A 49,699-nucleotide genomic window follows, 5' to 3' on the forward strand; every position below is an offset into this window, starting at 1 on the left:
CACATGATGAACGAGGCGGGGGGGGGGGGGGGGCGGGGCGGCGGGGGGCCCCGGGGGCCCCCGGCCCCGCCCGCCCCCCCGGGCGCCCCCCCCCCCCCCCCCCCCCCCCCCCCCCCGGCCCCCCCCCCCCCCCCCCCCCCCCCCCCCCCCCCCCCCCGCCCACGTTGCGACTGCTAGACGCGCTGCCAGAGGGCTGGAACCACGTCCGGCGTCCAGGTGCTCTGCGAGGTGTGGGCCTGCAGGCAGCGGTAGCTGACGCCGTTGTAGGTGACCACGTCACCCGCGTTGTAGTTGACGCCCGCCGCCCAGGTGGTGCCGCCGCTGCCGCCGCCGTTCACCACCAGGGTGAAGGTGGTGGCGTGGGTGGCCGAGGCGCCGGTGCCGGTCAGCGTGATGGTGTACGTGCCGGCCGGGGTGGACGCCGAGGTGGCGACCGTCAGCGACGAGCTGCCACCGCTGGAGACGGTGGACGGGCTGAACGAGACGGTGGCGCCGGACGGCGCGCCGCTCGCGGTCAGCGACACGCTCTGCGCCGAACCGGAGGTGGTCGCCGTGGAGAGCGTCGCGGTGGCGGACGAACCGGCCTGGACGGTACCGGTGGCCGGGTTCACCGACACGCTGAAGTCGTTGACCGGCGTGGTGGTGCCGCCCACCGAGGTCTTCCAGATCGCGTACGCCACACCGTCGGCGTTGCGGTTCAGCACCGTCGCGTCGACGTTCGAGGTGGTGTCGCAGGACTGGTGGTAGCAGGAGTCGTACGAACGGCCCGCCGTACCACCCCACTTGGCGGCCTGCCCGGACGTCTTCACGGCGTCCGCACCCGCCGCGTAGCCCGAGGTCGGGATGCCGGCCTGCTGGAACGAGTAGTCGTCGGAACGGCCCTGGCCCTCGACGTTCTCCTCCGGCTGGAGGTTCAACGAGTCCCAGTACGCCTTCAGCGGCGCCGCGGTGGCCGAGTTGACGTTGTTGACGAAGTAGCCGGCGTTCGGCGAGCCGACCATGTCGAAGTTGTAGTAGCCCTTGATCGCCGAGCGCTGGGCCGAGGACAGCTGCCCGACGTAGTACGCCGAGCCCTGCAGGCCCTGCTCCTCACCGGCCCACCAGGCGAACCGGACGTGCTTGCTCATGGTCGGGTTCTGCTGCGCCAGCACGAGCGCGTTCTCCAGCAGCACCGCCGAACCCGAGCCGTTGTCGTTGATTCCCGGGCCGGCCGAGACCGAGTCCAGGTGCGCGCCGAACATGGTGACCTGGTCCGACGGGCCGCCCGGCCAGTCCGCGATCAGGTTGTTCGAGGTGTAGCTGCACGAGGTGCAGGTCTGCTCGGTGACGGTGTAGCCCGCCGCCTGAAGCTTGCCCTTCACGTACGCCAGCGACTGCGTGTAACCCGCGCTGCCCGCCCGGCGGTTGCCGCCGTTCTGCTGCGCCACGGTGTACAGCTGGCTCAGGTGCGCCTGCACCTTGGCCACGTCGATGTCCGGGGCCGAGCCGCCGGGGTTGCCGCCACCGCCGCTGACCGTCAGCTGGTACTGCGCGGTGTGGGTGGCCGGGCCGGAGCCGGTCACGGTCAGCGGGTAGGTGCCTGCCGGGGTGTTCGCCCCGACGCTGATGTTCAGCGTCGCCGAACCGCCGGTCTGCACGCTCGACGGGGAGACCGTCGCGGTGGTGCCGGTCGGCGCGCCGCTCACGGACAGCGAGACGTTCGCCGCCGAACCCGAGGTCACGGCCGTGGAGACCGTCGCGGTGGTCGAGGCGCCCTGCTGCACGGTGCCCGCGGACGGGCTCAGCGCCAGCGAGTAGTCACTGGTCGGGGTGCCGGTGCAGCTCGGGTCGCCGGGCTGGGCCGGCACGCTGACGGCGTCCCAGGCGGCCTTGGTGCGGGCGTGCAGGTTGCAGGTGGGGTCCAGGTTCTTCGCGGCCGTCAGGGTCGCGGTGCGGTACTTCTTGTACGTCATGCCGCTGGTCTTCAGCAGCATGCCACCGTAGAAGATCTTGCCCGCGTTCTGGATGCCGACGCCGGTCAGGTTGGAGGAGGAGTTGCAGGTCGGGCTGGACGGCTTGCCGCCGCCCGGGTTCGAACCCTCCGCCAGCAGGTAGAACCAGTGGTTCAGCGGGCCGGCCGCCGCGTGCTCCTCGGTGTTCGGGATGGACGCCGAGTAGCAGTTCGGGTTCCCGGATATCTGCGAGGGGTTGTACATCACCCGGATCGGGCCCTGCCCGACCAGGTTGATCATCTCGCCGACCGTGTAGTCCGGGGAGTCGTACGGCGCCGGCTCGTTGGCGTACGCCTCGGTCAGCGCACCCATGATGTCGCCGGTCGCCTCGCCCAGGCCCGCCTCGTTGCTGGACGCGCCACCCGGCGTGTACTGGTCGAGGCCGTGGCCGAACTCGTGGCCCACCACGTCCATCGCGGCGATCCACTCGTTGGCCTGGCTGTGGCCGATCGAAATGGTCGAGCCGTCCCAGTACGCGTTGATGTCGTTCAGACCGACCTTCACCGGCCAGCTGCCGCCGTTGCCGTTGTGGCCGTTGCGGCCCAGCCAGTCGCGGAGCATGTCCCATTCCTTCTGCGCCGCGAACATCGCGTCGGCGCAGCCGGTCTCCTTCGAGGTCGGATTGCCCGTGCCCCAGGAGTCGGAGGACTTGCTGAACACCGAACCCGTCGAGTAGTCCGAACACTGCAGGCCCGGACGGTTCGGGTCGCGCAGCGAGAACGAACTGCCGGAGCCGGTGGTGGAGATGGTCAGCGGCGACGGGCCGTTCCACTTGCTGTTGATGGTGCCGGCCTTCACGTCGTCGTAGCTGTCGGCGACCTCGCCGGTGATCGCGTCGACGAACACGTGCAGGTGGCTCGGCCGGTTCCCGTCCGAACCCGACAGCACCGACTCCCAGGCCAGGCGCGAGGTGCCGTCCTTGACCCGGACCACCAGCCGCGGGGCCTCGGCGGAGTCGACCTTCGCCAGCTTCGCCCGGGCCGCCTTCTCCGCGGCCGCGGCGTCGATCTTCGCCTTCGTCGGGACCCCGACCGGGCCGGACTTCGCGTTCTGCACCGACCGGACCTTGCCCTGGCCGTCGGCGAGCACCACCGCGTCGCCGCCGACCACCGGCAGGCCCTTGTAGGTGCGCTCGTAGGACACCGAGTACAGGCCGCCCAGGAACGGGGTGACGGACTGCCGCTCGTACGACTCGTCAGGACCCTTGGCCAGCGCGTCCAGGCCGGCCGACGCGGCCAGGTCCGCCGCCGAGACCGCCGCGGCCAGTGGGGTGGGCGCGAGCGGAGCGGGCGCGGGCGAGGCAGCTGCCTGCCCGGCGAAACCGCCGAGCATGCCGCCCAGCACGGCCAGGGTGGTGCCGGCGGTCAGCAATCTGCGTTTCATTCAGAGCTCCTATGATGTGGGGGTGCCACAGGTGTGGGGGTGCCCGGAACCCTCACACCGTCGCCATGCCACGGTCAACGGAGCTGACAGGGCCTGCCAAGAGCTGGCAAGTTCCGTCAAATGCCCCGACCCCGGCGGAAGTTGGAAAACAACAGGTACAGACCACGCCATGTACGCGGCCGGGGTCGGTTCGGTACCGTCTCGATACCGCCCCCCGCACGGGCGGGGGCGGCGAAGCCTTCGGGGAGGTGGCGGCGAATGCTGGGCGCAACCGACCCGGACACCATGCCGGACAGCGGCGGTGCCATCGGCAGTGGCAGCGACCTGGGCAGTGGCAGTGGCAGCGACAGCGACAGCGGCGGCGGCAGTGGCAGCGACAGCGACAGCGGCGGCGGCAGTGGCAGTGGCAGCGACAGCGACAGCGGCGGCGGCAGTGGCAGCGGCATCGACCTGGGCGGCGGCAGTGGCAGTGGCAGTGGCAGCGACAGCGACCTGGGCAGCGGCAGCGGCGGCTGGCAGGAATTCGGCGCGCTACTGCGCCACTGGCGCCGCAACGCCGGCTGGACCCAGGCCCAACTCGGCGCCGCCGTCGGCTACGACCACACCGCCGTCAGCCGCCTCGAACACGGCGCCCGCCGCGCCACCCCCCGACTCGTCCGCCGCCTCGACGAACTCCTCTCCACCAGCGGCGAACTGACCCGCTGCTACGGACGCGCCGAAACCGCCGAGGCCGACCGCCCCGCGCTGCCCGCCCACCTGCTGCGGCCACCGCTGCCCCCCGGCTCCAGTGCGACCGCTTGTTCCGCAGCACACGAGCACCTCCCCGAGCGGCTACCCCACCACGACCTGCAGTGCCCGCTGCACGGCGCAACCGGCTGCCAACTCCCGCCCCCCGACGCCGTGTTGGCGCTGCACTCGGCGTTCTGCGGCAACCCCGCCGCGCCGCTCGACACCGACACCGTGCACGCCCTCGCCGCCGTCCTCGGCGCCCAACTCCGCAGCGCCGAGCGAGCGATGGGCGAACGCGGACCCGGCGCCGTGATCGAGGCCACGCTGCGCGCCGTGGTCGCCCGGCTCGCCGACGCGCCCGCCCGGCACCGCCGCGTCCTCGCCCGACTCGCCGCCGAACACGCCCACGCCGCGGGCAGCCTGCGCCTGCACGGCGGACGCCCCGCCACCGCGATGGCCTGCTTCGACCGCGCCGTCGGCTGGGCCCAACTCGCCGGCGACCCCGCCACCCAGGTCGCCGCCCTCAGCGACATGGCCGTGCTCGGGCTGCTCGACGACGACCCGTTCTCCTCCCGCGACTACGCCCGCGAGATCCGCCGCGCCGCACCCGGCCACCACTGGTCCGGCGCGCTCTCCCAGATCGGCGAGGCCCGCGCCACCGCGCTGGCCGGCGACGTCCCCGCCACCGTCCACCACCTCGGCCGGGCCCGGCTCCACCTCGACCAGCCCGAGCCCATCGAGACCCACATCGCCTGGCTCGCCCCGCCGGCCCTGCGGATGCGGATCGAATCCGGCTCCGCCGCCGCCCTGCGCGACCTCGCCGCCGCGAGCGGCGACCCCCGCCTCGCCCGCCGCGCCCTCGACGCCGCCCACACCGCGCTCGGCCTGCTCGGCACCGGCGAACTCCCCGCCGCCCGCGCCATGCTGACCGCCCGCATCGCCGACTGCCACCTCTGCCAGGACGACCCGCACACCGCCGTCGCCACCCTCACCCCCCTCCTCGACACCCCGCCCGCCACCCTCCCCGCCCTGGTCCGCCACGAACTGCGCGGCCTGCGCACCCGCCTCACCGCCGGAGCACCCCGGTGGGGCCGCACCGCAACGGAGACTGCCGCCAGGCTGGCCGCCGCGATCTAGCCCGCTTCTCTCGGATCGCCGGAGGACAAACGGAAAGGTGTCAGGAGGCGTGCGACATGACGGCCGTTCACGTCGAATCGACCGGCGAGGCCGAGCGTGCCCACCTGGCGACCATCTCCTGACCGCCACCGTCTTCCAGGCCGGACTCCACATCGCAGGCGTTTTCATCCGGTCCGCCCGCTGATCCCAGAGAAAGACCCTGGCCGCGGGCGGGGAGCGTGTTCAGAGCAGGCCGTGCCACATCTGCTCGACCAGCACCGACCACCAGGGGACTCGGCGCGGAACACCGCCGGGTCGAGCGCCACCAGTTCCTCCTGGAGCCCGGCCGGCGCCGCCCCCGCCGCGAGCGGACAGCGGTCCGGCGCTCGACCCGTTCGGCACCCGGCTCGGCACCGACCACCAGCCCCCGGCCCACGACGCCGGCCCGTCGCGGACGGGCGCGGACGGTTCGGGCAACGCGGGGGCCCACGGCGGCCGTCCGGCCGGGGACGGTGTGGATGCTCCGGTGCGGAGGTCCGGCCCGACCAGGTGACGGTCACATGATCGGCCGGACCGTTCCTAGGCGTGGGTCAGGTCGGCAGCGTTGCTCTCTCCCCGCTGCTGGGCGCCCCGTTCGGGCCGGGGGATGAGGAACGTTGCCAGCATGCCGAGGACGAGCAGCGCGGCGCAGGTCCAGCCGTTGACCCGGACCGCGTGGGACATGGCGTCGCGTGCGGCGTCGGCGGCGGACGCCGTCCGAGGGTTGTCGGCGAGCCGGGCGATCATCGCGCCGGCGCTGTCGGAGACCGCCGAGGACAGCCGGGCTGCGTCGGCCCCGGGTGTTCCCTGCCGGAGGAGGCGGTGCGACAGGTCGGAGGCCAGTGCGGTGAAGAACGTCGAGGTCAGGACAGCGATGCCGAGTGCGGAGCCGAGTTGGCGCGTGGCGCTCTGGATTCCGGAGCCCTGGCCGGCGTGTTGCGGTGGCACGTCCGCGAGGACCACGTTGGTGACCTGGGCGGTGGCGAAGCCGACCCCGGTGCCGTACAGGAACAGGGCGGTGGCGATGACCCACCACGGGGAGTCGCTGCCGGCCAGCAGGCCGAACGTCAGCAGGCCGGCGGCCTCCAGGAGCAGGCCGATCCGGACCAGGCCGACCGGGCCGGTCCGCTCGGCCAGGCCGAAGCTCGCGCCGCTCGCGAAGAAGCTGCCGACCGCGACGACGAAGACCAGCAGCCCGGTCCGGACCGGCGAGTAGCCCAGGGCGTACTGGAGCCAGAGCGGCAGCACGGCGAGCATTCCGAACTCGGCCAGGGCGATGACGAATGTCGCGATGTTGCCCGTGCTGAAGGACTTGATGCCGAACAGCGAGGTGTCCATCAGCGGCGCCGTTCCGCTGCCCCGGGTACACCGAGCCTGGCGGAGCAGGAAGAGGACGAGACACGCCACCGCGGCGACCAGGGCGACCGGGACGACCGAGAGGCCCGTGCCCTGCCCGAACGGGCCGAAGTCCTTGCGCGGTTCCCACCACCCGTAGCTGCGTCCCTCGATCAGCGCGAACGCGAGAAGTCCGAGGCCCAGCACCGACAGCGCCGCGCCGACGGTGTCGAGCCGTCCCGGCCGGCGGGGGGAGAACGGGAGAAACCTCATGACGCCGGAGAGGATCAGGGCGACGACCGCGAGGTTGATGCCGAACGCCCATCGCCAGGAGTAGTCGGCGAGCCAACCGCCCAGCAGGGGTCCGACCGCGGCCGCCGCCCCGATCGTCGATCCCCAGACGGCGAACGCCTTGCCGCGGTCCGGCCCCCGGAAGGTCAGGTTGAGCAGCGCCAGCGACGTCGGCATGATGATCGCGCCACCGACACCCTGCGCGAACCGGCCGGCGATCAGCAGCCCGCCGGTGGGCGACACCGCCGCTGCGATGCTGGCCAGCCCGAAGAGCACCGTCCCGGCGACGAACAGCCTGCGCGCTCCCAGGACGTCCGAGAGGCGGCCCGCCACCAGCAGCAGGGCGGCCAGCACGATCGCGTAGGACTCCTGGATCCACTGGGCGCCGAAGGCCGAGATCCCCAGGTCGTCGATGATCGGTGGCATCACCACATTGACGATGGTGAAGTCCACGACCACCAGCGCGACACCGAGGGAGACGGCGATCAGGCCCCACCAGGCGCGCCGGTCGGTGGGTGAGGGCCGAGCCGGATTCTCGGACATGACGTTCTTCCGTTCTGTTGGAGGTTCGATGGGGGTGCGGGGGAGGCGTCCGGCCTCCGAGCCAGTGGCACCCTGCCAGCAGAAGAGGACGTAACCTGACCGCTACTCACACCAATCCGGGGGCAATCCGTGATCGCCAACCGAACGCTGGAGCTGCTCAGCCTGCTGCAGGCCCAGAAGGAGTGGACCGGTGACGGCCTGGCCGAGCGGCTGGGGGTGTCCCCGCGGACGGTCCGGCGCGACATCAACCGACTGCGCGAACTGGGCTATCCCGTCACGGCGCGCAAAGGCCCCTCCGGCTTCTACCGGCTGTCCCGCGGGGCTCGGCTGCCCCCGCTGGTCGTCGACGACGAGCAGGCCATCGCCATCGCGCTGGCCCTGCAGACCGCCCCGGCCTCGGTCACCGGCATGGGGGACGCCACGAAGCGCGCGCTGAACTCCATCAAGGAGCTGCTGCCTCCCCACCTGGCCCGCAGGCTGGCCACCTTCTCGGTCGAACAGCTCGAGAACGCCTGGGAGTTGGCCCCGCCCCAGGTCGATCCCGCGCTGCTGGCGCAGCTGAGCGCCGCCGCGCAGCAGGGCGAGCTGGTGCGGTTTGCCTACCGGTCCGTCGACCGCGAGCCGGTGGAGGGCGAGGAGGTGCTGGCCGAGCCCCACCGGCTCGTCGTCTGGTCCGGGCGCTGGTACCTGGTGGCGTACGACCAGCGGCGGAACTCGTGGCACACCTACCGGCTCGACCGGATCGGTCAACTGGCCTCCACCGCCTGGCGGTTCGGCCCCCGGGAGGTGCCGGAGACGGACCTCGCCGGTTTCGTCCAGAGCCAGCCCGACCGGGGGGACACCGCGGACACCTGGCCGTGCTGGGGCACTGTCCTGATGGAGTGCCCCGCGACGCTGGTGGCGAAGTGGGCTCCGGGCGCGGCGAGTTTCGAAGCGGTCGACGAGTGGACCACCCGGATCCGGATGGGGGCGTGGTCCTGGTCGGGGATCCTCGGCTTCCTCGTCACCTTCGACTGCCCGTTCACCGTCGAAGGCCCGCCCGAACTCGCCGAAGCGGCCCGCCGGTTGATCGGCCGACTCGCCGCCGGCGCGCCCCTGCCCGATGAACACGCCTCCGTGCCGCCGAGGGCCAGGACGGGCAGTTCCTAGCCGGTCCGGCCCGGAGGCGACGGTTCGGGAGCGGTGGGTGGCGTCAGCATCGCGGCGAGCCGGTCGACGCCGAATCCGCCGATCAGGAGGCGTTCCTTGCGGCTTCCGACGAGGCGCTGGGTCCAGTCGACGAACCCGCCGTCCGCGACCTCCAGTTGCCGGCCGTGGACGGTGGCGTGGATCTTGTAGCAGAGGCCGGTGTAGTAGCCGCGTCCGGTCGCCCGGTCGGGATCGTCGACGATGTCGACGCCCGGTGTCCCGGCCAGCTCCGTCCGGGTGCGGGCCAGGACCGGCGCGGCGCGCTCGTCGAGGCAGGTGAGGCGGATCTCGGTGCGGCGCGCGCCCGCGCGTGTCATCGCCCGGACGGCGAACTGCAGGTGCTCGACCAGGTGCTGGTGCTCGAACGCCCGGCTGCCGGTGTCCCGGCCGGCGGTCACCAGGGCGAACAGCTGGAAGTGGGCGAGCATGCCGGGCGCGTCGAAGTGCTGGGCACGCACGACTCGTTGGCCGGCGGCCAGCCGGACGGGCACGGTGGAGCGGGGGTCGGCGGCCAGGGCCCGGGATCTCCGCTCTGCCGCCTCCAGGGCCAGGGCATTGGTCGGGTCGGCGGCGACCTCGCTGCCACGGATGGTGGCGACGACCTTGCGCGGATCCACGGTCGCCACCGCCGTGTGCGCGGCCAGCGGCACCAGCGGGGCCAGGGTGACCAGCTGGAAGTCGTCCGGCAGAGCGGACAGCAGGAGGTCCTCGGCCTGCCGCAGGTGCGCGAACCCGGTCGGCGCCGGGGTCACGAACCGGTCGGTGCGATAACGCCGCATCACCTCGGCCGGAGTGAGCCGGCCGGCGCGGCGCCGGAAGACCTCCAGGAGCAGCGTGGTCAGCTCCGAACCCGTCAACTCCTCGGAGAGCACGTCCAACAGTTCCGGCCCGCCCGCCTTGGCCAGCACGCGGCGCAGCGCCGGATCGGCCGAGTGTTCATCGCTCGTCATGGCGGGTCAGTATCGCCGGACCGGAAGCGGGGAGACCATCGAATTACCCCGCTCCGTCCGGACGGGCTCTGCAAGACTCGCGGCATGCAGTCGTTCCCCGCGAACCCCGACAGTCTGGCCGACCCCGTCACGCTCGTTGACGGGCAAGGCACTTGCTGGGTTCTCCACCGCAAGCGCCTGGACCTCCGCGTCGTCCGTCGGCTGGTGAAGGACGCGGCGACGCCCGTGGTGTGGGGTGACATGGGCGGCGTCAGCCCGCGACCCGTGGCCGAGGCGGAGCGTTCCACGTTCTGGGCCCTGATCAAGGACGAGTACAAGGGCCCTGGCGGGACGTGGTCCGGGCGGTACCTGGCCCACGAGTTCCGGGCCGGGCCGGGGCGGCGGATGCTCTACGTCGAGGACCACTGCTGAGCGAACCCGCCTCGAGCCCGAGGCGCATGACGCCTCCTCCGGGCGGGGGACTATGATCTCTTGATTCACCGATCCCGAGGAGGCAGCCATGGGCGCAGCAGACGATCGCGAGCCGGAGATCTCGGACGCGGACCTGCTCGACGTCGCCGACAACCCGTCGCAGGCCGCGGAGTTGCACCGGGCGCTGCGGACGATCGCGAAGGCGGACGGCGTCGGGCCGGAGCTCCAGCAGATGGCCCGGGAGGTGCTGAGCGGGCGGATCGGCATGAAGGACGTGGTCGAGTCCGACCGGTACCTGTCGGCGATCGGGGCGCGGCTCGGCGAGATGCGGGAGGCGGCGGCGAACATGTCGCCGGAGGAGCGCGCCGCGTCCGAGAAGCGGGCGGTGAAGCTGCGCGAGCAGTCCGAGGCCGAGTACGGGCCGGACGAGCCCGACGAGTGGGACCGCCCTCGCGACGACCGCTGACGTCCGGTCAGGTGCTCCGCAGAGCGGAGCCGACGGTCGCCTCCAGGGCGGCCAGCGCCTCGGCGGAGCCGAAGCGGCCGGACTCGACCTGGTCGCCCGCGGCGAGGATCAGCGTGTAGACGCTGGTGACCAGCCAGTGGGCGGGCAGGTCGGTGCGGAAGACGCCCTCGTCCTGCCCGCGGGTGATCAACTGCTCGACGGTGGCGAGGACATCGGCGTGCCGGTCCTCGACGGTCTCCGCGGGCAGGGCGCGACGGGCGGCGTGCAGCATCCGCAGGTTGCGGTCGAGCAGGTGCCAGGACGAACGCAGCAGGGTGCGCAGAGCCTGGTCGGCCGGTGCGCGCTCCAGGTGCTGGGCCGCGACGGTGGCCGTGACCTCGCGCAGCGCACGGTCCATCAACTCGCCGAGCAGCGCCTCGCGGGACGGAAAGTGCGCGTACAGGGTGACCCGGCCGACGCCCGCCGCGGCGGCGATCTCGGTCATGCTGGCCTGCGGGTCGCGGGCGAAGCAGTCGGCGGCGGCGGCCAGGATCGCGGCGATGTTGCGTTCGGCATCGGCCCGCCGGGGCTGCCCGGAGCCGCCGCGCCGGGTGGACGCGGCGGCGCCGCGCTGGTCGGATTCCATGGTCGGAGTCTAGGCCCGTCTCTTTCGGGTCCTGCGGGGTGCCGGCAGGCCGCCCGCCCGCCCGCGCATGCGCGCGTCGCTGCCCGCGCATGCGCGTCGCCTCAGTGCGCGTGCATGCCCGCAGGCCGTTCGGCGCGGCCCGGCGGGATCAGCACCGGGGCGAGGGCGGCCATCAGCAGGGCGGCCGCGGCGAGGACCAGGTGGGCGGTGGGGAAGCCGGCCGAGGTGTGGGCGACGATGCCGGGGGCGGCGGCGGTGGAGACGACCGCGATGCCGATCGCGCCGCCGACCTCGTGGAAGGTGTTGACCACGCCGGACGCCACGCCCGCCTCCTCGTGCGGGACGAAACCGAGCGCGGTGGTGGTCGCGCAGACCAGCACCGGCACCACCCCGAACCCGGCGATCGTCAGCCCGGCGACCGTCCACCAAGGCCCGTCCGTGACGGCGAGCAGCACGCTCCCGGCCGCGGCCAGCAGCAGGCCCCCGGCGGCGACGGCGCGGACGCCCGCGTGGGCGAGCAGGTGGCCCGTCAGGTGGGCGGCGACGGCGGTGCCCGCCGCCATCGGCAGGACCAGTGCTCCGGTGGCGAGCGCGGACAGGTGGCGGACGTCCTGCAGGTAGAGCGAGGCGAGGAAGACCAGGCCGAGCAGCAGCGCGGTGGCGACCAGCATCAGCAGTGAGCCGGCGGCGACCGGGCGGCGGGCCAGGATGCGGACGTCCATCAGCGGGGCGGCCGTCCGGCGCTCCAGCAGGACGAACAGGCCGTAGAGCACCACCGAGCCGAGGAGGGGCAGCAGGACGGAGCCCGAACTCCAGTCGCGGTCACCGGCGTTGACCAGCCCGAGGATCAGCGCGCCGGTCGCGGCGGTGACCAGCAGCGCGCCCGGCAGGTCGATCCGCCGGTCCCCGACAGCCGGGGCGGACGGGAGCAGCGCGGGCAGCGCGACGAGGACGCCGAGGCCGACGGGCAGGTTGACGAAGAACACCCAGTGCCAGCCCGGTCCGGCGGTGAGCAGCCCGCCGAGCATCGCGCCGGCGGCGAAGCCGATGCCGCCGAGCATCGCCCACACGCCGAGCGCCTTGGTGCGCTCCGGCCCGTCGAACGCCCGGGTCAGCGCGGCCAGCGCGGCGGGGGAGACCAGGGCCGCGCCCACGCCCTGGGCGGCGCGTCCGGCGAGCAGGACGGCGGGTCCGTCGGCCAGGCCGCCGGCCAGCGAGGCGGCGGTGAACAGCAGCAGACCGGCCGTCAGGACCCGGCGCGCCCCGAACGCGTCGGCCAGCCGTCCGCCGAGCAGCATCAGCCCGCCGAAGCAGAGCGTGTACGCGGTGACGGCCCAGGTCAGCGCGGAGCGGCCGAGGTGCAGGTCGGCGCCGATCGCGGGCAGCGCGACGTTGATGACCGTGACGTCCACGATCAGCATGAACTGGGCCAGGCAGAGCACCCCGAGCAGCAGCCGGCGGCGCGGATGCGCGGCGGCCGGGGCGTGGGTGGACGGTGGGTGGTGCGCGGTGCCGTGCATGGGTGGACCCCCCTTAACTCGAACAGTGGTGTACGGGTTAATGGATACCGGAAAACCTCCAACTTGAACAGTGCTGTTCGAGTTAGAGGTTTCAGGGTGGGGGTTCGGCGAAAGCCGAGGCCGGTCAGGCGAGTTGGGTCAGCGCCCGCGCGGCATCCGCGAAGAACTGCTCGTCGGCCGTGTCGTGCAGACCCAGCAGCACGCCCTGGGTGAGCCCGACGAACAGCGCCCGCAGCGCGGTGACCAGGCGCTGCGCCCGATCCGCCGTCACCGTGCCACCGGCGAGCGCGCGTCCGGCGAACAGCTCCACCAGCTGCGCCTCCTGGGCCCGCACCGACTCGGCCAGCCGGGCGCGCAGGTCGGTGTCGTGCACCGCCATGTCGAGCAGCGTCACCTGCAGGGACAGCGCGGCCATCGCGTCGGGGCGGTCGCAGCTGCGGCGGTAGTGGCGGGCGAAGGCGTCGACCGCCGCCGACAGGTCGAGTTCGCGCGGCAGGGCCTGTTCGAGTTCGGCGTAGTGCGGGCCCAGGTGGTCCGCGACCACGGCCACCACCAGGCCGTTCTTGCTGCCGAACAGCGAGTACACCGCCCCGGTGGTCACCCCGGCCAGCGCGGCGATCTCGTCCAGCTTCGCGCGGTAGCCGTCCCGGGATACCAGCTGGAGGGCGGCGTCCAGCAGTGCCCGGCGGTTGCGTTCCTTGGCCTCGGCCCTCGTCATTCGCATAGTCTGATTATTACCGTAATCTCGTTACGGGAAACGGGAAACGCTCAGGGGAGGGGAACTCGCATGGCGAGGAACAGGACGGTGGGGATCGTGGCCGACGGCGCCTTCAAGGTGCTGCTCGCGGCGGTGTTCGGACTTGGGGCCGTGCAGGTCGGCGGCCAACTCGGCGTCGCGCCATGGCTGATGATCGTCTGCGCGGTGGCCCTGCTGATCTGCGGCGCGGCCGAGATCCGCTTCGTGCGGCGGCGGCCGGCCCGCACCTACACCCGGCTGATGATCGGCTACGACGCCGGCTGGGTGCTGACCGCCGCCGCCGGGCTGCTGCTGGCGCACGGCGGCAGCAGCGCGGGTGGCGAGGTGTGGATCGGCTATCAGGCCCTCGCGCCACTGGTGTTCGCGGCGGTGCTGGCCCGCGCCGAGGAGAGCCGCGCCGAGGAGAGCCGAGCCGAAGAGAGCCGAGTCGAGGAGAGCTGAGGCATCCTCAAAGCGGCCGTCAGGACTGGTCGAGAACGCCCGTGACCACCGTGTGCAGGTGGTGCCGGAAACGGTCGAGGACCGGCAGGTCGAGCGGGCCGAGGCGGCGGCCGGCCGGGTCGATGACGCCGGCCTGGCCGAAGGAGTGGGACGTCCAGACGATGGTGAAGACCAGCATCTCGACGTCCACCCCGGCGCCGAGGCCGGCCCGGGCGAGCACCTCGCGGACGGCGGCGGCGACCTCGGCGACCAGCGGACCGGCGAACTCGGTCTCGATGTCGGCCAGGTCGGAGCCCTCGGCCAGCCAGCGGCGCATCCACAGCGCCGGCACCTCGGGGTGGCTCAGGCAGAACGACAGGTAGGCGTCGACGAAGGCGAGCAGCGCCGCCCTGGTCTCCTCGGCGGACGGGCCGCAGGTGTGCAGCTGGCGGACGGCGGCGGTCACCACCTCGCGCTGGGCGAGATGGGCCCGGCGCATCACCTCGCGGTACAACTCCGGCTTCGCGCCCACGTGGTAGGCGACGGTGGCGATGTTCAGCCCGACGGCGTCGCCGATCGCCCGGGTACTGGTGGCGTCGTAGCCGCGCTCGGCGAACAGTCGGGTGGCGGTCGCCAGGATGCGTTCGCGGGGACCGTCGTCGGACCGGGTGCTCATGGGCCGAGGCTACCCGAGACGGAGTGCCGGTTTCAATCGCATGACGGAGCGAAAAGTCGCAGGTCATGGAGCATTGCCCATTCCTCCATCATTCGATTGAATGAGCGCCTTCCACGGAGAGGAGGGCCCAGTCATGGGCTCCACGAAGGTGGCGGTGATCGGTGCCGGCGCGGCCGGGCTCGCCACGGCCAAGGCGCTGCTCGACCACGACCTGGACGTCACCGTGCTGGAACGCGGCGACCGGGTCGGCGGCCTGTGGGCGGGCGACGACAGCGCCGGGACGTCACCGTCGTACGACAGCCTGCACCTGAACACCAGCAAGGGCCGCACCCAGTTCGTCGACCACCCGATGCCCGAGCACTGGCCCGACTACCCGTCGGCCGCCCGGGTGGCCGGCTACCTCGCCGAGTACGCCCACCGGTTCGGCGTCACCGAGCGGGTCCGGTTCCACACCGACGTCACCGCCGTCCGCCGCGCCGACACCCACTGGGAGGTCGAGACGGCGGCCGGCACCGAACAGGCAGCCGGGATTGAGAAGTTCGGCGCCGTGGTGGTCGCCAACGGCCACAACCGCGAACCGAAATGGCCCAGCCCCGGCTACCCCGGCCACTTCGACGGCACCCAGATGCACGCCCACGACCACCACAGCGCCGACACGTACAAGGGCCGCCGGGTGCTGGTCGTCGGCATGGGCAACTCCGCGATGGACATCGCCGTCGACGCCTCGCACGTCTCGCACGGGCCGGTGCTGCTCTCCGCCCGCCACGGCAGCCACATCGTGCCCAAGTACCTGTTCGGCCGCCCGTCCGACGCCACCGGCGGCGCGCTGTCCGTGCTGCCCTGGCGGATCCGGCAGGCCGTCGCGCAGACCGTGCTGCGGCTCGCCGTCGGCACGCCCGAGCGGTACGGCCTGCCCAAGCCGGCCGGCGGGCTGTTCCAGAACCACCCCACGATCAGCGACACCATCCTGCACCGGCTCACCCACGGCGAGGTCGAGGCCCGTCCCGGCATCGAACGACTCGACGGCAACCGGGTGCTGTTCACCGACGGCACCGCCGACCGGGTCGACGTGATCGTCTGGGCCACCGGTTACCACGTCACCATCCCGTTCCTGGACGAGCGCTGGACCGGCGACGACCCCGAGGAACTGCCGCTCTACCAGCGGGTCTTCCACCTCGACGACCCCACGCTGAGCTTCGTCGGCCTGATGCAGTCCACCGGTGCCGCGCTCCCCGTCGTCGAGGCCCAGGGCAAGCTGGTCGCCGCCCACCTGGCCGGCCGCTACGCGCTGCCCACGCCCGAGCAGCAGCGCGCGCACGTCCAGCGCATGCACGCCGCCGCCGTCCGCCGCTGGGGCGCCAAGCGGCCGATGATGCGGATCGACTTCGACCAGTACACCGCCGCCGTGCCCCGCGAACTGCGGGCCGGTGCCCGCCGAGCCGTCGCCCGCCGAGGCGTTGCCCGCCCCAACCCCACTACGAAGGCAGCGATATGACGATCCGACTGTTCGATCGCCGTCGGGACCCGCGTGGCCGCCGCGTACTGATCACCGGCGCCTCCGGCACCATCGGCCGCTCCCTCGGCGAACGCCTCACCCGGGCCGGCGCCCACGTCATCGGCCTCGACCTGCGCCCCACCGGCGACGAACCGTTCACCGTGCTGCGCTGCGACATCACCGACGGCGCCAGCGTCACCACCGCCGTCGCCGAAGCCCTCGACACCCTCGGCGGCCTCGACATCCTGGTCAACAACGCCGGCATCGGCGGCCCCGCCCCCGCCGAACTCGCCCCCGGCGACGAAGTCCGCCGCCAGCTGGAGATCAACCTGTTCGGCACCTGGCGCACCGCCGCCGCCTGCGTGGACGCCCTCGTCGCCGCCCGCGGCCGGGTCGTCATGGTCACCTCCCGGATGGCCGTCATGCAGCTCCCGCTCGCCGCCGCCTACGGCGCCTCCAAGCGCGCCATGGTCGCCTACGCCGACGCGCTGCGCCTCGAACTCGGCACCCACGTCACCGTCACCTGCGTCTACCCGTCCGCCGTGCGCAGCCCCATCCACGACTCCACCAAGGCCGCCGGACTCTCCCTCGACGGCATGAGCGTCTACGAGCCGCTGGACGGCGTCCTCGACACCATCGAACGCGCGGCGCTCGCCGTCCGGGCCCGCCGCGACCTGCCCACCACCCGCAAGGGCGCCGTCGAGTTCTTCCTCGCCCGCCACCTGCCCGCGCTCACCGACCGGATCGTCACCGGCACCCTCGCCAAGCGCGCCGCCGCCGGCGCCTTCGACGACGCCCCGCTCGCCGCCGGCGTCGCCGCCCGCCACCGGAGCACCCCGTGACGGACCCCCATGCCCGACCGGAGCAGGCCCCGCCGTTGCCGGCCCGACCGGAGCAGGCCCCGCCGTCGCCCAGAGCCGGCCGCCGCACCCTCACCCTGTACGCCACCGGCTCCGTCGGCATGGGCGTCTGGGTCACCGTGCCCGGCCTGCTGCTGCTCTACTTCCTCACCGACGTGCTCGGCGTCCCTGCCGCCGTGGCCGGCCTCGCCCTGCTGCTGCCCAAGGTCGTCGACATCGTCGTCCACCCGCTGCTCGGCTCCCGCTCCGACCGGCAGGCCCGCGTCCACGGCCACCGCCGCCGGATGATGCGCACCGGACTGCTGCTCGGCCTCGCGATGGCCGCCATGTTCACCGTCCCGGGCCAACTCACCGGCGCACCAGCCGCGTTGTGGGTCGGTGGCTGGCTGATCATCGGCAACCTGCTGTTCGCCGCCTTCCAGGTGCCCTACCTCACCACCCCCTCCGACCTGCTCGTCGGCTACCACGAGCGCACCCGGGTCTTCATGTTCCGGATGGCCCTGCTGACGATCGGCCTGCTCGGCGCCGGCGTCGCCGCCCCCGCCCTCGCGGCCGGCGGCGGCCGCGGCGACTACACCCGGATGGCCCTGCTGCTGGCCGGCGCGATGACCGCCTCCGCCGCCGTCGCACTGCGCGGCGTCCGCGGCCTCACCGACGCCTGCGGCTTCCGCCCGCCCGACCCGCGGGCCGGCCACTCCACCCTCGCCGACCTGCGGATCGCTCGCCAGGACCGCAACTTCCGCGCCCTGGTGGCCTCCTACCTGTTCACCGGCACAACAACCCATCTGTTCCTGGCCGCGCTGCCCTACGTCACCCAGTACCTGTTCCACAACGCCAAGTTGACGGCGCTGTTCATGGGCCTGTTCCTCGGCCCCGCGATGTTCGCCGGACCCGCCTGGACCGCCTGGTCGCGACGGATCGGCAAACAGCGCGGACTGCTGCTCTCCCAGGCCGCGTTCGCCACCGGCTCGCTCGCCCTGCTGCCCGGCGCCCTGCTGGCCGGCGGGGTCGGCACCGCGCTCACCGCCGTCGTCGTGATGGCCATGGGCATCGCCTTCTCCGGCCTGCAACTCTTCGCGTTCTCCATGCTGTCCGACGCCGTCAATGCCGCCAATGCCGGCGGCTCGTTCGACGCCGTCAATGCCGCAGGCTCGTCCGACGCCGTTAATGCCGCCGGCTCGTCCAAGGCCGGCGCCTACACCGGCGTGTGGACCGCCACCGAGGCCACCGGCACCGCCGTCGGCCCCTACCTGTACTCTGCCGCGCTCGCCCTCGGCGGCTTTGTCTCCAGCACCGGCGGCCACACCACCGCACAGAGCGGCACCGCCCTGAACGCGCTGCTGCTCGGCTTCACCGTCCTGCCCGCCGCGCTGATGGCCGTCGCCCTGTGGTTCCAGCGCCGCTGCACCCTGGATCGCACCCCATGACCGGACCCGACACCCTCGCCGTGGCGGCCGTCGCGCTCGGCGCGTTCGCCCAGGCCGCCACCGGCATGGGGTTCTCGCTGATCTCCGCGCCCGCCCTGATCGCCGCGCTCGGCCCGCACCGCGGCGTCGCCACCGTGCTGGCGCTCGCCCTGCTCGCCTCGCTGCTGCCGCTGTCCCGGGACTGGCGGCACATCCGCCCCCGGGACACCGGCCGCCTGCTGGTGCCCACCCTGCTCGGCACCCCCGTCGCCGCCTGGCTGCTCGGCGCCGTCGACACCCGGCTGCTCGCCATCGCCGCCGGCGCCGGCGTGCTGGCCGGCGTCACACTGCTCGCCTGCGGGCTGCGTTCGGCGTTCCTGCAACGCCCGGCCGGCGCCTGGATCAGCGGCCTCGCCAGCGCCGGACTGAACGTCATCGGCGGCGTCGGTGGCCCCCCGATCGGCCTGTACGCCGCCAACGCGGGCTGGCCCCCGAGGCAGGCCAGAGCAACCCTGCACGCCTTCTTCCTGGTGCAGAACGTGGCCACCGTCGCCGTCGTCGGCGTCGTCCTGCCGTCCTGGCCCGCCGTGGCCGCCCTCGCCGTCGGCGCGGCCACCGGCATGGCACTCTCCCCGCGCCTGTCCCTCACCGCCACCCGCAACGGGGTGCTCGCCGTGTCCTGCGTCGGCGCGATCGCCCTGATCGCCACCGCGCTGTGAGGGCCGCCCCGTGACGCGGTGGCGGCCCGATCTCAGCCCTGCTGCGGCAGGTGCTCCGCGACCAGGGCGGCGAACTCGTCCGGGGAGACGATCCGGATGCCCAGCTCCTCCGCCTTCGCCCGCTTCGATCCCGCCTTCTCGCCCGCCACCAGCAGCGTGGTGCGCTTGGAGACCGAGGACGAGGACTTGCCGCCGGCCCGCTCGATCAGCTCGTTCATCTCGTTGCGCGACAGCTCCGCCAGCGGGCCCGTCATGCTGCCGGTGACCACCACCGCCTGGCCCGCCAGCGCACCCCCATCGGCGGATTCGGTGGCCGCCGGGGCCTGCGGCTCGGTGACGGCCGTGCCCACGCCCTCGGCGGCCAGCCGGTCCAACAGGCCGGACAGCTCGGCGAGTTCGGTCACCAGCAGGCGGGCCTTCTCCGGGCCGATGCCGTCCACCGCCGCCAGCGTGTCCGCGTCCGCCGCGCGGATCGCCGCCATCGAACCGAAGTGCGCGGCGATCCGGCGCGACATGCTGCGGCCGGTGCCGCGAATGCCGAGCGCGCAGAACACCCGGTGCAGCGGCTGGCTGCGGGCGGTCCCGATCGCCGCCAGCAGATTGTCCGTGGACGTCTCGCCCATCCGCTCCAGCGCCAGCAGCTGCTCCCGCGTCAGCGTGAACACGTCCGCCAGATCCGCCACCAGGCCCGCCTCCACCAGCTGCACCGCGCGGGTCGAACCCAGACCCTCGATGTCCAACTGATCGCGGCCCGCCGCGTAGATGATCGACGCCACCGCCTGACAGTTGCGGCCCCGGACGCACCGCCAGCGCTGCTCGCTGGTGTCGATCGCCTCGCCGCAGCGCGGGCACGCCTCCGGGAAGACGATCGGCCGCTCCGCGCCGGTGCGCTGGTCCACCAGCGGCGCCTCCACCCGCGGAATGACATCCCCCGCGCGGTGCACGAAGACCCGGTCGCCCAGCATCAGCCCGCGCCGCTCGATGTCGGCCGGGTTGTGCAGCGTCGCGTACGTCACCGTCACGCCGTCGATCACCACCGGCTCCAGCACCGCCCGCGGCGCGATGATGCCGGTCCGGCCCACGTTCCACTCCACGCCGAGCAGCGTGGTCACCTTGTGCTCGGCCGCCAGCTTGCGGGCCACGGCCCAGCGCGGCGCCCGCGAACCGCTGCCCGCCTCGCGCTGGTCCGCCGCCTCGTCCGCCTTGATCACCACGCCGTCGATGCCGAACGGCAGCGCCGCCCGCAGCGCCGCGATCTGCGCCACCCGCTCCTGCACCTGATCGACCGTCACGCAGCGCACCGGCGCCGCGTCCGTGCTCGCCGCCGTGTTCGCCCCCAGCTCGGCCAGCCGGGCCAGCAGCGCGCTGTGCGCCAGGCCGTCGTCGAAGCCGACCGCACCGTACGCGAAGAACGTCAACTCCACCCGGTACGGGCGGTCCTTGGCCCGCAGGGTGCCGGCCGCGCCGTTGCGCGGGTTGGCGAACGGGGGCGCGCCGTGCGCGGTGCGGACCTCGTTGGCGCGGTCGAACTGCTCGCGGGTGAACAGCACTTCACCGCGCAGCTCGACGTCCACCGGCTCGGTCAGGACGGCCGGCAGGCCCAGCACGTCGCCCGCCGCGTGGCTGATCTCCTCGCCCGCCAGGCCGTCGCCGCGCGTGATCAGCCGGTGCAGCCGGCCCGCCCGGTAGCGGGCCGCGACGGCCAGCCCGTCCAGCTTCGGCTCCACGCACCAGGCCGCCACCGGGCGGCCCAGCCGACGCTCCAACCCGGCCGCCCAGTCGGCGAGTTCCTCCTCCGAGAAGACGTTGTCCAGCGACAGCATCGGCACGCTGTGCGGCACATCGCCCTGCGCCGCGCCACCGGCCACCTTGCCGGTCGGCGACTGCGGCAGCACCTCGTCCGGGTGCGCCTCCTCGTACCCGGCGATCGCCCGCAGCAGGGCGTCGTACTCGTCGTCGCCCAGCGAGGTGGACCCGTCGCCGTAGTAGGCGGCCGCGGCCTCGACGGCGGAGGCGACGGCATCGGCGTAGTCGCCGGCGGAGAGCAGAGCGGTGTCGTTCATGCCCGCATCGTCTCGTCTCGCACTGACATTCGGGACGGACGCGTGTCCGGCCCGGCACTTCCGCCGGTCGCCCCGCAGTCCCTAAGGTGACGGCCATGACCAACACGGGGAACGACACCACCGACGTGCACATCAGCCTGGTCGGCGGCACCCGCCTCGAAGGCGCCGAGATCCACGCCCGCACCCTGACCGCCTCCCTGGTCGGCGGCGCCGACATCGACCTCACCGAGGTCGACATCCCCGACGGCGCCGAACTCCGCATCACCAAGCTCAGCCTGGTCGGCGGCGTCCACCTCCGGGTCCGCCCCGAAGTCCGCGTCAAGGTCACCGGCATCCGCCTCGGCGGCGTCAGCGACGACGGCCCGACCGTCGCCGGCGGCCCGACGGTGCACGTCGCGGCCTGGGGGCTGGTGGGCGGCGTGCGGGTGAGCCGCGACTGAACGCTCTTCGGTCACCGGACCTCAACGGCGTTCGGGAGAAGGCGAGTTGACGCGACGAGGGGGCCGGGGGCAATCGGGCTTGTGGGAACGACCGTTCACGGATCCGTGGAGTGCCGCACCCGGGGCGCCGGCTGGCTGGGCTGGAACGAGATCCTCGCCACCGACTGGGGTGAACCGGCCGTCCCCCGCGCCACCGACATCGCCCGGTACCGGCAACCCCCGGACGGCGCCTTGCAGTTGCTGCACCACGAGGACGGGAGCCGGGCTTCGCACGGGCAAGCGGCACCGAGACCCGGCGCGTCGACCCCGCCCGCATCGGTGAGTTGTGGGCCGAGGGCACCGAATGGCGCACCGGCAGCACCGTCTTCCGCGCCGAACGCGCCCGCCGCCGCGACGCCGGCCCCGCCCGACGGCCCGTGGCAGCCGGTGTGGACCGTCATGCGCGCCCTCGCGCGAGTTCACGGTGACCGGAACGTCCGGCTGGTCCTCTGGTCCGAGGAGTCGACCTCCGCGTCACCCGACCGGTGCAAGCCGGGGCGGGCAGATCGCGGCAGCGGTCGGCGGGCCCGCCGAAGCCCGTGGAAACGCCTGAATCAGGCGAAGAACCGTGCGAGTTGATTCAGACGGTTGGCCCAGCACGGCCAGCCGCGAAGCTCGTTTGTGTGCGCATCATGGGTCTCGGCCGCCGGTTCGGCCAAATTCCCCTTCCGTTCCCCGAAAGGAACGCCCATGCTCCGCACTTCCCGTTCCCGTGCCCGTAAAGCTGCCGTTGCCGCCGCATGCGCCGTGCTGCCCCTCGGCGTGGCCTTCGTCGCCCCGGCGGCGGCCAGCGCCGCGCCGACGGCCGTGAAGGTCTCGTGCCAGGCCGCCGGCCAGGTCCACTTCAACCCCGGCGTGGAGCTGTTCCCGCGTGCGCAGCACGTCTCCTACCAGGGCCAGGAAGGCGCGTGCGACGACTTCAGCGAGTTCGACATCATGACCGCGAAGCTCACCATGAGCTTCGATGACGTCTCCCTCTCCTGTCTGGCCAGCGGCAGCTCGGGCAGCGGCAAGGGCAGCGCCAAGATCGAATGGACCGAAGAGGACGGCGAAACGGCGGAGAGCATCCTCGACGTCCAGATCGACAACTCCGCCCTCAACGTCGGGCATGTGTCGGGCCACGTGCGCAGCGGCCAGTTCGAGGGGCACGGATTCACCGGCACCTTCAAGACCAGCTTGGTCGCCGGTGGGATCGAATGCACCATCGGCGCCCCGGCCGGTGGCGTGAAGGACGCCGACTTCACCGGTGACTTCAGCATCTCCTGACAGCGGTTCGACGTCCGCGGTGGCGCTGCCGGTGGGCCTCGGCCCGTCGGTGGCGTCGCCGCTTGGACGTGTTCCGTGAAGTCCGTGTCGCGCCACCCGAGTTGGGTGGTGGCGTGCGCATATCGCCGTCGTGCCAATGGAGTTGCCGACTCCTGCGGCCCGGCACCGGTGCGTGGTTCAGGCCGGTCCGTGGGCGCGGAGTTGGGCCGGGCGGCCGGACGGGCGGTGCCAGCTGAGGTCGAGGCCGGTGGCTCGCAGGGCGATGCCGAGGGCGTGGCGCATGGCGTCCTGGACAGCGGTGGTCAAGTCCGGTGCGGCGAGGCGCGGCGACGGGTTCCAGCCGAGGTCGGCCAGGCCGGCCGCATCGCAGTCGTTCAGGGTGATGCCCGCGCCGCCCGGGCGGGTGGCCACCGGGAGGCCTGCCAGGGCCGCGCTGCGGCGGACGGCCGTGACGATCTCGGCCCGGACGCCGGGGTGAACCGGCGGCGGTGCGGCCGGGTCGGACGGCGGGGGAGTGGGGCCGGTGTCCGGCCGGGCGGCAGAGCCGCGCACCGTGGTTCGGGCCGGGGCGTCGGTGCGTTCCGCGTCGAGGTCGAAGGCGGGGAGCAGTTCGGCGAGTGCGTTCTCGAGGGCGTCGGCGACCAGTTGACGGGCGGTGGCCGCCGGGTTCTGCCCGCCGCCCGCCGTCGCCGCGTCCTCCAGCCGGGGCGAGGCCAGCCAGCGCAGCGCGATTGCCCCGCCGTTTGGCACCAGGTGCACGCCCGGCCCGTGGCCGCCGTGCGCGACCGGTAGGCCGGCCAGCAGCAGGGCCTCCGTCACCAGGTCCGCCAACACCGGATCGAGCCCTGGCGCGATGACCTGACCTAGCGTCAACTCGCGGTTCTCAGTGGCGATCCTGTCCACCCCGACCCCTCCTCCGCGGTGCGGACCGTTCGCGCCGCCCGCGGAGAGGGTATCCATGAACATGCAAAATTCAACAGCGCTCGGAACGGTCAATGCGGGGGCGCGGGGAGCGGCCCGCAGAGCAGGTTGCCCGGGTCGGTGGGGTTGTCGCTGATCCAGAACTGTGCCCAGAGCAGGGCGAATTCGGAACGGCCGAGGTGGCCGTCGCCGTCCCGGTCGAGCTGGTCGAAGACGTCGCCGGTGTCGATGGCGCGGCCGTGCCAGGTGTCGACCAGGTGGCGGTGCTCGGCGCGGGAGATCCGACCGTCGCCGTTCTCGTCGACGGCGTCGAAGACCGCGTCGGAGGTGGCGTTGACGTATTCGAGCATCGCGGGCAGGCGGTCGACCATGGCGAGGATCTCGTCCAGGCCGACTCTGCCGTCGCCGTCGCGGTCGGCCGCCGCAGACAGATGGTCCCACCAGCCGAGCGTCACTTCCGTTACCCGCGCGGCGAGTTCGGGATCGTCGGCGACCCGGGGCAGCCGGTGCCAGCGGTCGGCGAGGTCCTGGAAGTCGTCCTGATCCAGGTAGCCGTTCCGGTCGGTGTCGAAGGCCTGGAACATGGTGGTGAGCTTGCTGCGCTGGAACTCGCTGGCCAAGGTAAACAGCCTCTCTCGGGGGTGCACTTGCCTTGATCCTTTTCCGTTCGGCCGGATCCCGCACCGGCGCACCGTGGCGCGGCCCCTGGCCTGCCCCGCTCCGGGGGCGCACGAGAGGCCCTGCGCGCGGTCACCCTTTCGGTGTGGGCCCGGTGCGGCGGGCGGGCCGATGAATGTGGCCGTTGTGTGTCCGTCAATTGGAGGTTTATTGCGGCGGCCCACAGTAGTGACATGGCCGCCGGAGAGACCGGCGGACCACTCCGGGGGGAGAACCCATGGGAACCTACGCCCGCATCGCCGGCGCCTTCGCGGCCGCCGCCGCGCTCACCGTCGCGCTGACCGGCACCGCGTCCGCCGCCGCCACCACCGAGGCGGCCACCGCCAAGTCGCCCGCCGCCGCGCCGGCCCTCACAACTGCCGCCCGCAGCACGGCGGTCAAGCTGAACAACTGGACCGGCTGCACCCTCACCCGCGAGAACTGGTGGCTCTCGCACGGCATCTGGACCAGCCAGCCGCCGGTGCACATCTACAACGGGCAGCAGGGCAGCTGGGCGTCCGAGTCGAACGGCTTCGCCACCGGCACCGAGGGCTACGCCCGGTTCTACGCCGAGAGCTGCGCCAACCCGGTGCTGAACGGCCGGATCATCCAGGTCCACTGGGACAACCCGTACGTGGGCTCGAACAGCTACGACTCGAACGGCACCGACCTGATGTTCTACGTCCCGCAGCCGGCCGGTGGCGGCGGCAACAACGCCGTCGCCGAGTTCTCCGCCTGGGGGCACTGACCCTCCCCGGAGGGGACGCAAGGGAACACCGGCGAGCGGCAAGGGTGCGACTGTTGCGGTGCGGGGTGTGGGTGGGGCCTGAGTGGGCAGGTATGGCAGGTCCCTGATCACGTCCGACGGGCGACAACCGTCAACTCCCTTGGGGGAACCGCACAATGAAGCGCAAGTCCTGGGCGCTGCTCACCGCCCTGTCCCTGCCGCTCGCCCTCTCCACCACCGCGGTGGCCGCCGAACCCGCGGCCGCCGCGACCACCGCCGGCGCCGGGTGCGTGTACTCGCCCGCGGTGCCGGCGGACAACTTCAAGGGCATCCCGGTCTTCGACGCGAAGAAGGCGGCCAAGCCGTACAGCGCCACCCTGCGCACCACCCAGGGCGCGATCACCTTCAAGGCGCTGACCGACAAGGCCCCCTGCACCACCTTCTCGTTCCGGTTCCTCGCCGAACGCAGCTACTACGACCGCACCCACTGCCACCGCCTCACCACCCAGCGCCTGTACGTGCTGCAGTGCGGCGACCCGACCGGCACCGGCAGCGGCGGCCCGGGCTACTCCTTCCCCGACGAGAACCTCGAAGGGGCGACCTACCCGGCCGGCACCGTCGCAATGGCCAACGCGGGCCCGGACACCAACGGCAGCCAGTTCTTCATCGTCTGGAAGGACACCAAGCTGCGGCCCAACTACACCCCGTTCGGCCGGATCACCGGCGGGCTCGACGTGCTGCAGAAGATCGCGGCCGGCGGCGAGGACGACCAGAACGCCCCGGGCGACGGCTTCCCGAACCTGCGGGTGGACTTCCGCAAGGTCAGCATCTCCAGCCACTGACCCGGCCCTGGGCGGCCCACCACACGCGGTGGGCCGCCCCGTGTCCCGGCCGCCCGGATCGGTGCCCTCGCCGACCATCTGCTCGGCCGGCTAAGGGAGTTCGCCGCCACCGGCGAAAAGCCTGTTGGCGGTGATCGACTCCACCAACCGCATGCTCGACGGCGGCCTGATGAGCGCCGGCCTGACGCTGCGCCGACCCGTGTGTGCTGCCCGCGTGCCCCGGCTTCGGCTCCGCCCCGGCCGCCACGCCGCGCAGATTTTCGCCGGCATCGACGCCGGCATCCCCGCACCGGAAGGCACACGCCGCGCCGGCCGCTGCCCGTTCTCCGGCGACCGCCGACGCCCCGTCGTCGAGCCCACCTTCGACGACGGCCCCAACCCGCCGTGCACCGGCCGGATCCTGGACGTCCTCGACCGGTGCGCCGTTTCCGCGACGTTCTTCTGCGGCGGCCCGCACGCCCAGGCGCACCGACGAGGCGAACGCCGAATCCGTCGGCGAGGCGGACCCGCGAATGCTCCGCCCGCCGTACGGCTCCCGCACCCCCGACGTGCTGCGCCGGCTCGCCGAGAGCGAGGCCACCGTGGTGCTGTGGGACGTCGAGCCGTCCGACCGGGCCCGGCCCGGCGCCGACGCGATCACCCGGGCCGTCCTCGACCAGGCCCGGCCCGGCTCACTGATCCCGATGCCCGATGCCCGATGCCCGATGCCCGACGGCGGCGGCAGCGGCGACCGCTCACAGACCGCCGACGCCCTGCCCGGCGTGATCGAGGGCCTGCTTGCCTGCGGATACATCTTCGCCCGGGTGGATGGCCCGACCTGACCCCGGTCTCTCGCGGCGCGGGGGTGCGGTTTTCCGAACCCCGAGAACGGGTGCTGGCACGGGCGAAACAGCAGTTCCCCGCGACGCACGATGAACACATGAACAGCGCAACGAGTACCGAAGTGGAGCTCGCCGTCCGCGCCGAAAGCGTGCACCGCGGCTATCGGCGCGGCGGCAGCGACGTCCCCGTCCTGCGCGGCGTGACGGTCGAATTCCGGCCGGGGACGTTCACCGCCGTGATGGGCCCGTCCGGATCCGGCAAGACCACCCTGCTGCACTGCCTGGCCGGCCTCGACCGCCCCGACCGCGGGCAGATCTGGTGGGGCCCCACCGCGATCCACACCCTGCCCGAACGCCGCCTCGCTCGACTGCGCCGCGAGCAAGTCGGCTTCGTCTTCCAGGCGTTCAACCTGATGCCGGGCATGACCGCCGCCCAGAACGTCGAACTCCCCGGCCGCATGGCCGGACACCGCCCCGCCCGCCCCACCGTCCACGACGCCCTCGCCCGGGTCGGCCTGGCCGGCCGCGAACGCCAACGCCCCGCCCAACTCTCCGGCGGCCAACAACAACGCGTCGCAATCGCCCGCGCCCTGGTCTCCCGCCCACGCGTCCTGTTCGCCGACGAACCCACCGGCGCCCTCGACCGCACCACCGGCACCCAAATCCTGCACCTGCTCCGCACCGCCGTCGACCACGACGGCACCACCTGCGTCATGGTCACCCACGACCCCACCGCCGCCGCACACGCCGACCGGGTCCTGCTCCTCACCGACGGCCAACTCGTCGACGAACTCCACCACCCGACGGCCCGCCAGGTCGCCGACGCGCTGGCTGCGGCGGGGGGCGAGGTGTGATGAGTACGGTACTTGCCCGGCGCCCACTGCGGGGCCGCCGGGCCGGGTTGGTCGTCGCGTCGCTGCTCGCTGTCGCCACCGCGTTCGGCGTGCTAGCCGGGCAGGCTGCTGCCGGCGGGCGCGCTGCGATGGGGCGAGGCGTGATGGGCGCGGTGCTCGTCCGGCGCCAACTGCGGGGCCGCCGGGCCGGGTTGGTCGTCGCGTTGCTGCTCGCTGTCGCCGCCGCGTTCGGCGTGCTTGCCAGGCAGGCTGCTGCCGGCGGGCGCGCTGCGAGGCGAGGCGTGATGGGCGCGGTGCTCGCCCGGCGCCAACTGCGGGGCCGCCGGGCCGGGTTGGTCGTCGCGTCGCTGCTTGCTGTCGCCGCCGCGTTCGGCGTGGTCGCCGGGCAGGCTGCTGCCGGCGGGCGCGCTGCGATGGGGCGGGGCGTGATGGGCGCGGTGCTCGTCCGGCGCCAACTACGGTGTCGCTCGGCAGGGTTGGCCATCCCATTGCTGCTCGCCGCCGCCACTGCACTGGCTGCCCCCGCCCGGCGCTTCGCCGTGTGCCACCAGTGCCGCGACCTCGCCCTGCTGCGCACCGCTGCCGCCACACCCCAACGGGTCCGCCAACGGCTGTACCGGCAGGCCGCGTTGAAGCTCGCGCTGTTCGGCACCACCGCCGCCCGCGCCTTCCTCGCCGCGCTCCAGCATCCCACGATGGCGTCCCCGCACGCCCGGCTCGGCGCCGTCCTCCCCGTCGCCACCGCGCTCGCCACGACGGGAGGCGAGGCGCGATGACCACCGTGCTCGCCTGGAGCCAACTGCGCCGCCGCCCCGCCGGGTTCGCCGGTCTCGCCGCCGCGTTGCTGCTCGCCGTCGCCACCCTCACCGCACTCGGCGCGCTGTTGTTCGCCGAGCACGGCGTACCGGCCGCCGACCGGCGCGAGGTGCGCGGGCCCGGACTCGGGCTGATCGCCGGGGCGTTCGGCGAAATCACCGTACTGGTGGCGTTCTTCGTCGCCCTGAACACGCTCGGCTTCGCTCTGCGCCACCAGTACCGCGACCTCGCCCTGCTGCGCACCGCTGCCGCCACACCCCAACGGATCCGTCAACGGCCCTACCGGCAGGCCGCGTTGAAGCTCGCGCTGCTCGGCACCACCGCCGCCCGCGCCTTCCTCGCCGCACTCCAGCACCCCACGATGGCGTCCCCGCGCGCCCGGATCGGTGCCACCCTCCCCGCCGCAGCCGTCGCCACCGCGCTCGCCACGACGGGAGGCGAGGCGCGATGACCACCGTGCTCGCCTGGAGCCAACTGCGCCGCCGCCCTGCCGGGTTCGCCGGTCTCGCCGCCGCGTTGCTGCTCGCCGTCGCCACCCTCACCGCACTCGGCGCGCTGCTGTTCGCCGAGCACGGCGTACCGGCCGCCGACCGGCGCGAGGTGCGCGGGCCCGGACTCGGGCTGATCGCCGGGGCGTTCGGCGAAATCACCGTACTGGTGGCGTTCTTCGTCGCCCTGAACACGCTCGGCTTCGCTCTGCGCCACCAGTACCGCGACCTCGCCCTGCTGCGCACCGTCGCCGCCACCCCCCGACAGATCCGCCAACTGCTGTGCAGACAGGCCGCGTTGACGCTCGTCCTGACAGCCGCCCCCGGCGCCCTGCTCGGTACCGCCGCCGCCCGCGCCTTCCTCGCCGCGCTCCAGCACCGCATGATGGCTGCCCCACACGCCCGGCTCGGCGCCGTCCTCCCCGCCGCAGCCGCCGCCACCGTGCTCACCCTGCTGGTCGTCACCCTCGCCGCCACCCTGACCGCCCGCCAGGTCACCGCGCCCGCGCCCGCCGCGGCCCTCGCCGACAGCTCCGGCCCGGACCGGCGGCCAGGCCCCGTTCGCCTGCTCGCCGCGGCCGCCGCCCTCACCGGCGGAGCACTGCTGGTGCGCCTCGCCGCGACCCGGCCGCCCGCCGACGTCGACAAAGCCGCGCAGGCGACGCTGCTCGCCACCCTCGTCCTGCTCGCCGGCGTCGCCCTCGCCGGCCCGCTGCTCGCCCCGCTGGCCACCGCCCCGCTCGGCCTCGCGCTGCGCACCCTGCTGCCCGCCACCGGCTGGCAGGCCGACGCCAACCTGCGCGGCTACGCCCGCCGCCTCGCCTCCGCGGTCGTCCCGATCGCCCTGCTCACCGGCCTCTCCGCCACCATGGCGACCATGACCGCCACCGCTCTGCACGCGGCCGCCGGCCCGCCCACCGGCGCCACCTCCGCCACCGACACCTGGCTGCGCCAGGCCGAACTCGGCCTGCTCAGCTCCTTCGGCGCGATCGCCACCGTCACCACCCTGGCCGCACTCACCGGCGAACGCCGCCGTGAGTTCGCTCTGCTGCGGCTGCTCGGCGCGACCCGCGCGGACGTCCTGCGCGTCCTCACCCTGGAAGCCGCCGTCACCGCCGCCCTCGGCCTGCTCCTCGGCGGCGCCGTCACCGCCACCACCACGGCCGCGTTCAGCATTGCCGCCACCGGACACGTCGTGCCGACCGTCCCCGTCACCACCTGCGCCTGGATCGCCGCCGCGGCCGCCCTGCTCACCGTACCCACCGTGCTGGCGGCCGCAGTTGCCGCGATGCGGCGGGCCCCGGCGGGCAGCGCGCACGAATGAGCCCGTCGCCGGGAGATCATGATCACCGGTACGGGAGACGGAGGTTGGGCCGATGAGGATGCGACGCTGGTGGGCGGTGCGACCCGGAGACGTGGCGTTCCTGGTGCTCGGACTGCCGGTGGCGCTGCTCGGCGCGGCCTACGCGCTGGCCGCGCTGTACGCGGGGGTGCTGCTCTCGCTGACGGTCGTCGGACTGCCGGTCACCGCGCTCGCACTCACCGGCGCCCGCCAACTCGGCCTGCCGAACCGCTGGTTGACGGGCCGGCTGCTCGACGAGACGGTCCCCGCGCCCGGCCCGGCCGCCCGTCCGCACGGGGCCACCGCCCGGATCAGGGCCGCACTCACCGACACCGTCGCCTGGCGCACCCTCGGCTACCTGCTGCTGCGCCTGCCCCTCGGCGTACTCGGCCTCGCCGCCGTCCTGCTGCCACTGGGCAGCGGCTGGCTGCTCGGCTTCCCGCTCTGGCTGCGCCTGCTCGAGGGCGGCCCGCACCCCGCGACCCCGCTCGACCTCGCCGCCCCACTGCTCGGCCTCGCCCTGCTCGCCCTCACCCCGCCACTCGTCCGCCTGACCGCCGACGCCAACCGCCGGCTGGCCCGCCACCTGCTCGGACCGGCCCGCACCCAACAACGCGTCCAACACCTCGAAGCGGCCCGCCACACCCTGCTCACCACCGGCACCGAGAGGCTGCGCCGCCTCGAACGCGACCTTCACGACGGCACCCAGGCCCGGCTGGTCGCCCTCGCCATCACCCTCTCGCTCGCCGACGACACCCTCACCCAGCACGCCCCCGCCGACCCCCGCCTGCGCACCCTGCTCGACCGTGCCCGCACCCAGACCGACGACACCATCGCCGAACTCCGCGCCCTCACCCAAGGCCTCCGCCCCACCGGCCTCGACGGCGGCCTCCCCGAAGCCCTCCCCGCCCTCGCCGCCGGCTGCGCCGTCCCCGTCACCCTCCACCTCGACCTGCCCCGCCGCCCGGACGAAGCCGTCGAACAGACCCTCTGGTACTGCGCCGCCGAACTCCTCACGAACATCACCAAACACAGCACCGCCACCGCCGCCACCCTCACCCTCACCACCACCCCCACCCGGGCCCGCCTCACCCTCCACGACAACGGCCCCGGCGGCGCCACCCCCACCCCCGGCCACGGCCTCCACGGCCTCACCACCCGCCTCGCCGCCCTCGACGGCACCCTCCGCATCACCAGCCCACCGGGCGGCCCGACCGTCATCACGGCCGAACTGCCGCTCACCCTCTGACCGTTGACGGCCACCCGGCGCCGCCGCGTGCCGGCCAGGCCCGGTCATCGGCGGCCAGCCACGGTTCGTGCGCGGCACCGGCGGGAGTTGTCCCGCTGAACGCGCGGACGTCATGGTGGAGATGGGACTGGTCGGCATAGCCGCCGTCGACGGCCACCTGCGCGGGAGCGTCCCCGCGGACCAGGCGGTGGACGGCGCGATCGAAGCGGACCAGCATCGCAGCGCGTTTGGGCGTCAGGCCGGTCTGCGAGCCGAAGCGCGACCACGTGCGCTGGCGGCTCCAACCGAGGAGGCCCGCGAGCTCGCTCACCCGGGTCTGTCCGTGGCCGGCGACGATCCGGCGCCAGGCCCAGGCCACTTCGGGATCGACCCCCGGGCCCGCACGGAACCGGGTCATCAGCTCGGTGTCGATCAGCGCGAACCGCTCCGGCCAGGTTCGCGCCTGGTGAAGCCGTTCCCGCAGGCGCGGCACGGCACGGCCCCACAGGTCGTCGAGCGCGACGACGCTCCCGCGCAACTCGGCGAGCGGGAGCCCGAGTACGGGGTGCGCGACAAGCGGAGACAGGCGTATCTGCACGCAGTCGGCGCCCTCGACGCACACCTGGAAGGCACGGAAGCCGAGCCCGGCGGCCAGGCTCTCCGACCGCATCCGGCCGGACGCGCCGCGGATGTCGAACGGGCGGTCACCGAAATCGAGAGCCACGGTGACGGCCGGGTGAGGAATGACTCGTAGGTCGATCGGGCGGTCACCGCGAATGCGGAACCCGGCCATTTCGACACCGGGCAGCACGGTCACTCGTGACGGTCGCGCGATCTCCCAGGCAGCGGTGGGGTCTGCCGTCCGGACAACAGGGTGCACGCCTCGACGGTACGAGCGGCTCGGCAGCGGAATCAACCACCGTGCGAGACGCGACATTTCTCCAAGACTCCCCGCGCCCGCCACCGCAAGAGTGGTGGCACCGCGCACCGACACCGTGCACGTCGCACCGACACCGCGCGCCGCGCACCTCGCACCGAAGCCAACCGACGGAGGAGTCATGAACGAGCCGAACACCCCGCAGAACAAACACCCCCACAGCCGGCCGGACGCGGCCCCGAACGTCCCGCGCCGACGGCGGGCGCGGACCCGCCGGTGGCGGATCGCCCTGCTCGCCGCCGGCGTGCTGGCCCTCCTCCTCACGGGGAACACGGTGTCCGTGCGCGGCCAGACGGCGGGGGCCTCCGGCGACCAGATCGTGCACATCCCCGGTGGGGACCTCCATGTCGTTCAGGACGGGCCGCCCGGCGCGCCCACGGTGGTGCTCCTGCACGGCCTCGGCGGCTCGACGGCGTGGTGGGACCCGGTCCTGCCGGCGCTGCGGGACCTGCACGTGGTGCGGGTGGACCTGCTCGGGCACGGCAGATCGGCCAAACCGGCCGGTGGTTACGGCATGGAGGAGCAGGCGCGCCGGGTCGGTGCCGCGCTCGACCAACTCGGGGTGCACCGCGCGACCGTCGTCGGGCACTCCACCGGCGGTGCCGTCGCCACCGCGCTGGCCGAGCAGCGCCGCGACCTGGTGGGGGCGATCGCACTGCTCGACACCGGCCCGCGCCTCGACGCGTACATCGGCGACAGCTTCGCCGCTCACCTGCTGTCCACGCCGGTGGTGGCGGAACTCTTCTGGCGGTTTCGTACCGACGGCACCATCCGCGCCGCGCTGAGTTCCGCGTTCACCCGCGAGGTGAAGATCCCCGACCGGATCGTCGCCGACGTCCGGGGCATGACCTACCGAAGCCTCACCGCGACCGACGAGGCGTCCAGCGCGTACGTGAAGGAACGGCCCATCCCCGACCGGCTTTCCGGCCTCGGCCTGCCGACCCTGGTGGTCTTCGGCTCGCAGGACCACCGTTGGCGTCCCTCCGCCGCCCAGGACTACCGCCAAGTCCCCGGCGCCCGCATCGAGATCCTCGACGGCGTCGGCCACAGCCCCATGATCGAGGACCCCGACAGCACCGGAACGCTCCTCCACGGCTTCGCCATCGAAACCGCGCCACACTGATCTCCCCTCGGATCGGCAGCCCACCGGGCGGCGGCCCCGCCGTCGCCTCCGTCGAACTGCGCGCGCAAATCGGACCGGTGACACTCCGTCGGGTGCTACGTTGGTCTGCTTTGCTCCGGCCGGAAGGAAAGCAGATGGACATCCCCGCCCTGCACAGCAAGTTCCTCGACGACACGCTCCCGCGCATCCGGCAGGACGCACGCGTCGCCGGTGCGGCGATCGGCGGGTCGATCATGACGGGCGACTCCGACGTCTACTCGGACGTGGACCTGATCGTGGTGATCGACGACGCGGCGTACGACGCGGTGATGGGGGAACGGCTGCCGCTGATCGGCTCCTGGGCACCGCTGGTGGCGGGGTTCACCGGGGAGCACGTCGGCGAGCCCCGCCTGATCGTCTCCCTGGTCGGGCCGCCGCTGCTGCACGTGGACTTCAAGTTCGTCCGGGTCTCCGACTTCGCCTCGCGGATCGAGGACCCGGAAATCCTCTGGGACCGCGACGGCCTGCTGGCCGGAGCCCTCGCCCAACAGCCGCCCGCCGCCGAGGAGTTCGATCCCCAGTGGGTCGAGGACCGGTTCTGGGTCTGGGTGCACTACGGCGCGACGAAGCTCGGCCGCGGCGAACTGTTCGAGACCATCGGCGTCCTCGCCCAGCTGCGCGGCATCGTCCTCGGGCCGCTCGCCGCCCGCCGGGCCGGCGCGGACCCGCGCGGCGTGCGCCGCCTGGAGACCGTCGCCCCCGAGGAGGCTCGCGCCCTCCGCGCCACGCTGTGCGGCTACGATCGCCACGAGGCCGGGCAGGCGCTCCTCGTCACTGTCGACCTCTACCGCAGCTGGTCCGAACAGGACGACGACGCGACGGTCGAACGGCGCCACCACGCGGAGAAGCTCGCCGTGCAGTACCTCCAGGACGTCATCGACCAGGCCCACTGAACAACGCGCGGGGAACGACAGGAGCGGTGATGACGGGGGAGTACTGGGACCGGGAACCGGACGAACACATCCGGTGGGCCCGCTACCTCGCGGAGTTCGCCGAGGCGTCCCCGCAGGACGCGGCCGCACTGATCGCCCGGGTGCTCACCGACCCCGACATGGCGATGGCCAACAGCGCGGTCCGCGAGTACCTCGACGGTCGGGCCGCCGCACTGCTCACCGACCCCGGCTACCCGGCCTGGCGCGACGAGATGACCGGGCCCGTGGCAGCGGGCGACTTCGTCTCCGGGCGCCTGCGCGAGTGGACGCTGCTGCGGGCGGTGACGCTGGACGAACCGTGGGACGCCGAGGAGCTGTTCGCGGCGTCCCACTGGTGCCGGCTCCACGCCGCCCAGACCGCGACGGTCGGGACGGTCGTGGCGGCACTGGCCGAGGGCGGGCGGACCCGACGCATCCGCAACGTCGCCAGGCTCCGCCTCCCGCGCTGACCTTCAGGCGCCCGTCTCGGCGAGGTAGGCCAGCACCGCCAGCACCCGACGGTTGTCCGCGGGCGAGGCATGCAGGTCGAACTTGGTGAACACCGAGGCGACGTGCTTCTCCACCGCCCGTTCCGACACCGAGAGCTGCTGCGCGACCGCCCGGTTGGAACGGCCCTCGGCCATCAGCGCCAGCACCTCGCGCTCACGGGCCGTCAACTCGTCCACCCCACTGCGCCGGCGGGCGCGCATCAGGTGCGTGACGACCTCCGGGTCGAGGGCGGTGCCGCCCGCCGCCACCCGGTGCAGCGCGTCGACGAACTCCGAGGTCCGGGCCACCCGTTCCTTCAACAGGTAGCCGATGCCGGCCGCACCGTCCGCCAGCAACCGGGTCACCCAGCCGGTCTCCAGGTGCTGCGAGAACACCAGCACCCCGACCTCCGGCCAGCGCCGCCGGATCCGCAACGCCGCCCGCACCCCCTCGTCGGTGTGCGTCGGCGGCATCCGCACATCCACCACCGCCACCCGCGGCCGGTGCTCCGCCACGGCCGCCAGCAACTCCTCGCCGCTACCGACCGCCGCCGCCACCTCCAGCCCCCGCACGGTCAGCAACTCCGCCAGGCCGTCCCGCAGCACCGCCGAGTCCTCCGCCAGCACCACCCGCAGCCGATCGTCCGTCATCCGCTCATTGTGACGCACCGCCCCGGCGCGCCGACCGACAGGCCGTCACCCCCCGATCCGCCGAACCGCCCGCGTGGACGGTTCAGTTGCCGGCCGGCCAGAACGGCATCGGCGCGCTGCCGTCGTACACCGATGCCAGGGCCGTCAGCACCCCGGCGGTGCCGGTCGCCAGGTCCATCGACAGGCGCATCAACTGCTCGCCGGGAAACGCAGGTTGGCCCTGCCGAGGCAGTACGTGCCAGGCCAGGCGGCGAACATGACGGTCGATCACATCATCGTCCGGCGCAGGCCCGGAGGGGTCCAGGGCGAGCAGCGCGAGCAGCCCGGCCCGCCCGTTGAACAGGCCCGGCTGCGCGACGAACTCCGGTTCTGCGGCGGCCCGGAGCCGCCCCACCCGCTCGGCCAGCACGGAATCGGGGCGGTGCCGCAGCAGGGCGTGCGCGACGGCGGCGATGCCCGCGCTGCCGGACTCCAAGCACGCCGGTGTCCGGCCGTCCACCCACAGCGTGCCGTCCCCGGCGACGACGCAGCGCGCGAGGTCCTGGTCGAGAGCGGCCCGGGCGAGGCCCAGCAGGGCCGGGTCCGCGCACTCCTCGAACAGCCGGACCAGCAGCAACGCGGTCCCGCTCGCGCCGTGCAGCAGCCCGGGCCGGGCCGTGGGCGCCGGCGCGGGTTCGCCCAGCCGGAGGGCGGCAACGGCCCGGTCGGCACTGTCGACGGCCGCGGCGAGCAGCGCGCGGTCACCGGTGACGCGGGCGAAGTGCAACCGCGCCAGCCCGATACCCGCCAGGCCCGCCGACAGCCCGGGCCCGGCACCCGGCTCGTCGTCCCGCTCGAGGCGCCGCAACAGCCCCAGCGCGCTCCCGCGCCGGCCCAGCCGGTCCAGCACCCACGCGACGCCGTGCGCGCCGACGAACAGCCCGGGCCGGCAGGGCCGCCGCTCCACCGCGTCGACCAGCCACCGCACCTGCCGCGGATCGACGCCCGCGCCCACCGAGTGCAGCGCCCACAGGACGCCCGCCGCGCCGTACGACAGACCCAGGGCGTCGTGGGTGAACTGCGCGGGGTCGCCCGGGAACAGCCGGTCGGAACGCTCGGGCGTCGCACTCCCGGCGATCGCCGCCACCAGCCCGTTCCGCAGCCGCGGCCAACCCTCCCGCCCGTCCCCGAACAGGCTTTCCACAGCGGCCAGTTGAGCTTCCCCGCGCGACCCGCCCTCGGGCAGGTAGCCGATCGGCAGCTCGAAACGCTTCCGGGCGGAACGGGCCAGCGCCGCCCCCTTCGCCGGATGCAGCCCAGTCAGTGGCACCAGCGGCAGGAACGCCCACATCCGCAGCGCCCGCAGCGCACACTCGTCCACCTCGAACCCGGCCACCCCGGCCGGCGCCGTGAACCCGGCCTCACCCACCCCGGGGTGCACGAACTCTCCCGCCGGGGAGGCGAGTTCGAGGTCGACGAAGACCGCCGACCCGTCCTCGCGGACGACCACATCGCGCGGATGCAGACCCCCGAGGGCGATGCCCCGACCGTGGACGGCACGCAGCGCAAGCTCCACCGCATCCAGCACCGCCAGCGCCTCCTCCCGGTACGCGGCCACCGCCACCTCGTCCGCCTCCGCGCGCACCAGCGGAAAGCGCCGGCCGAGCCAGCGGTGCAACCCCTCGCCCGCCACGTACTCCCGGACCAGGAAACGGTGCCCCCGCGCCGTCAGTTCACCCAGCACGGCCGGCACCGCGTTCAGGCCCGCCAGCGCCTCCAACGCCCGCTGCTCGCGCGCCAGCCGCCGCACCGCGTCCTCACCACGCCGATCGAGGCCCGCAAACGGGCGGCCCTCCTTCAGGACGACCCGCTCGCCACCGCCGACCGGCCGCGCCAGGTAGCTCCCGCCACCGTTCGAGACGTGCAGCACCCGCTCCACCGTGAACGGGAAACCGTCGACACTCCCGAGCCCCGCGCCCGCCACCGCCCCGGCCAGCACCGCCGGCACCGGCGCCCACTCCGGCAGGTCGAACGCCGCCCGCCGCACCTCCGGACGCAGCACGCCCGACGGCTCGCGCAGCGCCGCCATCACCTCGCCCTCCCCGGTGCGGCACCACTGCTCGGCGAACGCCCCGTAGCGCAGGTACAACGGACCGCGCCGCCACCGCAGACCGCCCGGGATGCCCGGGCCGGGCGCCCCCGCCAGGGCCTCGTCCAGCCCGCCGAGACATCGCTCCAACTGTGCGTCGTCCGCCGGGTACAGCGTCATGAACGTCCCACTGGAGTCGCGCGGGGCGTACTCGGCGTTCTGCAGCCGCACCAACGCCGGGCTGCGCAGGAATTCGAACGCCACCCCGTGCCCGAAGCAGTACGCCCGCACCACGTCCAGGATCCGCGGCGCGTTCTCCGGACAGGCCGACACGTGGATCCTCCACCCCTGCTCCGGCAACGGCACTGCGCCCGGCCGGTAGCCCACCCACGCCTCGCGCAGGCCGCGCACCCAGCCGTCCGGCGCGGCCCCGGCAGCCGCCGGGAACTCGTCGCGGGCCGCCCACTGGACCGGGGAGTCGTAGAAGACCGGATCGGCGTAGGTGTACGCCTCGTAGCGCATGTCCATCGGATCGCTCCATGGCGCCTCGCGGGGGAGTGTGACGCGGCTTCCGACGACGCGGGGGACGTCCGGCCGACCGTCACCGAGAGTCTGCAAGGACGGGCGCGAGCGCCGAAAGAGCCCCGGCGAGGGTTGGCCGGATCCCGCAGGCGCATGCCACCTGCCCCCGAACCCTCCCTTTACCTGCGCTTTCCCATGCCGGACGCCGCCGCAACCGCGAGCCCGCTCCCGCCCGCGGCACCGTCCCGCCAGCGGCGATACCGGGCCGGGGCCCGTCCCCCCGTCGCACGCGCCGGTGCGACCGCGCCCCGGTCGCACCTCGGCACAACGTCGGAGCGCACACGCCCGCCGAACGGGCCCCGACCCGGCACCCGCTGTCCGGTACCCGACCGGCGCGCCGCAACCCTCGAAGGCGTGCCCGCACCGCCGCGCACGCCCGGCGTGGGAGCGTCACCGCGCGCCCCACCTCGGACAACACGCCCAGGAATGGCCCCAGTTGGCCGGTTGTCGGTCTTCCAGGACACCCCGCCCGGGTAGCACCGACGGGTAGCGCCGACCACCCCCACGACGCCACCGTCAGCGACCTGACCCTCCGCCCCCGTACCCGACACCCCACCCCCGCCGAACGCGTGGCCGCGGGCGGCCGGTTCGGCGCAGCCCACCAAGCCTGCCCGTCGTCCGCACCCGCACCCGACAGGCCCCGGCGCGCGGCGGGATCGCGGGCGCCACCTCCGCTCGGTGCCGCCCGCGTCCTCACCCGCCGAACCCTCAGGCCCGCGCCGCTCCCGCCAGGTCGATCCCGAGGACACCCGCCGCAGTGGCCACGCACACGCGGCCCCCGTCGGTGATCACCAGCCCGACCGCAGCCGCGCCGATCGCCAGATCATGCGTGACCCGCTCGGCGCCCGCCAGCACCACGCGGACCAGGCCGTCCGCCCACCCGGCCGCGCACATCAGGCCGCCCGGCGTGGCGGCGATGGCGACCGCGGTGACGGGGACGTCCCGGGCCGGGAGCGGCGGGGAGAGCGGGCCGCGGCCCGGCATCCACGCCTGCACCCGGCCGTCGGCGCCGCCGGTGATCAGCAGGTGGTGCCCGCCGTGGTGGGCGAGATCGAGCGCGGTCACCGGCCCGTCGTGGAGCGGAGCGTCACTGCGCACCGCCTCCGCCCCGTCCCGGTCCTCCAGCAGGTGCACGCCTCCCGCCGCGTCCCCGGCCGCCACGGCGCGCTGCTCGCCGCCCCGCGCGGCGATCGCGGTCGCCCCGGCGTCCATCGAGGCCAGCAGCCGCCGCATCCCGTCGCCGGACGGGCCGGACAGCTCGGAGGGGCGGATCTCCTCGACGGCGCCACTGTGCCGCAGTGCGTACGTGCTGCCGTCGTGGCCGGTGGCCAGGGCGACGGTGGAACGGTCCGTCAGCCGGAGCGGCGAGCCGCCCGAGGGCCGACCGGTGGCAGGGTCGATCGCCCCGATGTCCCAGCCGACGGCGACCGCGAGCTGCCCCTCGTGTGACGGGGCGTTGTGCCGCGCGATCAGGTACACCGGGTCGGTCCGGCGCGCGAACGCCCAGCCGGCCCGCCAGCCCTGCCCGGCGAGCTGCGCGAACCGCTCCGACAGGTCGCCGCCCTCACCGGCCGTCCAGCAGTGCAGCGCGGACGCGCGCTCGCCCGGGTCCGCGGCGGCGATGACCCGCGGCCCGGCCGGCCACCACGCCCGGTGCACGGCGCCGCCGTCCCCCGACTCCGCACCGTTCGCGGCCCGCAGCGCCACCCCGTGCTCCACCGCGAGGCCGACCGCCAGCGGATCGGCGTGCACCAGGAACGCCGGGTCCGCCAGCAGGTCGTCGACCGGGGCCGACGTCCGGACGGCGTGCCGCAGCACCAGATCGAGCCGGTCGGCGTCCTTCGGGCCGGGCTGCTCCTCCGGCAGGAGGTTCTGGCGGATCGACAGGTGGTCGAGTCCGGTCCGGGCGAGGCGCTCGGCGAAGGAGACCGGCCAGACCCGGTAGCGCCCCTCGTGGTCGGCGGGCAACAGCAGCTCGACGGCCTGCTCCACCGCGAACGGGCCGAGGCTGCCGGGCAGTTCGCCCCAAAGCTCCTCGTCGAGAGCGCCCCGGACCGAGGCCAGCGCCACCACCGGAGCCCGGACGAGTTCGGGCAGCGACTCCCACCACGTCTCGGCCAGCGTCTCGGCCCGCCGCGCGAGCGGGGCGCCCGCGTCGAGCAGTATCCCGTCACCGGTGCGGGCGGCCAGCAGCGCCAGCGCGGGCGACGGGTAGACCTCCGCCGGGAGTCGGCGTCCGGCCAGGGACGTCGCCCACCGGGTGAACGCCTCCAGGTCGGTCCACTGCGGCTGGTCCAGGTCGAGCACGGCGGCCGGTACGTCCAGCGCGGCCGCCGCCGGCGTGTCGGAGGCGCACTCCACCACGATCCGCAGCCACGGCACCCGCAGCAAGGGACGCAACACCTCGGCCGCGATGCGCCGGGCGGCATCCGGCAGCAGACCGGAGCCCGCCCGGTCGAGGTCGGTCACCACCAGGACGCGCGGCACCCCGTCGATCAACGCCGCGACCAGCTCCTCCGGCCCGGCCGCCGACACACCCAGCAGCCCGGCGAGCCGCCACACGAACAGGTCCACGGTCAACTCGGCGGCGGACAGCGCCACTTCGACCCGCCGACCGGAGTGCGCATGGTCCGGCGGGCACGCGGCGACCAGCCAGTGCAGCAGGTGACTGCGGCCACTGCCGCCCGACCCGGCGACCCGGCACAGCCGCGGCGCCTGCGGGTCCTCCAGCCAGCCCAGCAGCGCCCGCCCGGCCGGGCGCCGCCCGGCGTGCAACGGCGGCAGCGGCGCCGCGCCGTCCGCGGCGGGCTGCTCCGGCTCCGGCGCGCCGTACCGCGGGTTCGGCCAGAACCGCAACGGGAAACCGTCGCCGTCCACCTGCCAGGCCCCCTCCACGACCCCCACCGGCACCCGCCCGTCCGGGTCGTGGCCCTCGTCGGCCTTGAACAGCCAGCCCCCGCGCCGCACCGCCTCCGCGCACTGATCCCGGGACATCCGCGGATACGGCCGGTACCCCGGCGGCCGCGGCGGCACAAACCCCTCGACGACCGACTCGCCCGGCCCGTCCGGCACGATCAGCTCGCTGGCCCGGTCCTCACCCATACAAGTCCTCCCCGTCTCGCCCCGTTCGCCCCCGAACGCAGCGGGGACACCCTAGCGCGCAGCAGTGCCGGCCGGACCGCGATCCGCCGCCACCGCCGCACCCGAACCTTCCGAACGAGGATCCCGCTCTCCGGCGGTGCGCGGAAGTACGTGAGTGACGATCCGTCAAAAGCTGGAACCAGGCGGTCTGATGTGATCGTCTGCCTACGCATGAATGACAACACGGTAGTAGGACGACGGGGTCTGCTGCGCACGGCGGTCGCGGGAGCGGCCCTCCTGCCGGTGGCCGGAGTCGGAGCAGGCGCCGCGGTCGGCGCGAGCGCCGGAGTCGCGGCCGCGGCCGAGACGGACGAACCGGCACCGACCGGCGGCGAGACCGTCTACCGGTGGCTCGGCAACAGCGGATGGCGGATCGAGGGCAACGGGAAGACCGTCCTGTTCGACCCGTACATCACGCGGTACCCGACGAACGACTTCGACCCGAAGACGAAACTGGCCGTCGCCCCCGACCTGATCGACCAGCACATCGGCAAGCCGGACCTGGTCCTGGTCAGCCACTGCCACTGGGACCACTTCAACGACGTCCCGTACATCGCCAAGCACCACGGCGTGCAGGTGGTCGGGACGGCCACCGCCTGCCACCTGCTCCGCGCGATGGGGGTGAAACCGGAGCAGCTGATCGTGGTGAAGGGCGGCGAGTACCTCGACTTCGGCGGGTTCACCGTCCAGGTGGTCGCCAGCCTGCACAGCCGCAACGCCAAGCACCAGTTCTGGGTGCCAGGCACCCTCACCGGCCCGCCCGCCACCGCCCCGCGGACCATCGGCGACCTCCCGGAGGGCGACACCCTCGCCTTCCAGGTCCGCCTGGGTGACGGCCCGTCCGCCCTGCTGACCGGCGCCGCCGACTTCTCCGAACAGCACTACGCCGGGCTGAAGCCGGACATCGCCATGCTGTCGGCGGAGACCAACGCCCACAGCGTCCACCGCTACGTACCGCGGCTCCTCAAGGCCCTCGACCACCCCCGCACGGTGATCCCCGTGCACTGGGACTCCTTCGAGACCCCGCTCACCGAGCCGGCCGTCCACGACACCGGGATGGACCTGGACGGCCTCATCAACCAGACCCGCGAACTCTCCCCCCAGACCCGCCTGATCCGCCCCGAACACCTGACCCCGCTCCGCCTCCGCGCCTGACCACCCCGGCCCCGCCTGCGAGGCCGCCCCGGACTTCGAAATCTGCCGCCCAACCGTCAACTATGGTGTGCGGACGCCACGGTGGCACCACCTGCCACCGTGCGCCGAACCGCACGACACCACCAGGGGGACCCATGACCGAGGCCGCACAGCATCTCCAGGCCACCATCCCGGCCACCATCACCACCGAGCGGCTGATCCTGCGCCCGTTCACCGCCGCCGACGCCGACGACCGCTACGCGTACCAGTGTCTGCCCGAGGTCGTCCGCTACCTCTACCGCCCGGCACTCACCCGCGAGGGCAACGAGGCCTCCATCGCCACCCGCGGCGTCCACGCCGGCTGGAGCGCCGACAACGACGGCCTCCTGTGGGCCGTCTGCCGGGCCGACCAACCGGGCGTCGTCGGCGAGGTCGTCGTCACCCTCACCAACGCCCGCGCCCGCCAGGCCGAGATCGGCTGGGTCTTCAACCCGCAGTACGCCGGCCAGGGCTACGCCACCGAAGCAGCCCGCGCCCTCACCACAACAGCCTTCGAATCCCTGGGAGTTCACCGCCTCTTCGCCCGGCTCGACGCCCTCAACACCCCCTCCGTCCGAGTCTGCGAACGCCTCGGCATGCGCCGCGAGGCCCACCTGATCGACAACGACCTCGACGGCGACCGCTGGGGCACCGAATACGTCTACGCCATCCTCGCCCGCGAGTGGAACGCCTGACCCATCACCTGCCCCGCCCGGCTGCCCGGCGGCCGGGCGGGCGTGCGGCGGCACCGGCCGACTGATTCATGACGGATTCGCCCCGCCCCGCCGCTGCGTAGCGTCATCGAGGTCAGCCGCCCCGACCGCATGGGAGCACCACGATGCCCGCCTACGCCCTGGCCCAGGTCCACTCCGTCGAGGTCTGCCCCGACACCGTCGAATACCTGCGGCGCATCGACGCCACCCTCGACGCGTTCGGCGGACGCTTCCTCGTCCACCGCGGCAACTTCGAGACCATCGAGGGCAGTTGGGGCCGGCAGGGCCTGATTATGATCGAGTTCCCCGACTACCAGCAGGCCCACGCCTGGTACACCTCACCCGCCTACCAGGACATCCTGCCCCTGCGCACCCGCCACATGACGGCCGACGTGATCATCGCCGACGGCGTCCCCGCCGGCTACCGGGCCGGGCACCGCTTCGACGAGCACTGAGCCCGCCCTCCCGGCCGGCGTGCCGTCGGGCCCGCCGCCCCGGACACGCCGGTGCCCGGCGGGTGGGATTCCCGCCGGGCACCTGAATGCGAATGCTGAGGCCAGCCCTTAGAAGTGGGCACCGGACTCGGTGTGCGAGCCCTCGACGCCCTCGTCACCGGCGAAGACCCAGCCCTTGGAGTGCTCGACGCCGCACGGGTCGACCTCGGAGTGGACCTTGGCCTCGCCGGCCCCCTCCTCGTTGGCGATGAACTGACCCTGGTTGAACTCCGCGCCCTCGTGGCCTTCGTGGCCGTGGGCAGCGGCGAGTCCGGCGCAGCCGAGGACGAGGGGGGCGGCGAGGGCGCTGACGGCCAGAACACGCTTGAGAGCACGCATGAGAATCTCCTCCGAGAAGTTGGTCGGTGGCGGGCGGTGTCGGTCCTGCCGATTCCAGAACGCCACGGGATCCGGAGGCCCGCAAAAGGGCCGTGCGTCCGTCTGGTCCTGACGGATCATCAGAACCCTTGCGCCTGCGGGGGATGGGCGGTTCGAGGGTTCACCCCTGGGTGGTCGCCCGGGAAGCGCTCTGATTTATCTGACAGACCGTCAGATCACTTTCATCACACGACAGATGGCGCAGCGCGGCGCTCACGGGTGCCAGGGTGCCGCAGTGGTCGAACCCTGCGCGCGTCCTCGAGCGCGGAACAGTGTTCGGCGCGAGTGGCGGGCCGAGTCCGGGCGCGGTACTGCCCGCGCGGCCGGACCATCGAGGCGCCCGTCCGGCGATCCCGATCCGGGCGTCGTCGGCGGCGTGCGTACCTCGCCGCCTGACCCGTTCGAGGGTGTCCGGTCGTCGCGCTCCTGAGTTCTCATCAGGCCCCCGTGATCGCGGCAGTGCTGATGCCGGGTTGGCATCCCGCGTTCGGGCATCCGAGCGATTCGCCAGGTCCACTGATAGTAATAATTGATAACACTTGGTATTAGCTGTACATAGTCAAGGGCATGACGAGACATTTCCGCGGACCGTGGCGGCTCAAATCCCGAACGGCCCGCTTCATCAGCGCCGCAGCCACACTCGGCCTGGTCGGTACCAGCCTGGTCGCCTCCTGGGGCGCCGAGGCCGCCGCCCCTGAACGCCCCCGAGCGGTGGCCATGCCGGAGCGTGTCCGAGCCACCGGTTCGCCCCTCCTGCAGGAGGACTTCACCGGCGCGACCGCGGACCCGAGGTTCGTCGCCGTCGGCTCGGCGTGTCTGACGGGTGCTCCGACTTCGCCCCTCGGGCCGGACGGCCGCCCGCTGGGCGGCTGCCCGCTCCCGCAGGTCGGCCCGGTGCCGCCGCTGGACGGCTCGCCGTTCGGCTACCTGCGGATCACCGACTCCAGCAACGACCAGAACGGCGCGGTGCTCTTCGAGCAGGCGCTGCCGGCCAACGCCGGTCTGGACGTGAGCTTCGACCAGTGGCAGTACGGCAGCACCACGCCCGCCACCCCGGCGGACGGCATCTCGTTCTTCCTGGTCAACGGCGATGTCTCGCTCGATCACCCCGGCGCGTTCGGCGGCAGCCTCGGCTACGCGCAGAAGCTGCCCGACGACAACCCGAACCTGACCTTCCTGCCCGGCGTCGACGGCGGCTACCTGGGCGTCGGACTCGACGTCCTCGGCAACTACTTCGGCGACTGGGAACACCGCGGCAACGGTTGCCCGCCCGGCCAGCGGTCCCCGGCCGGAACGGGGTTCCACGTCCCCGCGCCCGGACCCAACATGGTCACCGTCCGCGGCCCGGGCAACGGCATCGAGGGCTACTGCTTCCTGACCGCGACGACCAGCAACTTCACCACCACCGGCCCGTGGCCGTCCACCCTGCCGGGCAACCTGCAGGGCCCGCTGACCGCCCTGCCGCCGGGCGTGACGCCGGCCCAGGCCCAGGCACTGCTGGAGCCGTCCCGCCGCCGGGTCAACGTCCACATGACCCCGGCGCCGAACCCGGTCCTGACCATCAGCGTCGACTTCAACGACGGCACAGGCCCGCACCAGGTGCTGAGCACCCCCGCGCCGCAACCCGTCCCCCCGACCTACAAGTTCGGCTTCGCCGGCTCCACCGGCCTGTTCACGGACGTGCACCTCATCCGCAACGTGGTGATCGGCACCGACCAGCCACTGCCCGAACTCAACCTCGTCAAGCAGGCCCACCAGCCCCTGCCCGCCGACCTCACGATCGGCAGCACGATCCCGTACGACTTCGTCGTCACCAACTCCGGGACCATCCCGATCAACAACCTGGCCGTCAACGACCCGAAGGTCGGCCCGATCAACTGCCCCGTGACCGTGCTGGAACCGGGCAAGACAGTCACCTGCACAGCGACCTACCTGGTCACCGCGGAAGACGTCGCCGCAGGCCACGTCGTCAACACCGCCCAAGCCACGGGCACCGCAGACGGCGATCCCGTGACATCGCCACCATCCACCGAGGACATCCCCGTGGTGGCCCCGCCAGGCATCGAGATCGTCAAGCACGTGGACGCCCCCGAGCCCTTCAACGTGGGCGACACCGTCCCCTACACCTACGTGGTGAGCAACACCGGCGGCACCGAGGTGACGAACCTCTCGGTGACCGACGACAAGATCACCAACATCACCTGCGACACCACCACCCTGGCCCCCCGCGGCAGCCCCGGTGACAGCACAGAATGCCACGGCACCTACGTGATCACCGCAGCCGACGCCGCAGCCGGCCACTCCACCAACCACGCGACAGCACACGGCACATCCAACGGCGAGCCAATCACCTCCCCCGAGACAGAAGCCACCGTCACAGTCATCGGCCCGTCCTCCCTCGCCCTGAGCAAGCAGGCAGACACCGCAGGCCCCGTCCACGTCGGTGACACCGTCGGCTACACGTACACCGTGACGAACACCGGCCAGACAGTGCTCGACGACCTCCTGGTCGCCGACGACCACGCCACCTTGGTGACGTGCGACGCGACGACACTGAACCCGGGCCAGAGCACGCTGTGCCACGCCACCTACGTGGTTACCGCCGCAGACCTCGCCCTCGGCCACCTCACCAACAGAGCCGAAGCCGCGGCTACGAACCCGCAGGGCGAGACGGTTCTGAGTCCGCCGGATCAGGTGGTGCTGCCGGTGGTGGGTGAGGCGCGGTTGTCGATCGAGAAGACCGCGGACAGTGCTGGTCCGTTCGAGGTCGGTGACACCGTGGCTTACACGTATACCGTCACCAACACCGGCACCGCCGTCATCCACAACGTGACCGTCGCGGATGACCATGTCGCCGCGGTGACGTGTGACGCGACGACGTTGAACCCCGGTGCGAGCACGCTCTGCCACGGCAGTTACGTGATCACCGCCGCGGATGTCACGGCCGGGCATGTGACCAACACCGCTCACGCGAGCGCTCTCGACCCGGAGAACGAGCCGGTGGTGAGTCCTCCCACCGAGGCAACTGTGCCGGTGGTGGGCGAGGCCCGGTTGTTGATCGAGAAGACGGCTGACAGTGCGGGTCCGTTCCATGTCGGTGACACGGTGCAGTACACGTACACCGTCACCAACATCGGTACGGCCGTCATCCACAACGTGACCGTGTCGGATGACCATGTCGCCGCGGTGACGTGCGACGCGACGACGTTGAACCCTGGTGCGAGCACGTTGTGTCACGGTAGTTACGTCATCACCGCTGCGGATGTTGCGGCGGGTCATGTGACGAATACGGCGCACGCGAACGGTACGGATCCGGATGGTGAGCCGGTGCGGAGTGGGCCGGCCGAGGCGACTGTTCCGGTGGTGGGTGTGGCGTCGCTGTCCATCGAGAAGAAGGCGGATGCGACTGGTCCGTTCCACGTCGGTGACACCGTGGCGTACACGTACACCGTGACCAACACCGGTACGGCCGTCATCCACAACGTCACGGTGGCGGATGACCATGTCGCCGCGGTCACGTGCAACACGACGACGCTCAACCCGGGTCAGAGCACGCTCTGCCACGGTAGTTACGTGGTCACCGCTGCCGATGCGGCGGCCGGTCACGTGACGAATACGGCTCACGCGAATGGCACCAACCCCGAGGGTGAGCCGGTGCAGAGCCCGCCCGGTGAGGCGACTGTTCCGGTGGTGGGTGTGGCGTCGCTGTCGATCGAGAAGACCGCTGACAGCGCTGGTCCGTTCCATGTCGGTGACACGGTGCAGTACACCTACACCGTCACCAACACCGGCACGGCCGTCATCCACAACGTGACCGTGACGGACGACCATGTCGCCGCGGTCACGTGCAACGCGACGACGTTGAACCCCGGTGCGAGCACGTTGTGTCACGGCAGTTACGTGGTCACCGCTGCGGATGTTGCGGCGGGTCGTGTGACGAACAAGGCGACCGCGAATGGTACGGATCCGGAGGGGCATCCGGTGGTGAGTCCTCCGGGTGAGGCGACGGTGGAGACCGTTTCGGGTGCGTCGTCGCTGTCGGTCGTGAAGGAGTCCGATGTGTCGGGTTCCGCGAAGGTGGGTGACACGATCACGTACACGTACACGGTGACGAACACCGGGTCGACGGTGCTGACGGATGTTGCGGTCAGTGACGATCGGGTGTCCCCGGTGGTGTGCGAGTCGGCCACGCTGGAGCCGGGTGCGAGCACGACGTGCCGCGGCACCTACGTGGTGACCGAGGAGGACGCGAAGGCCGGTCATGTCACGAACGTCGCGACGGCTTCGGCGCGGGATCCGCAGGGGCAGTTGGTGGAGTCCCGGCCGGTGTCGTTGTGCGTGACGGTGTCGGAGTGCCCGGAGAGGGAGAAGGGCGAGGGCTGTGTGAAGGTGCCGCGTCCGGGTGGTCCTTCGAAGCCGCCGCACGCCGGTGGCGGGGGTCATCTGCCGGACACGGGTTCGCCCGCGGGTCTCGCGGCTGCGGGTCTGGTCGGTGGCGGGCTGCTGACGCTGGGCGGTGTGCTGCTGTACCGGGCACGGCGTCGGGCTGGTGCGGACCGGTTCGTGGGGTAGTACCCGCGCCTTCGCCGCTCGTTCGGTGAATGGGACCGCCCCCGGGGCTTTCGGGCTCCGGGGGCGGTCCCACGCCGTGTGGTCGTGGTCGCCGTTGCGGGTCGTGGTCGCCTGTCGTGGTCACCGGTCGTGGTTGTGGTTGTGGTGGTGGGGTGTGTTCATGTCGCCGGTGGTGGGTGTGCCGGTGGTGGTTTTGTAGCGGAGGAGGACGGTGCCGGTGGGGCCGGCTTCTGGTGGCTTCAGGAGGGTGAGGTTGGTCGGTACGGTGCCGTGGTCGAAGATTTTTTTGCCGGTGCCGAGGGTGATGGGGTGGAGCCACAGGTCGAGGCGGTCGTAGAGCCGTTCCTGTAGCAGGCTTTGTACCAGGTTGAGGCTTCCCACGACTTTCACGTGTTCGTGGCGTTCCCGGATTTCGTGTACGGCGTTGGCCAGGTCCGGTCCGAGCAGTGTGGAGCCTTTCCAGGGGAGGTCGGGTGTGTGGCGTGAGGCGACGTACTTCGGGACGCTGTTGAACAGTTCCGCGATCCGTCCGTCCTTCTGGCGCGGCCAGTACGCGGCGAAGAGGTCGTAGGTGCGCCGGCCGAGCAGTAGCGCGTCGGTGTCCTCGTACGCGGTGCTGATCTGCGTGCCGGTGTACTCGTCCAGTAGCGGTACCTGCCATCCGCCGTACGGGAATCCGGCCGGGTCCTCGTCGGGTCCGCCGGGCGCTTGCCCGACGAGGTCGAGGGTCGCGAACAGTTCGATGTGGATCAGGCCCATGTCTGTGCTCCCGGGAAGAGGGGGGTGGTGGTCGTTCCGGTCGAGATGTAGACCGGGCGGGGCCGCGGAACTCGTCGCCACGCCGGGACCCGGTCTTTTCCGCCCGCCGTCCGCCGCGCGCCCGTCCGCCGCCCGCCGTCCGCCGCGCGCCCGTCCGCCGCGCGCCCGTCCGCCGCGCGCCCGTCCGCCGCGCGCCCGTCCGCCGCGCGCCCGTCCGCCGCGCGCCCGTCCGCCGCGCGCCCGTCC

43 protein-coding genes and 1 pseudogene are annotated in these 49,699 nt (G+C 73.1%); 27 read left to right on the top strand and 17 right to left on the bottom strand.

The genetic code is table 11. The features are described 5' to 3' along the window. Positions 1-173: 173 nt before the first annotated feature. Positions 174-3,374 carry a M28 family peptidase gene (locus tag ACGFWJ_RS26635; RefSeq protein ID WP_392954068.1) on the bottom strand — a complete coding sequence of 1,067 codons (3,201 nt, stop codon included), beginning with the start codon at positions 3,372-3,374 and terminating at the stop codon, positions 174-176. A gap of 258 nt (positions 3,375-3,632) precedes the next feature. Here ACGFWJ_RS26635 and ACGFWJ_RS26640 point away from each other — a divergent pair, with 258 nt between their 5' ends. Further along, positions 3,633-5,240 carry a helix-turn-helix domain-containing protein gene (locus ACGFWJ_RS26640; protein ID WP_392954071.1) on the top strand — a complete coding sequence of 536 codons (1,608 nt, stop codon included), beginning with the start codon at positions 3,633-3,635 and terminating at the stop codon, positions 5,238-5,240. Positions 5,241-5,798: 558 nt separating this feature from the next. Here the strand turns inward: ACGFWJ_RS26640 and ACGFWJ_RS26645 are convergent. Beyond that, the gene (locus ACGFWJ_RS26645; protein WP_392954073.1) at positions 5,799-7,427 is read right to left on the bottom strand and encodes an MFS transporter; all 1,629 of its coding nucleotides are present in this window, start codon (positions 7,425-7,427) and stop codon (positions 5,799-5,801) included. Positions 7,428-7,556: 129 nt separating this feature from the next. Between ACGFWJ_RS26645 and ACGFWJ_RS26650 the strand changes: the two genes are divergently transcribed. Next, the gene (locus ACGFWJ_RS26650) at positions 7,557-8,576 is read left to right on the top strand and encodes a helix-turn-helix transcriptional regulator (protein WP_392954075.1); all 1,020 of its coding nucleotides are present in this window, start codon (positions 7,557-7,559) and stop codon (positions 8,574-8,576) included. Here the strand turns inward: ACGFWJ_RS26650 and ACGFWJ_RS26655 are convergent. Further along, positions 8,573-9,565 carry a hypothetical protein gene (locus ACGFWJ_RS26655; protein WP_392954078.1) on the bottom strand — a complete coding sequence of 331 codons (993 nt, stop codon included), beginning with the start codon at positions 9,563-9,565 and terminating at the stop codon, positions 8,573-8,575. The two genes, ACGFWJ_RS26650 and ACGFWJ_RS26655, sit on opposite strands and share 4 nt — an antisense overlap. A gap of 84 nt (positions 9,566-9,649) precedes the next feature. Between ACGFWJ_RS26655 and ACGFWJ_RS26660 the strand changes: the two genes are divergently transcribed. Both ACGFWJ_RS26660 and ACGFWJ_RS26665 read left to right on the top strand, forming a co-directional pair. Beyond that, on the top strand, positions 9,650-9,976 hold the full coding sequence (locus tag ACGFWJ_RS26660) for a hypothetical protein (RefSeq protein ID WP_392954081.1): 327 nt from the start codon (positions 9,650-9,652) through the stop codon (positions 9,974-9,976). Positions 9,977-10,064: 88 nt separating this feature from the next. Continuing rightward, the gene (locus ACGFWJ_RS26665) at positions 10,065-10,442 is read left to right on the top strand and encodes a hypothetical protein (protein ID WP_387641829.1); all 378 of its coding nucleotides are present in this window, start codon (positions 10,065-10,067) and stop codon (positions 10,440-10,442) included. Positions 10,443-10,449: 7 nt separating this feature from the next. Here the strand turns inward: ACGFWJ_RS26665 and ACGFWJ_RS26670 are convergent, their stop codons facing one another. The 3 genes from ACGFWJ_RS26670 to ACGFWJ_RS26680 all read right to left on the bottom strand — a co-directional run bounded on the left by ACGFWJ_RS26670 (position 10,450) and on the right by ACGFWJ_RS26680 (position 13,305). Next, a complete protein-coding gene (locus ACGFWJ_RS26670) occupies positions 10,450-11,067 on the bottom strand; it encodes a TetR/AcrR family transcriptional regulator (protein WP_392954084.1) in 618 nt (205 codons plus the stop codon). Positions 11,068-11,168: 101 nt separating this feature from the next. Beyond that, the gene (locus tag ACGFWJ_RS26675; protein WP_392954087.1) at positions 11,169-12,587 is read right to left on the bottom strand and encodes an MFS transporter; all 1,419 of its coding nucleotides are present in this window, start codon (positions 12,585-12,587) and stop codon (positions 11,169-11,171) included. A gap of 124 nt (positions 12,588-12,711) precedes the next feature. After that, on the bottom strand, positions 12,712-13,305 hold the full coding sequence (locus tag ACGFWJ_RS26680; RefSeq protein WP_392954090.1) for a TetR/AcrR family transcriptional regulator: 594 nt from the start codon (positions 13,303-13,305) through the stop codon (positions 12,712-12,714). Positions 13,306-13,374: 69 nt separating this feature from the next. On the opposite strand from ACGFWJ_RS26680, the gene ACGFWJ_RS26685 reads away from it, so the two are divergent. Further along, positions 13,375-13,785, top strand: a complete 411-nt coding sequence (locus tag ACGFWJ_RS26685; RefSeq protein WP_392954093.1) for a hypothetical protein — start codon at positions 13,375-13,377, stop codon at positions 13,783-13,785. A gap of 19 nt (positions 13,786-13,804) precedes the next feature. On the opposite strand, the gene ACGFWJ_RS26690 is transcribed toward ACGFWJ_RS26685, so the two are convergent. Beyond that, positions 13,805-14,440, bottom strand: coding sequence for a TetR/AcrR family transcriptional regulator (locus ACGFWJ_RS26690; RefSeq protein WP_392954095.1), 636 nt, complete (start codon positions 14,438-14,440; stop codon positions 13,805-13,807). 133 nt (positions 14,441-14,573) lie between these two features. Between ACGFWJ_RS26690 and ACGFWJ_RS26695 the strand changes: the two genes are divergently transcribed. The 4 genes from ACGFWJ_RS26695 to ACGFWJ_RS26710 are packed head-to-tail and all read left to right on the top strand — an operon-like array spanning position 14,574 to position 18,920. Beyond that, on the top strand, positions 14,574-15,935 hold the full coding sequence (locus ACGFWJ_RS26695; RefSeq protein WP_392954098.1) for a flavin-containing monooxygenase: 1,362 nt from the start codon (positions 14,574-14,576) through the stop codon (positions 15,933-15,935). Further along, a complete protein-coding gene (locus ACGFWJ_RS26700) occupies positions 15,932-16,777 on the top strand; it encodes an SDR family NAD(P)-dependent oxidoreductase (protein WP_392954101.1) in 846 nt (281 codons plus the stop codon). Before ACGFWJ_RS26695 ends, ACGFWJ_RS26700 begins: the two co-directional genes overlap by 4 nt. Next, positions 16,774-18,222 (top strand): MFS transporter, encoded by a 1,449-nt coding sequence (locus ACGFWJ_RS26705; protein ID WP_392954104.1) that lies wholly within the window; start codon positions 16,774-16,776, stop codon positions 18,220-18,222. The genes ACGFWJ_RS26700 and ACGFWJ_RS26705 overlap by 4 nt, the downstream gene beginning before the upstream one ends. Further along, a complete protein-coding gene (locus ACGFWJ_RS26710) occupies positions 18,219-18,920 on the top strand; it encodes a sulfite exporter TauE/SafE family protein (RefSeq protein WP_392954107.1) in 702 nt (233 codons plus the stop codon). The genes ACGFWJ_RS26705 and ACGFWJ_RS26710 overlap by 4 nt, the downstream gene beginning before the upstream one ends. A gap of 32 nt (positions 18,921-18,952) precedes the next feature. Here ACGFWJ_RS26710 and ligA read toward each other — a convergent pair whose 3' ends face one another. Further along, entirely contained in the window at positions 18,953-20,983 is a 2,031-nt protein-coding gene (gene ligA / locus ACGFWJ_RS26715) for an NAD-dependent DNA ligase LigA (protein ID WP_392954110.1), read from the bottom strand. Positions 20,984-21,078: 95 nt separating this feature from the next. Here ligA and ACGFWJ_RS26720 point away from each other — a divergent pair, with 95 nt between their 5' ends. Next, the gene (locus ACGFWJ_RS26720) at positions 21,079-21,423 is read left to right on the top strand and encodes a hypothetical protein (RefSeq protein WP_387641857.1); all 345 of its coding nucleotides are present in this window, start codon (positions 21,079-21,081) and stop codon (positions 21,421-21,423) included. Positions 21,424-22,152: 729 nt separating this feature from the next. Beyond that, a complete protein-coding gene (locus ACGFWJ_RS26725; RefSeq protein WP_392954113.1) occupies positions 22,153-22,728 on the top strand; it encodes a hypothetical protein in 576 nt (191 codons plus the stop codon). Positions 22,729-22,905: 177 nt separating this feature from the next. On the opposite strand, the gene ACGFWJ_RS26730 is transcribed toward ACGFWJ_RS26725, so the two are convergent. Together ACGFWJ_RS26730 and ACGFWJ_RS26735 are read right to left on the bottom strand one after the other, a co-directional pair. Beyond that, entirely contained in the window at positions 22,906-23,631 is a 726-nt protein-coding gene (locus ACGFWJ_RS26730; RefSeq protein ID WP_392954116.1) for a hypothetical protein, read from the bottom strand. 89 nt (positions 23,632-23,720) lie between these two features. Continuing rightward, positions 23,721-24,269, bottom strand: a complete 549-nt coding sequence (locus ACGFWJ_RS26735) for an EF-hand domain-containing protein (RefSeq protein WP_387868035.1) — start codon at positions 24,267-24,269, stop codon at positions 23,721-23,723. Between the two features lie 275 nt (positions 24,270-24,544). Between ACGFWJ_RS26735 and ACGFWJ_RS26740 the strand changes: the two genes are divergently transcribed. The 5 genes and pseudogenes from ACGFWJ_RS26740 to ACGFWJ_RS26760 all read left to right on the top strand — a co-directional run bounded on the left by ACGFWJ_RS26740 (position 24,545) and on the right by ACGFWJ_RS26760 (position 27,550). Next, a complete protein-coding gene (locus ACGFWJ_RS26740; protein WP_392954119.1) occupies positions 24,545-25,054 on the top strand; it encodes a hypothetical protein in 510 nt (169 codons plus the stop codon). A gap of 155 nt (positions 25,055-25,209) precedes the next feature. Beyond that, positions 25,210-25,875: a peptidylprolyl isomerase gene (locus ACGFWJ_RS26745; RefSeq protein WP_392954122.1), complete on the top strand. Its 666-nt coding sequence runs from the start codon at positions 25,210-25,212 to the stop codon at positions 25,873-25,875. Between the two features lie 169 nt (positions 25,876-26,044). Further along, positions 26,045-26,365: pseudogene (locus ACGFWJ_RS26750) on the top strand (polysaccharide deacetylase family protein); the annotation flags it as partial. A 22-nt stretch (positions 26,366-26,387) separates the two neighbouring features. Then, complete coding sequence (locus tag ACGFWJ_RS26755; protein WP_392954359.1) at positions 26,388-26,696, top strand: polysaccharide deacetylase family protein; 309 nt, start codon at positions 26,388-26,390, stop codon at positions 26,694-26,696. Positions 26,697-26,794: 98 nt separating this feature from the next. Further along, positions 26,795-27,550: an ABC transporter ATP-binding protein gene (locus ACGFWJ_RS26760; protein WP_392954351.1), complete on the top strand. Its 756-nt coding sequence runs from the start codon at positions 26,795-26,797 to the stop codon at positions 27,548-27,550. A gap of 92 nt (positions 27,551-27,642) precedes the next feature. Here ACGFWJ_RS26760 and ACGFWJ_RS26765 read toward each other — a convergent pair whose 3' ends face one another. Further along, complete coding sequence (locus ACGFWJ_RS26765; RefSeq protein WP_392954125.1) at positions 27,643-28,005, bottom strand: hypothetical protein; 363 nt, start codon at positions 28,003-28,005, stop codon at positions 27,643-27,645. A gap of 21 nt (positions 28,006-28,026) precedes the next feature. Here ACGFWJ_RS26765 and ACGFWJ_RS26770 point away from each other — a divergent pair, with 21 nt between their 5' ends. The 4 genes from ACGFWJ_RS26770 to ACGFWJ_RS26785 are packed head-to-tail and all read left to right on the top strand — an operon-like array spanning position 28,027 to position 31,445. Continuing rightward, the gene (locus tag ACGFWJ_RS26770; RefSeq protein ID WP_392954127.1) at positions 28,027-28,326 is read left to right on the top strand and encodes a hypothetical protein; all 300 of its coding nucleotides are present in this window, start codon (positions 28,027-28,029) and stop codon (positions 28,324-28,326) included. Then, positions 28,323-28,817, top strand: a complete 495-nt coding sequence (locus tag ACGFWJ_RS26775) for a hypothetical protein (protein WP_392954130.1) — start codon at positions 28,323-28,325, stop codon at positions 28,815-28,817. Before ACGFWJ_RS26770 ends, ACGFWJ_RS26775 begins: the two co-directional genes overlap by 4 nt. Next, a complete protein-coding gene (locus tag ACGFWJ_RS26780) occupies positions 28,814-30,178 on the top strand; it encodes an FtsX-like permease family protein (RefSeq protein ID WP_392954133.1) in 1,365 nt (454 codons plus the stop codon). Before ACGFWJ_RS26775 ends, ACGFWJ_RS26780 begins: the two co-directional genes overlap by 4 nt. Positions 30,179-30,230: 52 nt before the next feature. Then, positions 30,231-31,445, top strand: coding sequence for a sensor domain-containing protein (locus ACGFWJ_RS26785; protein WP_392954136.1), 1,215 nt, complete (start codon positions 30,231-30,233; stop codon positions 31,443-31,445). Here ACGFWJ_RS26785 and ACGFWJ_RS26790 read toward each other — a convergent pair. After that, complete coding sequence (locus tag ACGFWJ_RS26790; protein WP_392954139.1) at positions 31,435-32,241, bottom strand: helix-turn-helix domain-containing protein; 807 nt, start codon at positions 32,239-32,241, stop codon at positions 31,435-31,437. The genes ACGFWJ_RS26785 and ACGFWJ_RS26790 overlap by 11 nt on opposite strands. Positions 32,242-32,482: 241 nt before the next feature. On the opposite strand from ACGFWJ_RS26790, the gene ACGFWJ_RS26795 reads away from it, so the two are divergent. From ACGFWJ_RS26795 to ACGFWJ_RS26805, 3 genes are all read left to right on the top strand, one after another. Next, complete coding sequence (locus tag ACGFWJ_RS26795; RefSeq protein ID WP_392954145.1) at positions 32,483-33,484, top strand: alpha/beta fold hydrolase; 1,002 nt, start codon at positions 32,483-32,485, stop codon at positions 33,482-33,484. A 134-nt stretch (positions 33,485-33,618) separates the two neighbouring features. Then, on the top strand, positions 33,619-34,416 hold the full coding sequence (locus ACGFWJ_RS26800) for a nucleotidyltransferase domain-containing protein (RefSeq protein ID WP_392954148.1): 798 nt from the start codon (positions 33,619-33,621) through the stop codon (positions 34,414-34,416). 29 nt (positions 34,417-34,445) lie between these two features. Next, positions 34,446-34,904, top strand: a complete 459-nt coding sequence (locus tag ACGFWJ_RS26805; RefSeq protein ID WP_392954150.1) for a hypothetical protein — start codon at positions 34,446-34,448, stop codon at positions 34,902-34,904. 3 nt (positions 34,905-34,907) lie between these two features. On the opposite strand, the gene ACGFWJ_RS26810 is transcribed toward ACGFWJ_RS26805, so the two are convergent. From ACGFWJ_RS26810 to ACGFWJ_RS26820, 3 genes are all read right to left on the bottom strand, one after another. Further along, positions 34,908-35,573, bottom strand: a complete 666-nt coding sequence (locus ACGFWJ_RS26810) for a LuxR C-terminal-related transcriptional regulator (RefSeq protein ID WP_392954153.1) — start codon at positions 35,571-35,573, stop codon at positions 34,908-34,910. A gap of 82 nt (positions 35,574-35,655) precedes the next feature. Continuing rightward, complete coding sequence (lanKC, locus tag ACGFWJ_RS26815) at positions 35,656-38,169, bottom strand: class III lanthionine synthetase LanKC (RefSeq protein ID WP_392954156.1); 2,514 nt, start codon at positions 38,167-38,169, stop codon at positions 35,656-35,658. Between the two features lie 762 nt (positions 38,170-38,931). Then, a complete protein-coding gene (locus tag ACGFWJ_RS26820; protein ID WP_392954159.1) occupies positions 38,932-41,325 on the bottom strand; it encodes a hypothetical protein in 2,394 nt (797 codons plus the stop codon). Between the two features lie 210 nt (positions 41,326-41,535). Between ACGFWJ_RS26820 and ACGFWJ_RS26825 the strand changes: the two genes are divergently transcribed. From ACGFWJ_RS26825 to ACGFWJ_RS26835, 3 genes are all read left to right on the top strand, one after another. Then, a complete protein-coding gene (locus tag ACGFWJ_RS26825; protein ID WP_392954162.1) occupies positions 41,536-42,519 on the top strand; it encodes an MBL fold metallo-hydrolase in 984 nt (327 codons plus the stop codon). Between the two features lie 134 nt (positions 42,520-42,653). Continuing rightward, positions 42,654-43,232 (top strand): GNAT family N-acetyltransferase, encoded by a 579-nt coding sequence (locus ACGFWJ_RS26830; protein WP_392954165.1) that lies wholly within the window; start codon positions 42,654-42,656, stop codon positions 43,230-43,232. Positions 43,233-43,375: 143 nt separating this feature from the next. Continuing rightward, positions 43,376-43,705 (top strand): DUF1330 domain-containing protein, encoded by a 330-nt coding sequence (locus tag ACGFWJ_RS26835; RefSeq protein ID WP_392954168.1) that lies wholly within the window; start codon positions 43,376-43,378, stop codon positions 43,703-43,705. 108 nt (positions 43,706-43,813) lie between these two features. Here the strand turns inward: ACGFWJ_RS26835 and ACGFWJ_RS26840 are convergent, their stop codons facing one another. Beyond that, positions 43,814-44,083 carry a hypothetical protein gene (locus ACGFWJ_RS26840; protein ID WP_392954171.1) on the bottom strand — a complete coding sequence of 90 codons (270 nt, stop codon included), beginning with the start codon at positions 44,081-44,083 and terminating at the stop codon, positions 43,814-43,816. A gap of 606 nt (positions 44,084-44,689) precedes the next feature. Between ACGFWJ_RS26840 and ACGFWJ_RS26845 the strand changes: the two genes are divergently transcribed. Then, positions 44,690-48,694 (top strand): LPXTG cell wall anchor domain-containing protein, encoded by a 4,005-nt coding sequence (locus tag ACGFWJ_RS26845; RefSeq protein ID WP_392954173.1) that lies wholly within the window; start codon positions 44,690-44,692, stop codon positions 48,692-48,694. Between the two features lie 120 nt (positions 48,695-48,814). Here the strand turns inward: ACGFWJ_RS26845 and ACGFWJ_RS26850 are convergent, their stop codons facing one another. Further along, positions 48,815-49,453, bottom strand: a complete 639-nt coding sequence (locus tag ACGFWJ_RS26850) for a dihydrofolate reductase family protein (protein ID WP_392954176.1) — start codon at positions 49,451-49,453, stop codon at positions 48,815-48,817. Positions 49,454-49,699 lie beyond the last annotated feature (246 nt).

The sequence above is a fragment of the Kitasatospora sp. NPDC048407 genome (assembly GCF_043200475.1).
Classification (GTDB): domain Bacteria; phylum Actinomycetota; class Actinomycetes; order Streptomycetales; family Streptomycetaceae; genus Kitasatospora.

What these genes read in the sequence shown, in the direction of transcription:
- ACGFWJ_RS26635 (WP_392954068.1), bottom strand. Translation starts at nt 3,374, where the DNA reads ATGAAACGCAGATTGCTGACCGCCGGCACCACCCTGGCCGTGCTGGGC.
- ACGFWJ_RS26640 (WP_392954071.1), top strand. Translation starts at nt 3,633, where the DNA reads ATGCTGGGCGCAACCGACCCGGACACCATGCCGGACAGCGGCGGTGCC.
- ACGFWJ_RS26645 (WP_392954073.1), bottom strand. Translation starts at nt 7,427, where the DNA reads ATGTCCGAGAATCCGGCTCGGCCCTCACCCACCGACCGGCGCGCCTGG.
- ACGFWJ_RS26655 (WP_392954078.1), bottom strand. Translation starts at nt 9,565, where the DNA reads ATGACGAGCGATGAACACTCGGCCGATCCGGCGCTGCGCCGCGTGCTG.
- ACGFWJ_RS26660 (WP_392954081.1), top strand. Translation starts at nt 9,650, where the DNA reads ATGCAGTCGTTCCCCGCGAACCCCGACAGTCTGGCCGACCCCGTCACG.
- ACGFWJ_RS26665 (WP_387641829.1), top strand. Translation starts at nt 10,065, where the DNA reads ATGGGCGCAGCAGACGATCGCGAGCCGGAGATCTCGGACGCGGACCTG.
- ACGFWJ_RS26670 (WP_392954084.1), bottom strand. Translation starts at nt 11,067, where the DNA reads ATGGAATCCGACCAGCGCGGCGCCGCCGCGTCCACCCGGCGCGGCGGC.
- ACGFWJ_RS26675 (WP_392954087.1), bottom strand. Translation starts at nt 12,587, where the DNA reads ATGCACGGCACCGCGCACCACCCACCGTCCACCCACGCCCCGGCCGCC.
- ACGFWJ_RS26680 (WP_392954090.1), bottom strand. Translation starts at nt 13,305, where the DNA reads ATGACGAGGGCCGAGGCCAAGGAACGCAACCGCCGGGCACTGCTGGAC.
- ACGFWJ_RS26685 (WP_392954093.1), top strand. Translation starts at nt 13,375, where the DNA reads ATGGCGAGGAACAGGACGGTGGGGATCGTGGCCGACGGCGCCTTCAAG.
- ACGFWJ_RS26690 (WP_392954095.1), bottom strand. Translation starts at nt 14,440, where the DNA reads ATGAGCACCCGGTCCGACGACGGTCCCCGCGAACGCATCCTGGCGACC.
- ACGFWJ_RS26695 (WP_392954098.1), top strand. Translation starts at nt 14,574, where the DNA reads ATGGGCTCCACGAAGGTGGCGGTGATCGGTGCCGGCGCGGCCGGGCTC.
- ACGFWJ_RS26700 (WP_392954101.1), top strand. Translation starts at nt 15,932, where the DNA reads ATGACGATCCGACTGTTCGATCGCCGTCGGGACCCGCGTGGCCGCCGC.
- ACGFWJ_RS26710 (WP_392954107.1), top strand. Translation starts at nt 18,219, where the DNA reads ATGACCGGACCCGACACCCTCGCCGTGGCGGCCGTCGCGCTCGGCGCG.
- ligA (WP_392954110.1), bottom strand. Translation starts at nt 20,983, where the DNA reads ATGAACGACACCGCTCTGCTCTCCGCCGGCGACTACGCCGATGCCGTC.
- ACGFWJ_RS26720 (WP_387641857.1), top strand. Translation starts at nt 21,079, where the DNA reads ATGACCAACACGGGGAACGACACCACCGACGTGCACATCAGCCTGGTC.
- ACGFWJ_RS26725 (WP_392954113.1), top strand. Translation starts at nt 22,153, where the DNA reads ATGCTCCGCACTTCCCGTTCCCGTGCCCGTAAAGCTGCCGTTGCCGCC.
- ACGFWJ_RS26740 (WP_392954119.1), top strand. Translation starts at nt 24,545, where the DNA reads ATGGGAACCTACGCCCGCATCGCCGGCGCCTTCGCGGCCGCCGCCGCG.
- ACGFWJ_RS26745 (WP_392954122.1), top strand. Translation starts at nt 25,210, where the DNA reads ATGAAGCGCAAGTCCTGGGCGCTGCTCACCGCCCTGTCCCTGCCGCTC.
- ACGFWJ_RS26755 (WP_392954359.1), top strand. Translation starts at nt 26,388, where the DNA reads ATGCTCCGCCCGCCGTACGGCTCCCGCACCCCCGACGTGCTGCGCCGG.
- ACGFWJ_RS26760 (WP_392954351.1), top strand. Translation starts at nt 26,795, where the DNA reads ATGAACAGCGCAACGAGTACCGAAGTGGAGCTCGCCGTCCGCGCCGAA.
- ACGFWJ_RS26775 (WP_392954130.1), top strand. Translation starts at nt 28,323, where the DNA reads ATGACCACCGTGCTCGCCTGGAGCCAACTGCGCCGCCGCCCCGCCGGG.
- ACGFWJ_RS26780 (WP_392954133.1), top strand. Translation starts at nt 28,814, where the DNA reads ATGACCACCGTGCTCGCCTGGAGCCAACTGCGCCGCCGCCCTGCCGGG.
- ACGFWJ_RS26785 (WP_392954136.1), top strand. Translation starts at nt 30,231, where the DNA reads ATGAGGATGCGACGCTGGTGGGCGGTGCGACCCGGAGACGTGGCGTTC.
- ACGFWJ_RS26795 (WP_392954145.1), top strand. Translation starts at nt 32,483, where the DNA reads ATGAACGAGCCGAACACCCCGCAGAACAAACACCCCCACAGCCGGCCG.
- ACGFWJ_RS26800 (WP_392954148.1), top strand. Translation starts at nt 33,619, where the DNA reads ATGGACATCCCCGCCCTGCACAGCAAGTTCCTCGACGACACGCTCCCG.
- ACGFWJ_RS26805 (WP_392954150.1), top strand. Translation starts at nt 34,446, where the DNA reads ATGACGGGGGAGTACTGGGACCGGGAACCGGACGAACACATCCGGTGG.
- ACGFWJ_RS26810 (WP_392954153.1), bottom strand. Translation starts at nt 35,573, where the DNA reads ATGACGGACGATCGGCTGCGGGTGGTGCTGGCGGAGGACTCGGCGGTG.
- lanKC (WP_392954156.1), bottom strand. Translation starts at nt 38,169, where the DNA reads ATGGACATGCGCTACGAGGCGTACACCTACGCCGATCCGGTCTTCTAC.
- ACGFWJ_RS26820 (WP_392954159.1), bottom strand. Translation starts at nt 41,325, where the DNA reads ATGGGTGAGGACCGGGCCAGCGAGCTGATCGTGCCGGACGGGCCGGGC.
- ACGFWJ_RS26825 (WP_392954162.1), top strand. Translation starts at nt 41,536, where the DNA reads ATGAATGACAACACGGTAGTAGGACGACGGGGTCTGCTGCGCACGGCG.
- ACGFWJ_RS26830 (WP_392954165.1), top strand. Translation starts at nt 42,654, where the DNA reads ATGACCGAGGCCGCACAGCATCTCCAGGCCACCATCCCGGCCACCATC.
- ACGFWJ_RS26835 (WP_392954168.1), top strand. Translation starts at nt 43,376, where the DNA reads ATGCCCGCCTACGCCCTGGCCCAGGTCCACTCCGTCGAGGTCTGCCCC.
- ACGFWJ_RS26840 (WP_392954171.1), bottom strand. Translation starts at nt 44,083, where the DNA reads ATGCGTGCTCTCAAGCGTGTTCTGGCCGTCAGCGCCCTCGCCGCCCCC.
- ACGFWJ_RS26845 (WP_392954173.1), top strand. Translation starts at nt 44,690, where the DNA reads ATGACGAGACATTTCCGCGGACCGTGGCGGCTCAAATCCCGAACGGCC.
- ACGFWJ_RS26850 (WP_392954176.1), bottom strand. Translation starts at nt 49,453, where the DNA reads ATGGGCCTGATCCACATCGAACTGTTCGCGACCCTCGACCTCGTCGGG.